The sequence below is a fragment of the Helicobacter rappini genome, from assembly GCF_900198625.1.
GTDB classification, from domain to species: Bacteria; Campylobacterota; Campylobacteria; order Campylobacterales; family Helicobacteraceae; genus Helicobacter_A; species Helicobacter_A rappini.
Genome location: NZ_FZPK01000008.1, coordinates 1 through 57,671, shown reverse-complemented (window position 1 = coordinate 57,671; position 57,671 = coordinate 1). Strand labels below are relative to the sequence as shown.

The window sequence follows — 57,671 nt, the reverse complement described above, 5'->3', positions numbered from 1 at the left end:
TTAGTTGGCATTGGCGGCGGGGCAATCATTGTTAATAACTCTTCATTTCTGCTTTCAATAGTCCCAAAAGAACACATTGGTAAAGCCATTGGAATCTTGAGTGCTACGGCTTGTTTTGGGCAGTTTGTATCGCCATTTTTCTCACAGCCTATCGTGCAGCGTTATGGTATTATAGATTTATTTTTATATGTTGCATTATTGCTATATGCTATGTCAATGTTATCTCTTATAAAGCCAAAATAAAAAGATTCTATAAAATATTATGCAAAACTTGCAAAAAAAGTAAAAAATGTGAAATTTTACATTACAATTCATACTTATTTTATTGTAAAGGATTTGATATGCGTAAATTTATCTGCGTTATGGCAATGTTAGGATTTTGTGCTACTTCTATGTTTGCAGCAACTCTTGATGAAGCAAATAAGGCATATAATGATGGCGACTATGCAAAGGCTATAGAATCATATAAAAAGCTATGTGATGAAAAAGAAGCAAAAGCATGCACGGCTTTAGGCTATATGTATCGCAACGCAAAAGGTGTGAGTGAGAATACAACACTAGCCCAAGAGTATTACAAGAAAGCGTGTGATTTAGGTGATAAAGAATCTTGCACGAATGCAAACTGGTAATCTTTAATAATTTGATTATGTTGTAGTTTGTATAGAATCTTTCAAGCATTTTACACTAAGCCTACTCTCTAACTATAAATCCACACTAAGCCCTATTGCTTAGTGTTGTCTATTAGCTTATTATAAAGGCAAGATGGTTTATATAATGCGTTTAGAATCTATTGTCTCTATGCTAAGCTATACTACTATTTTCACTTATGTAAGTTATAGGTTTTATCAAGGAATATTATGGATCTAGAAATTTCGCCAATACAGCAAGAAATACGAGCAGACTTAGACATTTTAGCAAGTGATAAATCCCTATCCCATCGTGTTTGCATGTTTAGTCTCTTTGCAGATTCTACATGTAGAGTAAAGCACTTTTTACGCGCAGAAGATACGCAAAGAAGCCTTACTATCGCACAGAATCTAGGACTTAAGGCAAAATTTGAAAAAAATGGGGACCTGCTACTCACCCCACCAAAAAAGGGGCTACAAACCCCAAATGATATTTTATATTGTGGTAATTCTGGGACTTCTATGCGACTTTTCACAGGCTTATTAGCAGGGGCAAATCTCTATGCGGTGCTATGTGGAGACATATATTTACATGCTCGTCCAATGGGGAGAATCCTTAAGCCACTTCGCTCAATCGGGGCAAATATTACTTCACGCATAATTAAGACTAAAGATGGCGTAAAAGAAGTTGCCCCACTCTGTGTTATCCCAAGCAAAAACAAATTACAAGGATTCACATATCATTCACAAATCGCTTCAGCTCAAGTAAAAAGCGCATTGATACTAGCCGCATTACAAGGCAGTGAAAAATCAATCTTTAGTGAATGTGAGTTAAGTAGAGATCATACAGAAAATATGCTATATGCCCTGCAGAAAAATCCATATTTACAACAAAAAGATGATAAATTACATATCACACCCTTTGGTGCTTTTGATATGAAAAATAAGCTGCTAAAAGCCTTTGATATATCAATCCCAAATGATCCTTCATCAGCATTTTTCTTTGCTGTGCTTGCTTGTATTATGCCAGAGACTTCAATCACGCTAAGGCGTGTAATGATGAATAAAACACGCATTGAAGCATTTAAGATTCTAGAAAAAATGGGCGCAAAAATACGCTATGAAAATGAAAGAAATGATTTTGAAAAAATAGCAGATATTACAATCTCTAGCGCGGAACTAAAGGCAGTTGATATTACAGAAAATATCGCATGGTTAATTGATGAGATACCCGCCCTAAGCATTGCTTGTAGTGTTGCAAAAGGGACTTCAAGGATACGCAACGCCGCAGAATTACGCGTAAAAGAGAGTGATAGAATCTCTGTTGTCGCACAAGGCTTAAAAAGCTTTGGGATACAATGCGTAGAATATGATGATGGCTTTGATATTATAGGCGGCACACTTCAAAAAGGCGTGGTAGATTCTAAAGGTGATCATCGCATTGCTATGAGTTTTGCTATCGCTGCTTGTATGTGCGGCGGTAAGATATTAGATACTGAATGTATCCAAACTTCTTTTCCAAACTTTCTAGACTTACTCTCATACTTTGCTAAGATACAATAAGATACAACATGTCTAAAACATGCCCCATAAATCTTATGCCTTTAAGCCTAGATTCACTCAACAATGAAGTTATACTTGCCCAGACAGATACCACCATAGGACTATTATCAAAAGATTCTAGAATCATTAATCAAAAAAAGGGTGCAAATCTCAACAAACCGCTTTTAAAAGAGATAGCAAAGCTAGATTCTATCCCACACCGCACACCCACTTCTATGCGAAATATGATAAGAAGGGCTAAAAAAACTTCATTTATACTGCCAAATGGAAGTAGCTTTAGAATGATAAAGAATAACTTACATAATGACTTTTTACAAGGCTTTAAATGGCTTTATTCATCATCAGCAAACCCCACAAATGGTGATTTTTCCATGGAGTTTGCAGAGAGTGTAAGTGATATTATTGCGCTTGATAAACGCGGCATTTTTGCCACAAAAAGCAGCATGATTCTAAAAATAGGGCATAATAGGATAAAAAAGATTCGATAATGGAAGCGCTGCTATGAGTTGTGTTAGATAGCTTTTTGCTCTTATAAACCATAAAAATACAATAAATGGCAAAATTACACAAAAAGTTGATACAACCCAAACTCCGCACAAATGATTTGACACCACAAGCAACAATGAATACAAAAGCATTAGACTTTAACGGACAAATCATATAGAGAAATACAGGTTATATACTCATTAGCTCTTTATATTTACCAGCTAAAGCTGCCACCCACTCTTACATTAGCATATTTTGGCGCAGTAGTCCCAAAGTAATCAACCCATGTTGTGCCAACTTCTGCAGCGATATCAATAAGTCCTAAGATATTCACACCAGCAGTAAGTATAGCCCCAGTGTCTCTTCGTAAATCATAGGCGACACCACCTCTCACATCTACAAATCTATAATCAAGTTTAAAACCGCCACCTATCATTTGAGAATACAAACCATATTGACTATAAGTTAGCACTTCGTTTGGCAATACATCAGCGTCAAATGCAAGTGAGAATCTTTTGCCATTGTAGGCTATACCTGCCCTATATTGTGGTTTTATACTAATAGTTGGTGCAGTATCGAATCTGAAAGTTGGCGTATTGATATTTTTTGCTACAAAACCTACGCCAAACTGCCCAGAATCTCCTATATTGTAGCCATAATATGTGCCTAAATCTATCCCAAAAGTAGTGTTGTATTGTATGTTTGAAGCAAAGTTTGTATTAAACTGCAGGTTTGAGCCAAGAAACTGCTCATGATACAGACTCGCCCCAAGCATAAGCTTACCAGCTACGCCTATGCTTAACTCCGAATTGTCAAAGTTAAATCTATACGCATAGCCCACGGGTAATTCTGTGAGATTAAACACAGAGCTTACGACTTTATGCGCATCACCCTTTTCAACAGATTGTAGGATAGAAAATTTATTATAATCCTCCGCAGTAGCTTGCTTAAGTGTGTATCCACCGGATTTTACAACAAGCTCATAATATCCATCAGTTGGATCACCAAATATAAGCCGCATGCGACTCTTATCGCCAACAAGCGATACTCCAGCTTGTGTAGTATTAAATAGCCCTACTGCAAGGCTACCAAACTTCTCTTGCATGGTCTCACTAGAGAGTTGAAAGACTATACCGCTTTGACTGATTACATTCATGTTGTTATTTTTTAAGACTTCAAAAAGAGTGTCTAAATCTTTCATAGCAGCGTCTAATGCACCATTACTACCAGACTTAATAGTCATGCTTGTGATTTTGCCATTAGATACATCAAAGTCGCTCCAATCCACTGATCCAGCAAAGTCGTTAAACATATCTTTTTGCTCTTGAGTCATATTGGAATTATTTACAGAAGTTTGTAGATTCCCAATCAGTTGTGAATGATCTGTGCTACCTTGATGACTCTGCTCATAGCTGTTCCATAAGGATTCTAAATCACTTCCTGTAGCACCACTAGCCTTTAAAGCTTCTTCCAATGCGTCAGTTAAATTACTTGCAGCCCTTGCTCCACCATTTGCCGCAAACGGCATCGCACCTGCCATTAGTGCAGGCACAGCAGATCGAGTTGTCTTTGTGATAGCTTTACTACCGCCACCCATTTGACTGCCAAGACTTGTAAGAGATTCTACCATTTTGACAAAGTTTAGATTCGTAAGCTTATCTAGATTTGATTGCGATAAGCCGACACCTATGCTATAACCTATACGCATTTTAGAATCTGAAGCAAGCAATGCCGGATTATAATACAAAGCAAAAGGACTTTTCAAAGCTACTCCAGCCCCACCCATAGATGCAGAGACATTCCCCATTGTGCCAAACTCCATAGCCTCTACTACACTAAACGCACTTGCAAACAAAGCCCCACACAACACAGACTTTCTATATTTTCTAAATTTATCCACTCTATTTGCGCATATTATGGAATCTCGCATAATCTCCCCTTAAATCTATATGAAAAATAAAAGACATATTCTAGCAAAAAATCGGCAATAATTTGTATATGTATCGGAATCTTGCGGATATTGTGTATTTTTTATCAAAATATCATTTATAGACAAATAGCCCTATACCTTAACCACAACTGGTAATAATGTAACATTTTGTATAATTGCAAACTAAACCGCTTGTCATAATTTGATAATGCTATTTTGCTTATTTACATTTTAATGAAATAATGAAGCACAATTTTACATAAGGAAGAAACTATGGGTTTTAACATTCATAAAAGTTTAGGTGTAACACCGCTAAAATCTCTTGTGATGACAGGGTTTTTAAGCGTGAGTGCTGTGTTTGCAGCGAGTTATCCTCCAACACGAGATACAACAGGCACAGGACTTGCGATGACGAGTAGCCCTTATGCTACTGCGATAGGAAAAGCTGTGCTTGATAATGGCGGAAATGCGATTGATGCGGCGGTAGCAGTTGGCTATGCTTTAGCGGTAGTCCATCCTGCTGCCGGAAACATCGGTGGTGGTGGCTTTGCTGTCATTCACCTTGCAAATGGTGAGAATATTACACTTGATTTTAGAGAAAAAGCCCCGTTAAAAGCCACAAGAGATATGTATTTGGATAATAAGGGCAATGTGATTCCAAATGCTTCAACACTTGGATATTTAGCTGCGGGAGTGCCCGGCACTGTTAAAGGTATGAGTGCTATGCTTGATAAATATGGCACAAAGCCGCTTGGCGAACTCATGCAACCTGCTATCGATTTAGCTGAAAATGGCTTTGTGATTACTGATAGACAGGCTGAAACCATGCTTGAAGTAAAAGATGATTTAGCTAAATTTGCAAGCACGAGAAAATACTTTTTAAAGAAAGATGGCTCACTTTATCAAGGTGGGGATACACTCGTGCAAAAAGATTTGGCAAAGACCTTGAGACTTATACAAAAAGAGGGTGAGAGTGCGTTTTATCAAGGGAAAATTGCAGAATTGATCGTTGCTGATATGCAAAATAATGGCGGTATAATCTCTAAAGAAGATTTAGCACAATATAATGTGGTATGGCGAAAGCCAGTAACAGGCACATATAGAGGCTATGAGATTATCTCCATGTCTCCACCAAGTAGCGGCGGGACACATATCATTCAGATTCTAAACACAATGGAAAATGCAGATATAGCTAGTCTAGGTTTTGGCTCATCAAAGTCTATTGCCTTAATGACTGAAGCAATGCGTCAAGCCTATGCTGATAGATCGGTATTTATGGCAGATCCAGATTTTTTCAGTGTGCCAACTGATAAATTATTAGCAAAAGAGTATGCAAAAAAAATCTACACAAATATACTCAATGCAAAGGGCAAGGCAGTCCCTAGTAAAAATATTAAGCCCGGACTTGGTGTTATAAAAGTAGGACAACCTATAAATCACAAAGAGGGTAATCACACTACACATTATTCAGTAGCAGATAAATGGGGCAATGCTGTAAGCGTAACCTATACTATTAATGCAAGTTATGGTGCGATAGCAGCGGTTGAAGGGGCTGGATTTATACTTAATAATGAAATGGATGACTTTTCTATTAAACCCGGTGTAGCCAATCTTTATGGCTTAGTAGGCGGTGAAGCAAATGCGATTGTCCCAAGGAAAAGACCGCTAAGTTCAATGAGTCCTACAATCATTCTAAAAGATGGTAAGCTATTTATGGTAGTGGGCAGTCCGGGTGGTGCAAGGATTATTACCACTGTGTTGCAAGTGATTTCTAATGTGATTGATCATAAAATGGATATAGCAAAAGCGGTAGAATCACCAAGATTCCATATGCAATGGGAGCCAGATGAGATTCGCATTGAGCCTTATGGTATGACAAAAGATGTGCAAGATAATCTTAAAAGAATGGGATATAAAATCACAGAATTACCGGATATGGGTGACGTGAGTGCAATTTTGCGTGATCCAAAGACAGGCATTATCTATGGAGTAAATGATCCAAGAAAAGAGTTTTAAATAAGGAAAATGTCAGCGGAGAATAATTTTATTTAAAAGAGATTCTTTATTGCTTAAATTTGTAGCAATGAGAGATTATTTCTGTAATAAATCTTATTTTTATACTGCTACTTTTTGTCTATATCTCTGCAAGTTTGCGTGTAGTTTGTAAAATATGCGTAACTTGTGGGATTATATAACACAATCTCTAAAATACTATCATACAAGATTCTTGCAAATTGAAACACGCTAAAGCAATATGCTATCTTAAATCTATATGTTTTTATGCTACACTTACAGCTTTTACATCACAATATAAAGAAGTCTAAACATGCAAACAACAAAACAAGCAATATGGCAAATACAAGACAATCCACAGGTAAATAAACTCTCCCCTTTTAAGCACGAAGAAATCTTACAGCATATAATAAACACGAAACGCAAAGACAGCAAAGAAAATCCAACAATTAGCAAAAAGATTCTAAATATCGTTGGTCGCACAAATGCAAAATATAATCTCATTAAAGAAGGCGATAAAATCTTGCTTGGGTTGAGTGGCGGTAAAGATTCCATGCTACTTGCAACTATTTTTGCATATATGAAAAAACATGCACCTTTTAAGTTTGAGTTTCTTGCTATGACGATTGATTATGGCAGGGGTGGTGAGTATGAGTATATCTTTGAGTATTGCAAAAAGCTAAATATCCCTTATGAGCTTAATCGCACGCAGATATTTAAAATACTTGAAAATCACAAGAAAGAAGGCACGATTTATTGCTCTTTTTGTTCGCGTATGAGACGCGGTGAGCTTTACAGCATGGCGTTAGAAAGGGGGTTTAATAAAATCGCATTGGCACATCATTTAGATGATGCCGCAGAAAGCTTTATGATGAATCTCACTTACAATGGTGCTTTGCGTTCTATGCCTCCATACTACAAGGCACAAAATGGGCTAGGCGTTATCCGTCCGCTTATCTTTGTGCGTGAAAGGCAGATTATAGACTTTATCGCAAGTAATAATATCTATATCGCACCTGATTGTAACTGCCCTATAAACTGGCTACCAGAGGATAAACGACCAAAAGCTAGAGCCGCGAATAAAGAGTTATTAAAAGATTTAGAATCTAAAAATCCAAATCTATTTAAATCACTCAAAAACGCCTTTAGTAATATTCACGCACAAAGCTTTTGCGATGAAAGGTATATGGATTCTGAATAATTGCTTAAAAGTATTTTGAGTAATAAGGCATGAGTTTAGAGGCGATATACTCATGCCGTTGGATTTAAATAATTTTACCTATTTTTTGCAAACTCCAATTGTCTCATAAGTTACCAATCAAACCCAAATCAAAAGTCATTTTATTTTTAATGCTATAATTTCGCCTTTACTAAGCTAAGTCAAATTAGGGGTTTTTGTGCAAAATGCATTTGATTTCATTGTGATTATTATTAGCGTATTGTTTAGCTTTGTGCTGTTTTGTGTAGTTTTATATCAAATAGAGAGTGTAAAAAAGGGGATTAAATATAGCATTGCAATCATAGCGTTTTGTTGTGCTTGTGGTGTGATTAGCCATGCACAAAAGCAAAGCATTATACAAGCAAAAACTATAGAATTTAAACAAGCTTTTTACAACAATGAAACACTTGTTTGTATGCAGGACAACACAGAAGTGCATGTGCATAAATCAAGCTTTGTGTATTTTGAGGAATTAGGCACATTTTCTGGCAAAGATTCCACAAAAGACCCAAATGTGAAAGGTTTAAATGTGCCTATTCTCTCATGCACGCAGCATGTAACGACCTATGATTCCGATTTTATCAATGATTAAAAGAAGCAAATATGAGTAAAAAGAAAAAACAAGCAGAAATTAAGCCTAAAGCCCTCACAAAAGCCACTATACAGAATCTCCAAAGCACAACAGATTCTAATACACTAAAACTTCTTAAGCAAACTCTCACAAAGCTTGGCTTACAAGATTTTTTACACACTTTTAGTGCTTATTTCTCAAGGCAGATAAATACAAATAAAACCCTTATAAATGAAAACGAGATTCTATTTAGCGATGATAAAACGCTCTCTCATATACTCCATATCCCCTCACATGAAAAGCTAAAGGCACTGATACAAGCCCTTGATACTTATAGCAATATAGAATCTTTAAAGTTACCAAAAGTGAGTTTGCTTAATAATGAGATTCTAAGTCTCGCAAAAGGTGGGGTATTGCGACTTTATGATATTTTTCAATGTTTATGTATGATAAAGTTTTTCTATGATTTTTCAAAAAGAGAAGATATAGACAATGAGTATTTAAAAGAGTATGTAAATAAGTTTGTTTTCCCAAGTGAGATTACTTCTTTGTTGGCATTTTTTGTATTTACTTCTAAGCAAAATAGCACATCACCACAAAGCTATTTAAATAAAGAAGCAGATAATGAGCTAAGCACCCTATATAAAGCCCTTGAAAATAAGCATAAAGAAAAGCAAGAAAGGCTATATAGCATTCTACATACAAGCAATTTGCAAGAATATCTGGTCGATAAGCAAATCCACTTTTTTGAAGATAATGCAACGCTTTTAGTGCGTGCTGGCTATGCAAATGTATTACATGCACGAGTGATTGGTCGCTCAATGCATGGCTTTTTCTACATTGTGCCTTTGAGTTTAGAATCTATAGAATCTCACATTCACATTTTACAGGACAAGATAGAAGAAAGGCTTTTACATCTAGCAAAGGAATACAGCAAGATTCTAAGCAAACATATACATTTTTTGCGTTTCATTAATACTGAATATGACTTTATGGATAGGGCGTTAGCAAGGCTGCATTTTGCAAAGGATTTTAACTACTCGTTTGTATTTGCAGACAATAAAAACACTTCAATAACCTTGCATGAATACGCACATCCAAGCCTAAAAAATCCTATCCCTTTAAATGTATCTATGCCTACAAATCTTTTAATGATTACAGGTGTGAATGCTGGGGGTAAGACTATGCTTTTAAAAAGCATTTTAAGTGCCTTATGGTGTGCAAAGCTTTATATCCCCATGCGTATAAATGCGGCTAAATCACAACTCCCCTTTATGAAAAATATCCACATTATCGCCCAAGATCCACAAGATTCGCATAATGATATTTCTACATTTTCAGGTCGCATACAAGAAATTAGTGCATTATTATCACAAAAGGATATGATACTAGGCGTTGATGAGATTGAGATAGGCACAGATTCTAGCGAGGCGGCTAGTCTTTACAAAGTGATTTTAGAAAAGTTTTTAGCAAATAGCACAAAGCTAATCGTTACCACGCATCATAAGCATTTAGCCGCTTTGATGGCGGATAATATCCATACAAGACTGCTTGCAGCCACTTATGACTACAAAAGGGCATGTCCTACTTTTAGCTTTATAGAGGGCATAGGTAAGAGCTACGCCCTAGAGTGTGCAAAGCAGTATGGAATCCCACAAGAAATAATCGATGAAGCCAAAAAAGTGCATGGCGATGAAGCAAACAAGCTAGAAAGATTAATTGAAGAATCGCATACGCAAATCACCAAAAACAAGCAAGATTCACTAAAACTTCAAGCCCTAATAAAAGAGCAAGATACTAAAATACAAGAGCTAGAACACACAAAAAGTAAGCTAAAAGCAAGGTTTGAAGAACAAAGCCTAACATTAAAAAGACACTATAACGAAGCTATAAAAGAAATAAAAATGTTAGCCAAGCAATCAAGCGGGAATCTAAAAGCATTGCAGAATCTAAAAGAGCTTGATACTAACACCTTGCAAGGCACACAAGAGATTGTGAAAAATATCCATAAACTTCTCAATAAAGCACATAAAAATGAAGCAAAAAGTCCAAAGATAAACATAGAATCTACGCAAAAATATAGCCTAAATGATATAGTGCAATATCAAAATAAAATAGCAAAAATCATCGCACAACATAAAGATTCTTATAGTATAGAATTACAAAATGGAGTGCGACTAAAAGGCGTGAGGGGCATAGAGTTAAAGCCACTAAGCCCAAAGCAAATAAAACAAGATTCTAATATTTTATACAATCAGGGCTATAAACTAGAAGCAGACATCAAAGCGACAACAAGGCTTGATTTGCACGGCTATACAAAAGAAGAAGCACAAATGCTACTTGAAGATTTTCTAAATCATGCCATTATGGCAAGATTTAGCGAAGTGCTTGTGGTACATGGCTTAGGCAACGGAATCTTAAAAAGAATGGTGGAAAACTTTTTAGATTCTTGTGATTATATAAGGGGATATACACAAGCCCCACCAAACATGGGCGGCTTAGGTGCTAAGATTGTATATTTAAATGGGTAAGTTTAGGCTAGTTTCTAAAACCATAAAAACACCTTAAAACTTCTTACTATCCACATCTTCTAATATCTTATTTGCAATAGAATCTACTGCATTATAGATTTCTTGTGAATGATTTGCAATGCTTACATTTTGTTCTGTAATGCTTTCTAATTGTGAGATTGTCTCATTCATATTACCTACATTTTGTGTTTGCTGCTTTATAGATTCTGCCATATCATTAATGCTTTGGACTAAGACATTTGTGTTTGCTTCAATCTCACCTAAAGACTTTTGCGTTCTCTCTGCTAGTTTTCTCACCTCATCTGCAACGACTGCAAAGCCTCTGCCATGCTCCCCTGCCCTTGCTGCTTCAATAGCAGCATTGAGTGCTAGTAGATTTGTCTGATCAGCTATATCTCTAATAATGCCTATAATACTCTTAATGTCTTCGCTTTGCTTGATGACTTCATCTGTTTGACTTGAGACACTTTGCATAGATTCTGTGATAGTCTCTATCTGATCTGCTGTATTTTGCAGAGATTTACTTTGCGTATGCGCACTTTCTGTGAGATTTTCAACTGCGTTTTCTAAATCTTTGTTTTTCTCACTCAATTCATGGGCGTAATTTGCTGATACCTTTAGCATGTGTGCGATAGAATCACCTAGTCCATTTATCGCTACACCAAAGCCCTTTGCATTCTCGATTCTATCGGTAAAATCATTATTTGCATAGGAAGTAAATACGCGTTGGCTTTTCTTCAAATCATCGCCTAGCAATTCTAACAAGGTAGAAGACATAGCATTTATCGCATCTTTTAATTCATTAATTTGCGGATTAAGGCTATTACACACTACAAGCTTGCCAAATCGCCCAACTTTTGCTTCTTCTACAACATTCAACACATCTTGCACGAGTATAGAATCTTGCTCTAAAGATTTATTTGTCTGCTGTATATTATCGCCAATGGTTTGAGCCATACGACCTAACTCATCTTTAGATTTTAAAGGGATAAAATCTATATGTGGAATCTCTCGGTTAAGATAGCGGAAAAAAGACACAACATTATGTTGTAAAACCTGTATCCCTTTCATCAAATTACTATAAAACATAATAATTGAAGGGCAGAATATAATTAAGAAAATGACGACTGAAAGCCACATATTTCTATATAAAATATCTTGCATACTGGTAAGCATAAGCTTTGATATTTTCCCTGTATGGTCTTGCAAGGTATCAATATATACACCAGTTGAAATCCATATATCATTTGTATTTGGTATCATAGCTGAATACGCAACCTTTTGTGCCTCGCCAAGCCGCCCATCTGGTAGTGGTTTAGAAAATACGAAATATACAAATTTTCCCTTGCCTTCCTTTGCATTCTTATAGAGTTCTTGCACATAATAGACTCCATTAGAATCTTTTGCATTTTCTAAAGAAGTCCCGATTAAATCTTTTCTGTTTGGGTGTGCTACATTGATATGCCCTTTATATGCAAAATAATAGCCAGACTTATCGTTTTCAAAGTGAAAATCTTCAATAGCTTTTGCGATGATTTCAATTTGTGCTTTTTCATCTAAACCAGCGACTAACGCACCAAGACTTGATGCCATAGAATCTGTGCCTAACTTTATCTTTTCTTCTATCTCTTTTTGTATGACTTTATCAAGGTTATCTTGCATACTTTCAGCAATTTCTTCTTTTCCAAGCAGCATAAAACCAACAAAGATTGCAAAACTCATTAAAGAACCAAGTGCTAGTGCCAAAAACTTATATTTCAATGACAGATTGCTATACATCATTATGTTACTTCCCACTCTTAAAATAAAGTTGGGATTATAGCATATTTTACAGCATTTAGAATGATAATATATGAAAAATAAAATTCTTATGACAATTTCTTACTTTGATATAATGGACGATGTAAAATAAGTAAAGCAAGAATGCAAAGCATACCTACAAAGATAACTTCCCCAAATGAATTGAGTGCTTTTGTCTTGCTTATGATTAAGATTCCAAATGATACGCCTGTTGTTAAAACTGAAAAGAATATCGCATGGGCTGTGCGTAGATTCTGCCCTTCTTTTACAGAATAGATCCCATAATCAACACTTACAACTACAAGGATAAGCAAAGCAAAAAGATGCATGATATTTAGCGTGCTATGTGCTGCTATCACACAAAGCGTGCAAGCAAGTGGAAATAATACAAACACAACAGAATCTAAAAATGCCTCTCTAGCTGTAATAAAAAGCATACAAATCATTAAACATAACGCAATAGCAAGGACTATAAGCATAGGCTTATAAATCGTATCTGTGATATTATCCATAATATGCTGTAAGCCTCGCATTTCAATGCTAGATTCTGTGTTTTTTGGCTGTTGCATGTTGGTGTTAGAATCTTTTATGCTTTCAAGTGATTCTGCATTCTCAAGCTGTTTTGAAAAAGTTTTAATATAATCTAAATCACTATTATTTACGATAGCTAAATAATAGAATCTTTTTGTGCTAGATTGTGTAGAATCTTTAGTTTCTGCTGTGCTGTTAGATTCTATGTTTGTATCAGTAGATTCTGTAATTTTATTAGAATCTTTAGTTATCCCAAAATCTGTAATAGCATTATATTTTATAGAATCTACAATAGCTTTAGAATCTCTATCTTCCACAACAATATTAAAGCCCATAGCAGAGAGATTCTCTAAGCTTAGTTGTGGTTTATCACCAAGCATATAACTCTCTTTAAACATAGCAAATAGCTCATCTATAAACGCCATTTTATCTTCTAAACTCATATCTTCATCTATGGAATCTTCATTTAATATTTGTAGTATTTTTGTGCGTAAATGCGGGAGTGATTGCAATAATGCGGCTTTATTGTCTGCTACAAGCTTAGATTCTATAAATTTAGCATTTAAATCCATTTGACTTTGTGTAGGCAAGAGTGAGAGTGGGATAAAAGTCTTTGCATTGTTTGTATGTAAAAAGTCCTGCAAATCCCTAGCAAGAGCAATTAGGCTATCAAGACTACTACTTGATAATAAAATCTGTGTCGTATTATTTTGTGCGTTTGTAAAAAATGTGCGTTCATTCTGCATACGCTTATTTTGATAATCAAGCTTTGAGAGATCAAAATCAAGTCGCAAAAACATAAACGCAAACACAAAGGCACACAAAGACAGCCCTAAAAATGTATAGCTAGAGACTTTTTGGAATCTAATCTGTGCGAGTTTGGGGAATAATCTAGGCTTACTAAAACCAATCTTTGGATACATAAACGCAAAGCTAATATAGCAAAGTGTAAGCGAAATAATCGCGTATAAAGAAAGTTGAGAAAGCAGGGGAAATGGTATAAACAAACACGCACTAAAGCCAATAATAGTGGTAATATAGCCATAAAATACAGGGCGATTAAACACCTTTTTGCCACCTACATAGAGATTGAAGAAATTATGATGCATCATGTAATCAATAGCAATATTGCTAATCCCCATGCCAAAGCTTAATGCCATAATCGTTACCTTTGGATATACGCTTGATACCACTAAAATGGCGATAATATTTGCAGTGATAAGAGTGCAAATCGTATTTAATGTAAGCAGTGGAATGCGGATAATCACAAAATACAGCGTAATAAATGCAAGGGTTGCAAAACTTAGCAAGAAATTGACTTCATTAAGGATTAAGCCTAGATTTTCTACACTCATAAAATTTTGTGAAAAATACCGAATGTTTGGATACTCTGTTGCAATGCGTGCAAAGCCCTCCAAAGTCTCTTTTACACTCTCACTTTTTACATCTTTCATCGTTACAATAGCCATATAGCCATAATCTTTTGCCACAAAAATATAGGGCTTTGGTGTCTGCAATATTAAAAGTTGCAAAGGATCACTTGGGTGAAATACCGTATTATAAGATTGTGCGTTGTTTTTAGATTCTATGTTTTTATCATTTTGAGCCTTTAAAAAAGGTGAAATATCCTTATTTTCATTGATTTTAGATTCTATATCTTTTTGAGTATTTTTCACATTCTCTTTTTTAGAATCTTTATTAGAATCTACACTTTGTTTAGATTCTATATCTTTAGAATCTCTCATTTTTTCTATATCAATTAATCCACTATCAAGCACCTCTTCTTCAAGCATTTGAGATTGTAGTGATTGTAGTCCATTTAGCACACGCGATTCAATCTCTTCTTTTGTAAGCACCTTATCTAAAGGCTTGGGACTAGCAGTATAGAGATAATCCTGTGCGAGAAAATCTTCTAGAGATTCTGAAGCACTTGTGCGAGTAATCACACTATCTATATTTGGCACATCTTTTATTTTAAATAAAAACTCATCTAGCGTATCCCTAGATTCTTGACTAAATCCTTTTATAGCTACAAGGATATGATTTGAGTTTGCAAACTTTTGATAAATGTCAATGATTTGCTTATCCTCTGTTTGTGGGAATAAATCAAGCACTTCTTGCGTGATTTTTATCTTATCATTATAGAAACACAATAAAAACAAAGCTGCTGCAAACACCAAAGCAATAACATTTATAAAGCGACGCATAAAAACCCTTAATAATTATTTTTTCAAATATAATGCAGTGTATTTGCCCTTATTTCTGTTGATTATCTGTTTTTAAATCCCGCATTATATCCTAAAATTTATGCTAAATTACACAACAATGACTTATATTTGTTATTATAATTCACACATAAAAAAGGAAAATCATGCTACTAGAAGTTTGCAACATTAATCATACTTTCACATATAATACTTTTTTTAAAAAACACACAAAACAGATTCTAAATAATGTAAGTTTTAAAATGAAGCAAGGGGAAAACATCGCACTTATAGGACCTAGTGGTTGCGGCAAAAGCACATTAGCAAAGATTATCGCACAACTCCAAAAGCCACAAAGTGGGCAAATACTCTTTAATGGCAAGGCAGTAAATTTAGAGAATCTTCAGCAAAAAAAAGAGTTTTACAAACAAGCACAAATATTATTCCAAGACCCCTTAAGCTCTCTTAACCCACGATACAATGTCCTAGAGCATTTACAAGAGCCACTCAACTACCTTTTAAATATTCAAAGTAAATCAGCACAACTACAAAAAATATACCCCATTTTAGAGCAATTAGACCTGCCAAAAAGCATACTCTATCATTATCCCGCAATGCTTTCTGGCGGACAAGCACAGCGGGTATGTATCGCACGAATGCTACTTATAAAGCCCTTATTTGTTATCCTTGATGAGACTACTTCTGGGCTTGATTATGAACTACAAGAAGAGATATGGAATCTCTTTTTAGATATGCAAAAAACATATAACACAACCTTTTTGTTTATCACGCACGACCTTATACTCGCAAGAAAATATTGTCAAAGAATTCTACTCATGGAAGAGGGCAAGATTATCGAAGATCTAAATGCAAACGATGAATTTAAGTCGAATTTAGGCAAAGAGTTTGACGCATGTTTCCACGCGGTGTTGTAATACAAAACTACATGGTTTTAAAAGAAAGTGTTTTCGTAAGTTAAACGCCATTAAGTTGCAACATGATTTATCATTCCTTTTAGTATTTTTCATGCAACTACCTTAAATAATAGCAAAATTTTGAACATGTATCACAAAACTATATGTTAATCAAGGCAAATCACTCACAATAAGCTGTGATTTATGGATATAACCTATCTTTGCTTCCGCGATTGTTTGTGTCTTTGGCGAAAGGCTTGGTGGGAAGTAAAGCACCTTTATCCATTCTTGTCCCATAACTTCTTTATAACCACTAAATTCAGCCCTTTCAAAGCCAAGCTGCCTTTGCCACTCACTCACGCCTTTAATTTCCCATAGCGACATATTGAGATTAAGCAATAAAATTGCATCACTTTTAGCAGTAGGGATTTGCTCTAGAATCTTACCATTTGGCTTTTCACGCAGATTCACATATCTATCTGTGCTGTTTAGTTTAAGCCTATATACATTCAATTCACTCTTTATGTTTTCATAGTCTTTTCTAGTATTTGGGTTATCTTGCAGCTTTTTTTCCACTTTGATATTTGTGATAGTTACATATTTCCCAGCCGCACACGCTGAAAAAACCCAAGGCATAATACCTGCAATCTCTACTTCCACTTCATAGCCTACACTCCCGCCAAGCCCATCTTTATACCACTTTGGCAAAAGCTGGGCAAGCTTGTCATAATATTTGCGCCCATCTAAAACAATATGCCCATCATTGATAAACTCTAGCCTAGAATCTTGCGTCTTAAAAGTGCTAAAATATGCAGGATAATCACACGCGCCCACTTCATTAGGCGGCAAAGAAAAGTCAGCATTAAAAGTAAGTATGCCTTTTGCCTTTACAGGCTTTTTAAAGATAAACTCACACTCGCCACCACCTGCATCACCATAGGCACAATTTCTTATCTCTTGCCCTTCTTCGTCTATTTTTGTGGCAAATGTGGCATTATGCTTAAAAAAGAGAAAAGATTCATAAGCCTTTTTGGTAAAAATCTGCTTAGAATCATTAAACCAGAATACTAACTCATTATACAAGTAATATTCAGGCTTCATCTCCTCAATGTCATTGCCTAAAGGAATGCCGTATTCTGCAAACAAATCCCCAAATTCTTTAGCAAGAAATGGGGAAAGTTTAGAGAAATAAACACTCGCAAACTCCCTATTACTCCCGCCATTATACACGCCATCTATCCCATCTACAATGCCAAATCTAGTGAGTGTTTGATATTCATTAAAGTTTAAATCTCTTTGCTTAGATATAGATTTTAGTTGCGTGAGATAGGCTTTTAGCTCTGTAAAATCCCCTTGCTTTATGCGATTTACATCAAGCTCCTTTGCAAATAAAAACGCACTTAACAAACACAGAAAAACTATAATCTTTTGCATATTAGCCCCTTTAAATTATATAAAAAACTTTTATAATGGTAGCATAGATTCTAAAGAGTTGCTTTACTAAAAAATCACCCCAGAATATTAAATGCCGTATTATCTAAAATCTTATGAGATTGAGTTTTGAATGAAATAGATTTTGTCGCTCATATCACAACCATTCAAAAAGACTGCATAAAAGCTTAGTGCTGTGGCAAGAAAGGGAGGCAAGGTGTTGCAAGCTGAAGCCATTGAGCGTATGGCAGATGCTAAAAAATATGAGCAAATCGCCCTAGCACAAGGACAGAGCGATGCAATGGAGCTTATCGCTAATCAAATGAGTAAAAACGCACAGGCAGCGGAGTTTTTGCTGACAAAGGAGCGGATTGTGGCTTTCACAGAGCTAAGTAAGAATCCAAGCAAGGATAAGGTGATTATCCCCTATGAGACGAGTGAGTTTATCGGTGGGCTTAGCGTGATAAGTGAATTTTTAGGCAAGGGTAAAAAGGCGTAGAATCTAGCTTGTGGATTCTAGGGCTTTGCTGCCAAATCTTAGAATCCAAATCCCTTATGGGAGTTTTCTAAAAACAATGCAAATATAAGGAAGTGAGATGTCGGCACTTATGCTTTTGGGGTTGGGGCTTGGCTTTATTGTGGCGGAGATATTTTTTGGCTCATTTTTCTTGCTTTTCATCGGTTTAGGGCTATGTATCACAGCGGGGATTGAAGCATTTGTGGGCTTTGGCAACATCATAGGTGGAAGTGTGGAAAGCGTGTATGCGTGGCAGGCGGTAAGCATTTGTGCTTTTGCTTTTCTTACACTTATTTTGCTAAGAAAGCCCATAAAATTGTGGTTTAAAGGCTCACAAGTCTATGAAGATTCTCTGCAAAATGGCGGTGTAGGTGAGATTCGGCAAGGAATGGTATATTTCAAAGGCACATTATGGGCGTATGAAAAAGCCCCTACATTAGATTCCAATGGATTAGAATCTAGCACATTAGAATCTAACACGCCACTAAAAGAAGGCGATAGGGTGCAGGTGTTAGAGATTAGAGATAATAAGGCGATTATCAAGGTTTGAGTTTTACTCCACAGTTACACTTTTTGCTAGATTCCTTGGCATATCTACATCATTGCCTAGCCGAATAGCAACCTCAAGGGCAAAGATTTGCAGTCGTGTTCTCCGCACACCGCACACTATGTAAATTAAGAAGAAACAACTTTGTTAGAATTGATAAAGATGTTTGGCATGCAAAAGACATTTATCCTGAGTTGTGCTACATTATGCCCTTTTACTACGCAAAGAAACATTGACACAGTGAAGCAATATAAGTTGATTTAGAGGACAAAAAACACTAGCGAGATTCAGTCAATGAGAAGTAGTGTTACAATATATCGTAGAATATCGCCAAGCTCACATTGCAAAAGAGAGTGTTGAATTTAGAGGATACCTGTTTAGTTTTGTAACTTTTTAGCATAACATAATATATAAATCTCATGCGTTTGCTTACGATACACAGAATTTCTAAAAGTTAAACTTTGCATGTAAATCCTTATGCCCCAACCTTTTGCGTATTATAATGTTACATATCGTATATTTACACACAAAAATGGTTTTTATAATGAGGCAATAATTCGCTTTATGCGTAGTTAGTGGATATTATATTAACGATGCAGTTACAACATACACTTAGGAATAGCTATGTCTAAGATTTTTACTTTACTTATCATATCGACTTTCACATTACTTACTGCCGCTTATGCTTCTAGTGATTATGAACTTGGCATTGGGAATTCCCCAACACCACCAGCTAATTCTAAAAAGCAAGTTAGTCTAGTGCAAGGACCCAACCTATCTAAAAAACTCATGCGTCCTAACACAGATAGGAAGGGTAATCACACGCCCACAAAGCATACAGAGTTGCCCCTGCTAGGCATTAATGGTGATTCTAGAAGCTATACTTCAGATCTTTTATCCATCATGAGTCCTGAAGGTGGGGTTTTGACGCTTTGGGCGTTAAATGTGGGAAATTGGGTGTGGGGCTATTCTCTCATAGATAGCAAGGATTTTGGTGGGGCTAGGATTTGGCGGATTTTTAATAAGGCTGATGGGAGTGCTGCTATACAAAATGCTAAAGAAGGCACTTGTTTAAGTGCATATAGAAATGGCGTGATTCACACATATTGCAATATGGAAGATCCTGCACAATTATGGACCTTCAATCTCTTTGATAATCAAGCCGTGCAGATTCAAAATGTCGCCACTAAGCAATGTTTGCAAACCCCAAGCAATCAAGCGACAAGATTTTTTAGCATTTTTCTTACAAGTTGTGTGAAAGGTGGTAAGCTAAATAGCGATCAGCAATGGTTTATCATCGCGCCACCTTTAAATGCTGGTGTAGTGTTTAGTGTAGATGGCAAATAAAGGAGTGTTGATGAAAGTTATTATACTTATGCTTTTTAGTTTTAGCCTACTTTTTGGAAAGATTGAGGACTATGTTGTCGGCACTTGGAATCTGCAAGGCTCTTCAGCTAGCACTGAAAATAAATGGAATGTCAGTGTAAGACAGCTTATCACCGGCGATAATCCTGTGGATATTTTGATGGTGCAAGAAGCCGGCAGTGTACCTACAAGTGCAAGACCAACGGGCAGAATGATTCAGCCCGGTGGGACGCCTATTCAAGAATATGTTTGGGATTTGGGCACTCGCTCAAGACCGCGTTCTGTATTTATCTATTATGCAAATATTGATGCTGGTGCTAGAAGGGTTAATCTCGCCATTGTAAGTGGTAGGCAAGCTGATGAAGTCTTTGTTATTTCACAAAGCACAATCGCACCTGAAGTTTCCCGCCCTGTGATTGGCATACGGCTTGGCAATGATGTGTTTTTTAATATCCATGCTCTTGCAAGGGGTGGTGGCGATGCTGCGGCGTTAGTTACAGCTGTGCATGATCATTTTGTTGGTCAGCCAAGTATTAACTGGCTCATTGCTGGTGATTTTAATAGAGATCCTGCAAACCTATTATCCGGACTTGATACAAGGATTACGAATCACACACGCATTGTTACGCAAAACTCTGCAACACATTTTAGTATGGGTGCGGCAAATAGAATCCTAGATTATGCGATAGTTGGCAGAAGCTCTAATGATAGATCTCGCTTGGCTTTACCCACAATTACCGCATTACTCATGGCTGCTAGTGTGAGATCGCACCTATCATCAGATCACTTTCCTGTGCGTTTTGGGAAATTTTAATCATAAGGATTGTAATGAAAAGATTACTAATAGCTTTAATGTGTGTCATAAATGCTTATGCGATAGATCCAGATTTACCCGATTTTGTGGAATTTACACCACCGATTTCACTAAGAAGTGCCTTTTCGGGTGATATTGTGGGCTTTGGAAAAGATAGAAATTGGGTTATACGCGATATTCCATTAACTGAAGATATGTTAAGAAACGATCCTTTTAAAGATTTTCATCTTGGGGCAGTGCAGTTTGTGCAAGTTGGCACAAAAGATATGTGCTTGGCGATTGCTGAAAGCGGATTATTTACACGCAAATCCTGCAACGATGACTTAAAATCAAAAAGATATGAAACCCTTTATACAATCATTCCCACCACCACACCAGCAGTGCAAATCCGCTCTTTTGTACTGAATAAAAATGAATGTATGACAGTGTTTAATAACCCACAACTTCCAAGAGGCAGAGGCATAGGAATCCGCCCTTGTGATGTAGATAGTCTCTTTTCTGTGGATTTAGATAATCTTTTTTTGATAAATCCGCCAATACGAGATGCAATGCTGATTAATCCTTAAGAATCTCATAGATTTTGGTTTTTTATAGAGTTTCATTTAAGATTTGTTATGTAGTAAATAAACTGCTGGTTAAAGTTAGATCCTGTAACATTAAAAAAAATAAAATCTAGTAAAATGCCACAAGATTTCTCAAAAACAATAAGCAATTCTTTTACATACGCCAAAATAAATATTAAGATTAGGTGGGGACTATCTTATTGGCACAGATCCCAATGCATTAAAGCTGGAATCTGACATCACATTTTCTAAGCTTCTTTGTGAGAAAAGAAACCACTCATCATATACAAAGCCAAGATCCTGCCAATCTATGCTATTTGGCTTATCACATATTTTTTGCAGCATTGTAGAATCCACTTTAAACTTTGGAAAAATCGCTAAAATGAAGCCTGATAAGCTTTGCAAGGGCTTTAGAAAGCGGTGAGTTTTTGCCTATTGGTATCAAGCAGATTTGAAAAGGTATTTGCGATATTTTGCATTATCTCTTTTTCATAAGGCTCCATTACAGAATCTACAAGCATACATTCTACAATATCATTTGTCAATTCATTGATAAAAGCTCGTGCATCTTCACTATCAAGCACACTTACAATTTCTTGTAAGTATCGAATGTAGTTTGTCTCATCAAGCTTTACAAGGCGATGTTCTGCTAATATATCTTCAAAAAGCTCTGTTGCCCCAAGTTTTTCAGCTCTTTCATACATTTTTTCTTTTTGCAACTCAATCTGTTTTGAAGTATTTTGCGGATGGTTTAATAGCATTTTATATATGCTAAAAACTGCACGAAATTCTTCAATTATTAAAACCTCTTTCGTAACACCAACATTACCCTTTTGCACTTCATCAAGCAATTCTTTCTTTGCTGCTTGATCTACACGCGGCGTAATATACTCATTATTAACCTCTACAAATGCTATATATCTATTAATGATATCTTTATTTGTAGTTTTGTATTGTTGTTTTATTTTTTCACAATATTCACTCAAATAGGATTTCAACTCATTGCGGATAGCTTTTTCTACGCTATCACGCCCAGTTTTTCTTCCAACTTGCACTAAATTTGCATTTAACATAACACTAGCATCAAAAATCTTTAAGAAATCCTCTATATCCTGCTGACTTCTTGAAGGCGAACATGTTAAGATTTGATATGCTTGAGCGATATATCTTTTTTCCTCATCATAAAGCACAAAGGGATTAAATGTCCTTACAGGGTTGATACGATATCTACCTTGCTGCTTTGTCTCTTTAAAATGCTCTTCCTTGCCCTTATCTTTTGCAGAACCACTTATAAGTTTATATGCACTATATCCAAGTGCAATCCCACCTAGTGTAGCCCCAGCCACAAGTGTCACAGGTGCAGCAACTGTTGCAACGGTGGTAGTCGCAAACAAGCCAAAGATACCACCAGTGGTAGTAGCTACTGTGCTAGTCCCAAGTGTCGCTGCTGTCAAGCCGCCAGCAGCTCCACCAATAGCTGTTGAAGCAGCACCACCCACATATTCAAAAAATCCAGTAGTAGCCTCTGTGCCACAAAAAAGTGTATCAAACGCTTTATCTTGATAATACCCTATTTCATCACTAGAAGCATTGCCTATAATACCTATAATCTCACTAGCGTCCATTGTTGTCATAAGTGTCGCGTAGTTTTGATCCCATTGCTGTTGTGAATCGAGTGGTTCGAAACCCATAGTACCTATTTCTCTCTCTGCCATAGTATTCCTTTCAATGTTAAATATGTAGTTTAAAAATCATTCCTTAATGCGTTAAAAATCTCTACTATAAGCTTAAAAAATTCTTTTGTAGCATGTGTTGCACCTGCGATAACTTGCTGAAGTGTGCTATCTAGCTCTCTGCCCCCTTTATTAACATAGTCAAGATAGCCACCGATAGTTGAACCAAGAAATGTGGATATAAGGGATAATATATCACCAATAAGTGGCATCATACCAAGAAATGAGCCAAACACTGCACCGATAATAGTGCCTAATGTTAAGTTTGGGTTATCTTGTATAAATTGATAGATCTTTGCAAATACGATTCTACCGATATTAATCAGCTTACCTGCTATTATCTTTGTTTGCTGAAAAAGCGTTACCATTTTACGATCAAATTCTGCTTTCATAGATTCTGGTAGTTTTAAACCACTAGACATTTCATCAATTAAACCACGCGCATTATCTTCATTAAAACGCGGATTATCAAATCTTTGTAATTCCTCAATCGCTATCGTTTTTGTCATAGCTTTGCTCCTTGTATTAAAATATTGCCAAAACAACTTTGCTACTTTACAAAAAAAAAAAAACAAATCAAGGGTAAATGTATAATAAATATGAAAAGTTTAAAATGTGAGATTCTACATCTCAATCTTGTCATAGTTTCATGTTATGGATAATATTTAGAATTAATGTTTAGAATCAAAGCAGCATAAAGCAATATCAAGTTATCAAAAATAAATAATTTTTTGCTAGAATAACATGAGTTTCGGTATATGCGAACTATATTTTTATATAAGATATAAATTTTATAGTTTATTATATATAAAAATATAAATTTGAGAGTTTTATAAAAAGGATTTCTATGCAAAGCACACTTGATACCACACTAATCCACGGGGGACTCACCACAGACCCACGCACAGGGGCGGTAAATACGCCTATTTACCAAACCTCCACTTACGCTCAAGATGAGTTAGGCAAGCACAAAGGCTATGAATACTCCCGCACCAAAAACCCCACAAGAGATGGGATTGAAAGCCTTATAGCCGAATGTGAGGGCGGGAAATATGGCTTTGCCTTTGCCTCTGGTATGGCAGCCCTTGGCACGATTTTAAGCCTATTTAAAAGCGGAGATTCTATCATCATCTCACAAAATGTCTATGGTGGGACTTTTAGAATCTTAGATAAAGTCTTTAAAAACTTTAATATTAACTATAAGATTGTGGATACAAGGGATTTAGACGCTTTGGATTCTGCCCTAACCCCTGAAGTCAAAGCCGTGTTGATTGAAAGCCCTGCTAACCCGCTTCTAAGCGTTACGCCCTTAGCAAAAGTCGCTGAAATTTGCAAGAAAAAAGGCGTGTTAAGTATCGTGGATAATACCTTTATGACGCCCTATTTGCAGCAACCTTTAAGGCTAGGCATTGACATTGTGGTGCATTCTGCGACAAAGTATCTCGGCGGACATAGCGACCTTGTAGCTGGGCTTGTGGTGGTAAATGATGAGAGTTTAGCTGAACGCATAGGATTCTTGCAAAATAGCATAGGCGGTGTATTGGCTCCATTTGATAGCTTTCTGCTTATCCGCGGTATGAAAACACTAGGCTTACGAATGCAGCGACATTGTGAAAATGCCCTGTTTCTAGCAGAATCTTTAAGCGAACACAAGGCGGTGGAAAAGGTGTATTACCCCGGACTAAAAAGTGATAGCGAATATGAAGCACAAAGCTCTCAAGCGCGTGGTGGTGGGGGAATGCTAAGCTTTATATTAAAGCCAGAATATGATTATAGAATCTTTTTTAAATCCACGCGTATCATCGTTTTAGCCGAAAGTTTAGGGGGTGTGGAGAGTTTGCTCTGCCACCCTGCGAGTATGACTCACGCCTCTATCCCCAAAGACTTGCGTGAATCTATGGGGATAACTGAAAATCTTATCCGCCTATCCGTTGGCATTGAATACGCTAAAGACTTGCTAGAAGACTTAAATCAAGCGATTGAAAAAAGTCGTGCGTAAGCGTGTCGTCGCCTACATACTTCATATTTAGCTATTTTCAGTCACTTGTGTTTTTAACCATGTGACCAACACTTATTGAAAATGGTTTAGTATACTAGCATCTAATTTTCACGCCGAAAACTTAGCCGACTCTTTTTACTTGCCAACTTGCTGTATATACTCTAATTTGAAATAGAAGATTAGGGTTAGTAAAATATTACATGCTCATCTCATTACTATTCGCAAACCTCCAAATTCCCAAAAAAACCGAAATGGATACAAATTTGCTTATTGTGTTTTAAAAACCACCTTTAAGATTCTAGGTTGTTAAATTTTACAAAAATATTCTAACTTATGGCTGTATGTTTGAATCTCTAAAGATTGTGATACATAGCATAATGCTATAAAAATTACTCTCAAAATGCCAATAAGCTATTTTTCAGAATCTCTAGGTTTTGTTTGCTTTTTTGGCGGTGGATTCCACAATCTTAACTTCATTGTTGTGCTATTAAATGCCCTCTCCATTCTGCCTTCTGCTTGATAGTCGATGCTAAATCCAGCTTTAATATCGACTTGTCCATCTTTATCGACTTTTAACGCATAGATTCCATGTGTGCCAATGGGTATGGTATTGATATTTGTGATAGTTGTGCCAGCAGGAATTGTGAGTGGCTTTTGACTACTTGCGATTAAGTTACCATTAAGATATAAGCCTGTATTAAAGATAACTAAAGGCTCATTTGTAAGATTTCTAATATTAAAAATAACCGCACTATTTGTGATTTTAAACGCACTTGCACTGATGGCAAGATTGTAGTCTTCAATGATTATTGGGGGGATTGTAATCTCTCTCATTGCAATTTGAGCGGGAGTTATGCCCTGAAAATTTGGGGCATTCATATCGCCTTGTGCGTTTGTAAGGATATTAAGCGTTTGTCTATCGCTATTTAATGCCGCATAATGCAGGGGCGTGTTGCCATTGCTTTCATCTTGTATATTTACTTTTGCCCCAGCGGTTACTAAGAGTTGCGTTATGTAGGCATTTTTATTACGCACGGCTTCATGCAATGCGGTCTTTCCATGATTTATCGCATTGACATCAGCCCCACCCATGATAAGTAAATATGCGATTTCTAAATGATTATTTTTTACTGCGGTATATAGCGGCGTGTTTCCCTGCCATCTCGCATTGACATCAGCTTTTAAGTCAAAGCCACTTTCCACATCGCTTAAAACATGGCTAAACAGCAAATAATCATATTGATTTGCCTTTAAGATTCCAAAAATAAAACATAAACAAACATAGATTTTTTTCATTTTATTCCCTTTTAGTTATATAAATGCTTCTTTGCAAGAGATGAAATTTTATCATAAATAGAATCAAAATCAACACCATACACACGACTATTTGCAATGCTGGTAATAAAATTTGTATCGCCTATGAAACGCGGGACAAAATGCAGGTGTAAATGCTCTGGGATACCTGCTCCTGCTGCTTTTTTGATATTTATCCCCATGTTTATACCGCTTGCCCCATACTCTTCTAGCATGGCGATAGCCTTTTGTGATAAGGTATTTAAATGTTGCCATTCTTCTTGTGATAGAAGTGTTGGTGTGTCAATATGTTTATGCGGGATAAGCATGAAATGTCCGGGCATATATGGGTATAAGTTCATAACGCCAAAGCATATAGAATCTCTATAAAAGACACGATTATTTGTATCATTATGTGGATTATGTGCTATATCACAAAATACGCATTCTTCGCTGCAATCTGATGAAAAGTAGCCACTCCGCCATGGTGAATAGATATGTGATAGCACAATAACCCCTTAACTTTATAATTTATTGTGTTTTAGCAAATGTTATTCCATATTTAAGTTTTAATGGAATACTAATTGCTTAAGTCGTTGCTAATACTCTAAACAGAGATAAACACAAGCTGATTAGCCTTGTGAAAATTAAGAGAAGGTTGCGATAATGAGAGTAACATTTGGGACAAAATACAATCAAATGCTAAATAATAATGGCAATATTACCTCAAACCTTAATGATATGAATACAAAGATTGCAAGTGGTAAAAAGATTCAGTATGGTTGGCAAGATGCAAGTGTGTCAAATCAGAATCTAAAGCTAGAATATGATGAGACGACTTTGCAGCAAGGCATAGATGTAGCACGCACAGCAGAGACTCAAACTCTAAATACAGATAAGGCTTTGCAAGAGATTTCACTTGCGATGGTGCAGTTTAAAACAAAGCTTTTACATGCGGCAAATGACTTGCATACGCCAACTTCAAGGGAAGCATTAGCAAGAGATTTAGAGGCTACAAAAGCACATATTATCAGCATTGCAAATACTTCTGTGGGTGGGAAGTTTATCTTTGCGGGAAGTAAAGTCGATGTGCAGCCTTTTGATTCTGTGGGGAATTATTATGGCAATGATGAAGAGTTAAGCGCACTTGTGAGTTCTAAGAATCTAGTCCCATTTAATATTACAGGTGAAGAGCTTTTCTATGGTTTTGATAATGATAAACACAGACTCATTACAACAAATGGGAGAATGCTTAATCAAACGCGACTTCACCCAGCAATTATGGATAATTCCGAAAAGCATAGTGAGCCAACTGAAGTATATATCAAAGAAGATGATACGCTTAGAGACTTAATAGGCGATAATGATAATAATCCACGAAATAATGGAAAAGAGTATTTCTATGTGCAAGGGGTAAATAGTCGCGGTCAAAGCTTTAAAGAGAAGTTTGCCCTAGATGTGGGCTTTACAAATCCAAAGAATGCTACAACGGTGAGAGACCTGCTTGATAGAATCGGCAAGGCATTTGGCAATACACATGCGACAAAAGTCGTTGATGTGCGACTAAATAATTGGGGGCAAATTGAGATTAAGGATTTGAAGCCCGGTAGCTCTAGTATTGACTTTCACATGATTTCTAGTGAAGCTGATGTAGAGAATCTAGCCGACCTTGAGAAGCTTGGGGCAAGAGTGCAGGTATATAGCAGTCAGAATCTTACTTCAGAATTTAGCGCGAGTAATCTTAAAGGTGTGAATGATTTATATGATAATCGCCTTACACATATCCCAACGACACTTATCCGCAAAGATAATGTAATGACAGAGATAGACACAAAGCTAGAGGATATTCTATCCGTGCCAACAAGATATATTAAAATCACAGGCACACCGCCAAATGAAAAAGATGGCACGATTAGCAATAGGGAGTTAGGTGAGCCTTTATTGTTTGATATAAGAGGGCAGGAAGTAAGAGATTTATTTGATGCGATTAAAGAGTATTTTGGTGGTAATATTGATGTGGAATTAGATCATGGACAAATAAATATCTATGATAGAAATGTGCGAAATAAAAGCACAGATACACTAAAGCCACCATTTGATGGAGAAAGGGGCTTTTCTATACGCCTTGAAACGCTTGGTGAGAGTGAAGAAGAGGTAAATGGCTTTACCTCGAGTCTTGGTGTGAGTTATACAAAGACTGGATTCCAACAACTAGGCTCAAAGATTAGAGGCAATATTTCACAATCTCTATCAGGGACTTCTGTGCTTGCAAACGATCATACAAAGCTTATTGAAGTAACAGATGGCTCACTCAATGGCAAAACTTACGGCTTTAAACTACACGATCATAATGGGATAGAGCTTGAAGCAAGCATTACTTTTACAAAACAAGGAAGCTTTTTAGAGCTACCCGCACAACATAGTGATAAAACTATAAAGATTCCATTGTTTGATCCTTATGATGAGCCACCAGCTGTTACCATTAGCGATGGAGATTCTGTAACTTATAGGCAGCTTATGGACGCTATGTCTATTGCGCTAAATTATAGTAATGAAGATGATAAATCTCTTAGTGCAGCACAAGTAAAAGGCGGAAAGCCCACTCAAGCACAAAAAGATGCGTATGAAGAATTGCTAGATAGAGCAAAATCAAACATTACCATTGACTTTGATAGTGAAGGAAAAATAGAAATACAAGATAATTTAAGGGCAATTACGCGTATGACAATGATGTTTTATGACAAAGCACAAGATGACTTTAGCCCGGAAGCTATCCGTTATTCAAATGCGAATGTAAGGCTTAATGCAAATGGTTCTCTTGTAGTAGATGACCCAAAGATTCACTTCTTTAGAGGGCTAGATGATGCTATCCAGTCTGTAAGAGATGGAATCTATCGTGCAGGGGCGTTGCATGGGCAAAGATATGATGATACAATGAAAAGTCTTGGTATCCAAAACTGCATTGAATTAATCGATCATTTAAGCGATCATATCGAAAAAGTCATATCTAAAAATGGGGCTCATACTCGCACATTCCAAAACTCTGTGGCAAGAAATGAGATTATTAAAACGCAAGTAAGCGGCATTAAAGGCGATACGATAGGAGCAGATTTGGCAGAAACTTATAATAAATTCACAAATCTAAGTAATAACTATCAAGCCGTGCTATCATCAACAAACCGCATTAATAACCTTTCACTTGTGAATTATCTTAATTAAGATTCTAAAGAATCATAATCACAAGGAAGTGCAAGGGTAAGGAAAAGTATGTATAAAGCTATATTACTAAGCATAGGCACTCCAACGACACTTGGAATCTATTATGAAGATATGAGTCCAAATGAAGATAAATTAAATAAAGCGAGTTTAAAAGAAGCGGTATATACTGATAAAGCAGATAATGAAAGCACACTAGAAAATAAAGCCCCAAAGCTTATTTTCATTTTGCGTATAGATGGGAAGACAAGCGATGTTTTACCCTTGCTTTTTGTATCACATAGTTTAGATAAAAAGACTACTTATACAAGTTTAGAATCTTTACTCACACCTGAAGTGCTATCTAAATGCAGTTTAGCTGAATGCTTGATTGATTCTAGTTTTTTAAAAGAGAATAAAGAAATAAAGCATATTTTAGAAACACTTAGCATAAAAGATTCCATAGATTCTACATATAGTAATCAAACTAATTCAGCCAATCGCCCAAATTGTATAGACAAAGGTGCAAATTTAGAGAATCTAGACACTAAACACAATATATACTTTAATGAAAAAATAGATTCTAAAACCAACATAGATTTTATAAAACTTGATTGTAGTCTCACTAAAGCCTTATATCTACTCTCATATTTTATGCCTTTAAATGCGATTTATTATTCCCGTGGGGTTGGGAGTTTAAGTGCTATAAAGCTTACGCATGTATTTTTACATACCCTTGCTTTAAGTAGTGATATTAAGATATATGCTACAAATAGCTTTTACTTCAGTCAAACAAATGAGATAAAGGCATTTGCAAATATGTCTTTTTATCTTAAACCAGATTCTAAACATGTGGTTATCACGGATTCTAATGTTAAAGATTATATTCATATTGCCCCAAGTAACATAAATGCAAGTAACATAAATGATAGTTTAGATTTATCAACACTATTTTTACCATACAGACTTATACATGATGATTTTTTAGAATCTTGCACACCACTTTATGTAACCCCAGCAGTTTGAAGCAATACCTATAAACTCACAAAAACATGCTAAAATCACACAATACTTTACACATATAAGGCAAATTCATGCAAAGCGTAAATACACAGCAAACAACAAAGCCAGATTCTCTAACACTTAATAATAAGACAATACTAATCACAGGGGCAGCAGGATTTATAGGTAGTAATCTTGTAGAATATTTTGCTACACATCATAAAGACTGCAAGATTCTAGCCCTTGATTATTTTCGAGATTCAAAGACTTTTCCTAATGGCAATCCCACAACACTAGGGCATTTTAAGAATCTCTCTCTTTACCCAAATGTTGAGGTCTTATCACTTGATATTGCAAATGAAAAAGAGTTAAAATCATTGCAAAGAGACTATGGCAAGATAGATTATATCCTGCATGAAGCCGCAGTTTCAGATACCACTTGCATGGATATGCGGCATGTTATGCAGGTAAATTTCAATGCGTTTAAAGCCCTAATCAAACTTGCTATGAAGCATGAAGCACATATTATATACGCAAGTTCAGCCGCAGTCTATGGTAATACAGAGATTCCAAATAGTGTTGGGACAAATGAGATTCCAGAAAATATCTATGGCTTTTCAAAGCTTTGCATGGATAAGGAAAATGTGAGATTACAAAAGAGTTTGCAAGAAAAGGGCATAGGGCTTATAGGTTTGCGTTACTTTAATGTATATGGCAGATATGAGTTTTATAAATACAAGACTTCATCTATGATACTTCAGCTATCATTGCAAGCACTAAATGATAGAGTAGTCAAGCTATTTGAGTTTGGAGAACAACAAAGAGATTTTGTCTGTATCCATGATGTCGTGCAGGCAAATGTAAGGGCTATGGAGCTACTTATGCTAACCTATGGTTTAAGAGATAAAAATAAACAAGCAAAAGAATGGCATAGAATCCACAAGACCTTCAACGACATAAACATGCAGCAAACACCACAAACACAAGATATTGTATTGCAAAAACTATTTGGGCATGACTTCTTAGCAAAATCACAAAATATTATGCAATCATGGCTAGAGCATGGGGCAATATATAATGTCGGCAGTGGAATCTCGCGTAGTTATAACGATATTGTTGAGATTCTAAAAGAGAATCTAAAAGTAAGCTTTGAAGTGCAGTATATTAAAAACCCATATCCATTTTTTCAAAATCACACCCTTGCAGGTAAAGCAAACTTTTTACCAAACTACACACCAAACTACACATTAGAATCTGGGATAAAAGACTACATTCCACATATAGAATCTATCTATAATGACATAAAAGAAGGGAAGAAAACATGGCAGTAGAGAGAATAAAAATCCTTGTTATCGGGGATTTAATGCTTGATAAATATATATGGGGAAGTGCGAATAGACTCTCCCCTGAAGCCCCTGTGCCTGTTGTAAAGATTGAAGAAGAGAATTTTAGTCTAGGTGGGGCATGTAATGTAGCAAATAATCTAATTGCAATGGGGGCTTTTGTATCTATATATGGCGTTGTAGGCAATGATGCAGAGGGTAGCTTATTACATGATTTTCTTGTGAATAAAGGCATAGATTCAAATTGCTATAAATCAAATCGCCCAACGACTACAAAAATGCGTATAATGGCATCAAAGCATCAAATGCTAAGACTTGATAAAGAAAGTAATACCCCTTTGGAATCTAAAATCTATGAAGCCATGTTTGAAGATATACAAGGTAATATTACGGCATATCATTGCATGATTCTAAGCGATTATCTAAAAGGTGTGCTAAGTCCAGCTTTCACACAAAAGCTAATCAAACTTGCAAATAGCTTTGATATACCAGTATTATGCGACCCAAAAGGCAGCGACTATGCAAAATACAAACACGCTACATTGCTTACACCAAATAAAAAGGAAGCAATGGAAGCCACACATGTAAATATACATAATGATAAAACCCTGCTTGAAGCTTTGCAAAAAATGCGTAAAATCTGCAGCCTAACTTATCCTTTAATCACGCTTAGCGAAGAAGGGATTGCCTATCTTGATAGCGATCTAGCTTTGCATAAAAAGCCTACAATCGCAAAAGAAGTCTATGATGTAAGTGGTGCAGGTGATACCGTGATTGCCGCCCTTGCCTTGCAACTTGCAAAAGGTGAGAGTATAGAAGAGGCTACAAAATTTGCAAATGCTGCTGCTGCTGTTGTCATCGGTAAAATCGGCTCTGCTACTGCCACACTTAAAGAGATACAAGACTATCTAGCCCCAAAAAGAATTATAAAAGACGCTAAAGCAAAGATTGCCACAAACTTTTTAGAAATACAAGAAAATGTAAATGGCAAAAAAATAGTCTTTACAAATGGCTGCTTTGATATACTGCATTACGGACATGTGAGCTATTTAGAAAAGGCTAGAAAGCTAGGCGATGTGCTTATTGTGGGCTTAAATAGTGATGATTCTGTAAAAAGATTAAAAGGAAAAGATAGACCTATTAACTCACAAATTGATAGAGCATTTATCCTAGCAAGTCTTGCATGTGTGAGTTATGTCATTATTTTTGATGAAGACACACCTAAGAATCTTATCTCACAGATTAAACCAGATATTTTAGTCAAAGGTGCAGATTATAAAGACAAAGTTGTAATTGGTGCTGAATATGCAAAATCTGTGCAATTCATTGACTTTATTGATAACAAAAGCACAACAAATATTATAGATAAGATTCAAAAACAGGTAAAAGAATGAAACAATACATCTCACGCAACAAGTATTATAAAATATGAAAATATTGCAAAAAAGATCACAATAAATCGCTTTGTTAAATTCATTTGTGTAATAAAGAAACATATTTTGTAGATTTATAAATTTTGTAAATAAAACTTTACGAAATTTATAAATAATTTAAACTCATCTTATAGAATACACCCTTAGTGTATCGCGTAAGCTACAAAGCTACTACTTCATCTACTCACAATATATTATGTTTATTCAGTCTCAAAAAACATTCATTGTGAAAAAGTAAGTTGATAGCATACAAAAAAAATATTTCATTGTGAAGGGAGATAATTGTGAATTTAGCTGTTAAAACTCGAGTAGCCCTCATTGCTAGCCTTATCATTGCTATGGCAATTATAGGACTTAGTATCGGCAATATGATAATGAATAAAAAGGTGTCAATGGGGAATGCCCTGCATGCACAAGCAGATCAGCTACATGCCGTTGATTTAATGTTGCAAGATGTAAATATGCGATCTGCTACCGCACTGAAGGGACTTGCTACCATGATAGAATCTATGCCTTATGAAAAGCTAGATTCTAAAGAAGAGATTATTGCTAATGTTGGACCATTATTAAGGGGACACAGAATCACTGCAGGACTACTTGGAAGCTATATTGGTTTGCCAACGGGCGAGATTATAGAAGATAATATTACAAATACAACCAAGCTTTTTAGCGTAAGGGGCGGTCAAGGGCAAAGCTATAATGCCGCACAACGCGGCTGGTATATCGGGGCAGTAAAAAATAATGGATTATTTCAAACAGAAGTGTATCAAGACGATGTTACAGGGGAACCAAGCGTTACCTATGCTATACCGATACATAAAAATGGACAGCTAATAGGTGTCGTTGGTATTGATATCTTACTGACTTCATTACAAAAAGTCTTTGATGATCTGAGTGCCACAGGTAGTAATATATTTGCGTTAGATAATGCAAATATCCCTTATGTTGCTACAAATAAGGACATTATTTTAAAAGAACTTCCTATTTTTAAACAGATCGCTACAATATCAAGTCAAACAAAAGATTATGAAGATTTTGTAGTTAATGACAATGGCGTTGATAAAATGACACAATGTAAGACAAGCAAAAGCAATGAGTTTGCCACATATACGCTATGTTCTTTTGAGCCTATCGAAAATATAGAGGGTCCTATCACTCGTATAGGCTATATTCAAATAGGCGTTGGGCTTGTATCAGCATTAGTTATTAGCCTTATGTTATATGCTGCCGTTGGATACTATCTTAAACCGCTTACACAAATTTCTCGTGGTTTAGTTGATTTCTTTGCGTTTCTTAATCATGAAAAAAGTCATGCCGCAAAGATTGGAATCACAGCAAATAATGAATTTGGTTTGATGGCTCAAGCCATAGATTCTAATATTGAGAAGACTCAACATTCACTGAAGCAAGATTCTATGCTTGTTGATGAAGTTATGGAGATTGTCAATGAAGCAAAAGAGGGGAGATTTGGCAAAAATGTAACACATGAAAGCCATAATCCACAAATAAATAAGCTAAAAGATTCTCTAAATGAAATGTCTCATACACTTTTCTTGCTTGTAGGTGATAATCTTGCTGAAGCGAAAAAGGTATTTGAATCATTTGAGCAAAATGACTTCACACCAAGGATTGAGAACGCACAGGGGCTAGAAGCAGGATTAAATCAGCTTGGAGATTCTATTGTGTCTATGTTACAAGTATCAGCACAATATGCAAAAGAGCTAGATTCTAAGTCAAAAGAGTTAGAAGAATCAGTGCATACACTCTCACAAGGTGCTACAACACAAGCAAGCTCCCTGCAACAAACAGCAACCGCAATCGAACAAATCACTTCATCAATGCAAAATGTATCAGGCAGAACGGGTGAAGTTATCAATCAAAGCGAAGATATTAAAAATGTTATAAGCATTATTAGAGATATAGCTGACCAGACTAACTTACTAGCACTTAATGCAGCAATTGAAGCAGCAAGGGCTGGAGAGCATGGCAGGGGCTTTGCAGTCGTAGCTGATGAGGTAAGAAAACTAGCAGAAAGAACACAAAAGTCTTTAGGTGAAATCGAAGCAAATACAAATATACTCGTCCAAAGCATAAATGACATGGCGGAATCTATAAAGGAACAAGCACAAGGCATAGAACAGATTAATGAATCTGTCTCACAACTAGAGAGTATTACACAACAAAATGTAAGCATTGCAAATCACTCACAAGAAATAGGTGTAGCTCTTGATGAAGTGGCAAAAAAGATTCTAGAAGATGTCAATAAAAAGAAATTTTAGATAGCTTATAAATCATGTATTTAAGGTTTGATATTATAATGCTAACCATTTTTAGTTTTATAATATAGTATTAAATAAATTTCTTATACAAGGACAAAATATGCAAAGAAGAACCTTTATTAAATATAATACATTAGCTGCTATAAGCTTTATGCCACTTTTTTCAAATCCACATAACCATCATATAACACATGCAAATCATCATCAACACAATATGCAAAATACACCTATTGATACATCTTTCATCACCCTTGAAAATGAGAAAATAGCCCTTCTTAATGATAAAGATTTTCCGCAAAATAATACACACAAAGAATTGCCACTATTATCAAATCAAAATAAGCAAAAAGGTGTATTTGAAGCAATTATTGAGATAAGAGAAATGGATATTGAAATCATTAAAAATAAAAAGACAAAGTGTTATGTATATAACGATGGCAATAAAAAAATACAAAGCAGGGTTGCTCCAAAAATTGAAGTATATGAGGGAGATAGAGTAAAAATTTGGGTGAAAAATAGATTAAAAAGCCCTACAACAATCCATTGGCATGGGCTTCCTGTGCCGCCACTTGAAGATGGGAATCCAATGGATATAATCCCTGCAAATGGTGATAGAATCTATTCATTTCAGTTACCAGATAATTGTGCGGGAACATATTGGTATCATCCACATCCGCATAATATCACAGGCAAACAGGTTTATATGGGATTAGCTGGGGCATTTGTCGTAAAATCTAGAAATGATCCTTTAGATAAATTTATAGAATCCGATTGGTTTATCACTGATTTAAGGCTTGATTCTAAAGCGCAAATACCACCAAATACTTTAGCTGACTGGCTTGATGGCAGAGAGGGTGAATTTGTGCTTATTAATGGTGAGTATAAGCCTAAGATTACAATAGATTCTATGCAGAGAATCCGCATTTACAATGCTTGTTCTGCAAGATATTTAAACCTAGAAATACAAGGGGCAAAGTTTATTATCGTTGGCACAGACGGGGGATTAATAGAAAAGCCTATTGTAAAACAAAAGCTTTTTATAAGTCCAGCCTCAAGGCTAGAAGTCTTCATAAAAAATGATAAAAAAGGGAGTTTTAATCTCATAAGCCATTTTTATGATAGAGATAAAATGATTCCAAAAAGTGAGCCAAAGGAATTGAGACTTGCTACAATAGAATTAAATGCGATTTTTAATCAAAATGAAATACCAAATACCTTGAGAATCTTACCTATACACAAACATATAACACAAGAATCTCCAACACCAAAAAATCCAATACAACAACTTGAAATAACCATGAGTGAAGACCATAGTAAAATGCACAATCTAACAAAGAAAGACAAGAAAAGCATAAGAGAGAATCTAGCGAGTATGTTTTTAATGAATAATAAAACTTTTGATATGAATCGCATTGATTTGCGTGTAGATATTGGAATCGTCCATGATATTATCGTTACAAATAAATCGCATATGGACCATCCATTTCATATACATGGCACACAATTTGAAGTGATTGAGAGAAAGCTTGGGAGTGTAAATGAAAAGATTGAGTTTAGAGCCTTGCAAGATACTATTAATGTAAGACCAAATGAAGTAATTAGACTTAGAATGAGACAGGATTTTAAAGGGGTAAGAATGTTTCACTGCCATATCTTAGAGCATGAAGATTTAGGCATGATGGGGAATTTATTAGTTGATTAGTCTTTAAAAAATGAATTTCTTTGATAATTCTAGCTTATAAGCTAGACGCACTTAAACGCCATATTTATGCAAGCTTGCTATAATAGCAGACATTTTACTCACAAAGGATAGATATGCGTATTACCACACTAAAGCCTTTTAATAAGCAAGAATTTGAACACATGGGACTACTTTGGCACACAGACCCCGATAACACAGATTACATTAGCAATGAGCTCATACATGTAAGTGAAGCAGAAGCTGATGCCTATTATGAAGCGTGTAATGAGCTATATGATATGTATGTGGAAGCGGCAGGTTATGTCATTGAAAATAATCTTTTCTATGATCTTGATATACCAAACTCACTCATTGATACAATCGTGCAGAGTTTTGAAGAAGATGTGCATTGGCATATTTATGGTCGATTTGACTTAGCTGGTGGGCTTGATGGTAGCCCTATTAAGCTTTTAGAGTTTAATGCTGATACGCCGACCATGCTGTATGAAAGTGCAGCAGTGCAATACGCGCTTTTAAAGGCGAATGGCTATGATAGCGATGCGCAATTTAATAATATCTATACAGCAATTTCACAAAATTTTCAACGCCTTATTACATTGAGCGATGATGTGAGTAATTTCCATGAGATATATGAGGGCTGGAAGATTCTATTCTCAAGTATCCGCGGTAGTGATGAAGAAGAAAAGACTATTAGATTCTTGCAAGATATGGCACATGATGCGGGTTTGCATACAGATTTTTGCTATGTTGATGAAGTGCAGCTAAGCCCTACTGATGGAATCTTTTATAATGATACAAACTTTGAATTTTGGTTTAAGTTTATCCCATGGGAGAATATCAGCATTGATGAGCCAGAACTAGCCTTGATTATCAATGATATTATGGCAAATCAAAAAGCGATTTTTCTAAATCCAGCTTACACTATCCTTTTTCAAAGCAAACGCATTTTAAAGATTCTATGGGATTTGTATCCAAATCACCCACTATTACTTGAGACAAGTTATAACCCACTCAATAAAAAGCAGGTTAAAAAACATGCCTTTGGTAGAGAAGGGGCAAATGTCAGCATTCTAGATGCAAATGGTAAGCCTATCAGCTCAAAAGACGGGGAATACGCTAATCACAAGGCAATCTATCAAGAGTTTTATCCACTTAATACGCATAATGGCTCATTTTATCAAGCAAATGTATTTTTTGCGTATGAAGCATGTGGCTTAGGCTTTAGGAAAGGCAGTGAAATTATTGATAATTATTCAAAATTTGTAAGTCATGTGATTGATTAGATATGATTAGACATGTTTTAATGGCTTTGCAACAAGTTTTGTGTATAAGACCATTAAGTGCAATCACAACAAGGTATTCTAAAAGGCAATATGCCATTAAAATCATAAATTCAAATATATGAGATTTGCCAATACAGAATCTACGCATTAAAACCCATAAAAAAGTAAAAAAACTATAAAAGTTTGCTAGAATAAAAACTTATTGCAAAAATTACGCATAAGGAACTGAATGCAAAAAGATTTTGGAAAGATTGGATTTATTTTGGCAGCACTTGGTAGCTCTATTGGCTTAGGGCATATTTGGCGGTTTCCTACAACTGCGGGTATGAATGGTGGCGGGGCGTTTGTGTTGCTTTTCTTAGGTATTGCCTTGTTTGTGGGTGTAGCTATGCTTGTAGCAGAAATGCTTGTAGGGCAGCAAGGCAGAAAAAATGTGCCTGATAGTTTTAAAGAGATTACGCAAAATCCTAAGACTTCATGGCGTTTTGTGGGCATTACTTTATTTGCTGGTCCTTTTATTTTGACATTTTATTGTGCGGTGCTAGGCTGGGTTTTATACTATCTTGTATCTGTTAGCTTTAATCTACCCGCAGATTTTGCACAAAGCAAGGCTATCTTTGAGACTTTTAGCTCACATACAGAACAGATTTCCTATCAGATTCTCTGTTTTGCTATCATTCTAGCGGTTACTGCATATAGCATTGTGTATGGGATTAAGAGTATTGAGAGATTAAACTATGTATTAATGCCCCTGCTTTTTATTATCTTTTTTGGATTGCTTTTTTATGCGATGAGTTTGCCTAGCTTTGGTGAGAGTGTGGAGTTTATGTTTAAGCCTGATTTTTCAAAACTCACTTCAAATACCATTATTGATGCTATGGGACAGGTCTTTTTCTCTCTCTCACTTGGGGCTGGGACAATCATCACTTATTCATCACATGTGAATAGAAATCAGAATCTTTTTGCAAGTGCATTATGGATTGTTATCCCGGGTATTATCATTTCCATTGTTGCGGGGCTTATGATATTTACATTTGTATTTGCCTATGGTAGCAAGGCGGATGTAGCTGGTGGTCCGGGGCTAATCTTTATTGTATTGCCTGTTATGTTTGGGCATCTTGGCGCGCTTGGGGGATTTTTGTGTGCGTTATTTATGATTGGGCTATTATTTGCTGGATTGTCTTCTACCGTGTCCTTGCTTGAGCCATGTATAAAATATCTTACTGATAAGACAAAGTATAGTCGTGCAACTCTTACTTATGTGGTGAGCCTTGGTATATTTTTAGTAGGTATTATTGTGATTTTATCGATGAATACGAATTATCAAGCAACTCTTACTTTCTTTGAGAAGAATCTATTTGATTGGATTGATTGGATAAGTGCGAATATGCTACTTACTTGGGGGAGTTTCTTTAGCTCTTTATTTATTGGCTATTTTGTATCAAAGGATAAATTGCGTGAATGGACTAAAGGCTATCTTAAAAGCGATTTTGCCTTTTACTTTTGGCTGTATAGTTTGCGTGTATTAGCACCTTTAATGGTTATTGTGATTTTTATTAATCGTATTCAAAGATTCTAGGGATATGTATGGAAGTAAAAGATTTTATCACTCGCGATGAAAGTATTATGTATTATCTATGTGGTTATAGTGCGGATAATGCCATTCTTATGCGTTTTGGCAGTGAGTTTAAGTTTATAACAGATGCGCGTTACAGCACAGAGGCAAATGAATTATGTAAGAAAAATATCGCATTAGAGATTATTGAATCTAGCGATCTTTTAGCAGAAGCAAAAAGGCAAATCACACAGCACAATATTAAGAATCTTAGCTTTGATCCTATGCGTATGTGTGTGGAAGAATATCATAACTTAAAAGATATTGTATCACTTGCACCCATGCCAAACTTCACACAAATCATGCGTATGAAAAAAAGTGATGAAGAACTTAAGATTCTACAACAAGCACAGATTCTAAACTTACAAGCAATACATGCGTTTGGGGAATATGTATCAAAACAAGGCAAGGCAAAAAGTGAGAAATTTTTATGGTATAAAATCGCTGATACTTTGAGTAACTATGGGCAGTATCCACTAAGCTTTGAGCCAATTGTAGGTATTGAAGGTAATGCAGCAAAGCCACATGCCCTGCCAAGCGATACGACTTTTTTACAAAATGGCGATACACTTTTGCTTGATTGCGGATTGAAGTATAAAAGGTATTGTGCCGATTGCACTCGCACCGCACTTTTCTTTGATGATTCTATAATTTTTCAAAAAGACCAAGATTTTATGGTTTTAGATGAAAGCACAAATAAGGATAGACTAAGCATACATGAAAAGCAAAAGATTTATGATCTTGTCAAAAAAGCACAAATAACTACGATTGAGAATCTTCGCTCTGGTATGAGTGGCAAAGAGATAGATTCTATCGCAAGAGATATTATTGAAAAAGGTGGCTATGGTAAGTATTTCACACATAGCACAGGGCATGGCATAGGGCTAGATATACATGAGATGCCCTTTATCTCTCGCCGCTCTGAAACAATCATTGAAGATGGCATGGTTTTTTCTATTGAACCCGGAATCTATATCCCGCAAACCTTTGGTGTGCGTATTGAAGACTTAGTAGTGGTAAAGCAAGGCAGGGCTGTTGTGCTTGGATAGGCTACATTGTGTCTTTGTGTATTTTATAGCTACATATTAGACGAAACTTTCACCACAAGAACTGCACTCAATTTTATTGTCGTCAATTGTTGAATATGTATCTTAAAATCTAGAAAATATATCCCAAATTCGACAACCTACTTAAAGTTTAAGAATAAGGTATAATCTACTAAAAATACGCCAAAAATGCTTTTAATAAGGATTGTATAGCTTGTCCGCGGTGTGAAATCTTTGTTTTTTCTTCTAATGGGAGTGTGGCAAGGGAGTGTTGCAAAGATTCTAAAATTGTTATTTTGTTATTAGCGTTATTGGTAGGCAATGTGAAGTCAAGTATTAGAATCTCATCTTGTGAGAAATCTCTATAAAACATAGAATCATATCCAAATCCATGCGTTCCGCTCTCTTTAATCGCTACAATGCCATGACATTGTCCGCTGACAACATTTTGTATATTTTTTTGCTTTGCTTCATCATGTATAATGTAGGCAATGCTACATTGAAAATAGGCTTTGCTACCCCAGATTCCATGCTCTTTTAATGCAGCTTTTAGGGCTTCTCTATTATCCACATCACTTGAGTTTCCACATTCTGTATTGCCATTTTGCATATGTGCATATCGTGCAGAGAATATACCGGGCAACCCTTGTAGTGCTTCTACGCATAGTCCGCTATCATCAGCGATAACAATGTAGTGTTGGGGTATATTTGCATGTGTTTGTAGTATGTGATAGAGTGCTTCTGCTTTAATCATTGCGTTTGCTTCAAATGTCTCTCCGCACTCAATAGGATCAAAGTCTAATATACCCAAATCGTTTGGGGTTAGAATCTCTGTGTTTAAGGCATGTTTAAATTCTTGTTGTTTATGCTTATTATTTGTAGCTAAGATTATGTATGGGGTATTCATAAAAAGTGTTCCTTGCTAAGGCTATTATAGCCTTAGACTTAAGTAGGGATTAGTTGGATAGAATCTTAATTAGTGTAAGTCTCTCCAAATCTTGCTTTTCCACATATATGCAAGGGCTGAGAGTAATACAAAGAAGCCAATGATCCACAATCCAAGAGAATCTCTTTGAGCTTTTTTGCTATCGCCGATTGTCTCAAGGTAGTTTATAACTTGTGTTTCCGCCTCTTTTGTAAGACCTACTCTAGGCATTGCCTTACCTTGTGGCATTACACCCATATCTTTTGCCATATTTGTGTAATCATCACTGCTTTGCCATGAATCTTTCATAGAATTTTCAGGCAATTTAATACCATAATAAACTGCATCTCTAGCATTTATCTCTTTGATTTTTGCTTTTCTGTCATTCTCACTTAAATCAGCAGGCAATGCAGCTTTCTCTTCATCTTGCTTATTTTTTACCAATTTATTAATAACTGCTTGTTGAATGTCAATCAAAGGCACTTTTTGCGGATTATTAATAAATGCGGCTAACTCTGTGCGACCTTTTGCCCTAATCATCATGGATAAATCAGGTGGTGTATTACCTAAATACGCCTTAATCATTTCAGAATCTGTTGCTGCATGAAGCCCTGCTTTATTAAAGCTAGATTCTAAAAGTGAAGCGTTAAGCACACTTAAAGCACCACCAAAGTCTTCAAAAGTCTTCGCGTTGATAGCGTCATTTTCATCATTAAGCTGGTCTTCACTCATATCTTTCTTTTCTTTTGCCTTAGCCATACCAAGCAGGGCACTCATAAACGCTTTGTCTTCATCATTAAGAGATTCTATGAAATCTGCTTCTTCTTTGCCTTCACCTTGTTTAATAAGAGATTCTATCTTTGCGTTATGGTTAGCAAAAAACATAGAATCATATTGATTCTTATCATACACAGCGCTATGACACCTGCTACATGCTTCTACAAACACTTCTTTATCGCTCAAGCTTTTAGGTGCGATCGACTTAAGATAGGCTACAACATCAGCGATTTCAGTATCACTTATCGCACCATTAAACGCATTCATAGGATAAGATTCTTTACCTTCATTAGATGCGTCGCATTTCTCGAGCGCTTCATTCTCTAAGCCATCGCATGAAACTGCAAACTTAGATTCCAAGCGTGTAGCACGCACTGGGTCTTTAATAAAATGTGCTAGATAAGTAGAATCATAAATAAGCCCTGCATTTGATAAATCAGGGGGCAATACACCGCCTTCGCCTACTAGCTGTAAAGTCTTTGGATTTCTTATATTAAGTTCTGCATCTGGTTGTGAATTAAGAGTATGACAGCTCGTACATTGTGCTGCAAATACACTTTTACCATTCTCAACATTACCATTTGCTACATCTATATTACCAAGCTTTTCTAAATCTTTAAAAGCATAATCACTAGCCGCAGTGGGCGGGTGCATTGCATGGTGTGCTAAAGGCTCAACGCCATAATACATAACGCCTATAATAAAGGCAACTATAATAAATATCTTAAACTCTCTCATTATTCACCGCCTTTTTTATTTTCTGCCATAGTTACCATAGGCAATACGATAAAAAGCAACACAAGGAAGCTAACAGAGGCAACTAAGCCAATGTATTTTGCATTACCATCTGGTGGCAACTTCCCATATACAGTAAGCACTATCAAGTCAATGATAAGTAAGATAAAGAATATAAGGAATCCGGGTCGCTTATGTGCAGGTTTTACAACATTACTTCTATCAAGCCAAGGAAGTAGCAAGAATACAACTTGTGCGATACCAAAGAATACTAAGCCAAGATTCGCACTAAAGAAGATACCACGCAATACTTCATAACTCCATAAGAAATACCACTCTGGATAAATGTGGGCTGGTGTTGCCAACTGATTTGCACGCTCAAAGTTAATGGGATCCATAGCAAAATCAAAATGATAACAAGCTAGGGCAAAGAATAGAATCATAAATAGCGATATGATAAAAATATCCTTACATAAGAAATCAGGCCAAAAGCGGATAACCTTAGCTTCTTTCTTATTTCCTGCCATGTATTTTTCTGCTTCTGCTTCAAAGTCGATTTCTTCACCCTCTTGATTATTAACATGCGGTTTTCTCAACGCATAAAAGTGCATAGCAATAGCACCCATAATAACTACTGGCAATAAAAACACATGTAGCATAAAGAATCTTGTAAGTGTAGAATCTGCTACGACATAGTTACCACGCACCCATTCTACAACATCGCTACCAATTAAAGGGATACCACCAAAAAGATTTGTAATAACCGCAGCCGCCCAATAGCTCATCTGTCCCCATGGAAGCATATAGCCACTAAACGCTTCAGCAGAAAAGATAACAAAAAGCACCATACCGCTAATCCAAATCATCTCACGACCATTCTTATAAGAGCCATAATAAATAGCCACAAACATGTGAATGTAGATAATCACAAATACCATACTAGCCGCAACAGCATGGATATGTCGCCATAGCCAGCCAAATGCAACTTCCTGCATAATCGTATAATTTACAGAATCATAGGCAAGATTTTCATCAGGCTTATAATACATAAGCAAGAAGATTCCACTTACAACAAGCAGGGTAAAAAGTGCGGTTAAAACCACACCCATAGCCCATAGCCAGTTAATATTTTTTGGAATCCAATATTTTGTCATCATTACTTCAATAAGCTTATTAGTCCCAAGTCTTTGGTCAAACCAATCAGCTAGATTTTTCGCTTTTTTTACTTGTGCCATACATTCTCCTTACGCATTACCTGAAGCTTTTAGCATTGCTTCATACTCTGTGCCACTCTCACCTAATATTAAAGTCGTATCGCCTTTAATCGCAAAAGGAGGAATGTCAAAAGGTCTAGGTGGCGGTGTCCCCTCGATATTCACACCATCACCTGTGAATTGTCCGCCATGGCATGGGCAATGAAAAAGATTCTCATTAGCTTTCCAGTTTGGAATACAGCCCAAATGCGTGCAAATCTTAATACCTATGCAATAATACTCACCAGCTAACTCAAAATCTCTAGCAGGTGAAATCTCATCGCCAGACTTCTTTTTCATAATATATACAGGCTTACCACGCCATTGCGTATCGCGTATCTCACCCTCTTGCATACCCGCAACATCAACGGTGGTAAAACCAGCTGAAACTACGCTAGGTAATGGATCCCAAGTTTTTTTCATAGCAACAAGTGCAGCGATAGCACCAGCACCAGCTACACCGCCAAGTGCCATGCCAAGGAAATCTCGCCTTTTCACATCAGCCATTATCTTCTCCTTCAAAGAAATAAACAAATCTCAAATTCTTGCCTTTGCGTAGAAAAAACGCAAAAAAACTCTAATATTCTAATAAAAAAACACTTAAAGCAATATTATATTCGCATACTTATTTGAGAAAAATTGTTAAAATGGCATATTTCTTAACTTAAAATCATTTTCATTATTTATTGCAATAAAGGATTTACATGCAAAAGCTTACACAAAATACCCTAGATTCTATATTCACATTTTTACAAAATGAAGTTAGCAATCGTGGCTTTAAGCAAGTAGTTATTGGGCTTAGTGGTGGTATTGATAGTGCGGTTGTTACGCTTTTATGTCATAAGGCTTTGTGTGGTAATACTAAGGCTTTGCTTATGCCATCAACAAGTTCTAGCAAGGAAAGTATTGAAGATTCTATCCTTTTGTGTGAATCTTTTAAGATAGATTATGCCATTTTGCCAATTAAAGATTTTGATTCTATATTTTGTAATCTTTATAAGGATCACACAAGGCTATCTCGTGGTAATTTCTGCTCGAGAATGCGTATGGCAACACTCTATCATATCGCACAAATGGAGCAGCGACTAGTCATAGGCACAAGCAATAAAACAGAGATTATGCTAGGCTATGGCACGATATTTGGCGACTTAGCATGTGCGATAAATCCAATAGGCAATCTCTATAAAACACAAATCTATATGTTAGCAGAACTCTTAGAGATTCCAAGACAAATTATAGATAAAGCCCCAAGTGCTGACCTATATGCAGGGCAAACAGATGAAAATGAGTTAGGATATAGCTATGATGAAATAGACCCATTCTTAGAATCTTATGAAAAAGCTAAAGGGGATATAACAAAGCTTACACAATACAGCAAAGATATGACTAAATCCTTACACAAACGCATACAAAATAATGCCTTTAAACAAAACATGCCTATGATTTTTAGGGATTTGGAGTATTGATTATCGATACAAATATATGTTCAACTTACAAACAGATTCTATAAAACTTTTAGATGGTATTTTCAGGTGATTTGAAACATGATGGGTGAGATTAATCTTTGCTTGACTTATTGTCTTTTGATGTATGGTATTGCAATTTAGCGTGAGAGATAAACATGAATCTAAATAAAAAGATTAGCTTATGTTTTGCTAGTATCTAGTATATTATGTGTATTATCGCTTATTGCATGTGGAAATAGCTCCAATACGCCAAAATGTGTTGATAAAGATGTGTAAGAAGAAGTTGCAAATTTCATGAAAGAAAAAACAAAACAAGAAATCACAAGAAACCATGTAGCTAAAATTGATAAACATGAGAATATGGGGTTATCTAGTGAGGCAAGAAAGGTAATGGAATTATTTCTTAAAGAAACAAGTGTGAAACTTGAAAAAATTATGACCGAAAAAACAGATAAGGAAAGAAAAAGAATTATATGTAGTGCAAATGCACATATGAACACGCCAAGAGAAGTAGCTGAAAGGGTTTTTATTTTGGGTAGGAAATACGATTTGCTGCAATACCTTGAACATGGAGAAAAAATGACAGATACGAATTTTGAAAAACTTATCAAAGAGAAATATGGTAGCATATCAGCATTCAATAAAGAGATAGACAAAGCAATAGATAAAAAGACGAAAGACATAAATAGAGACGAAATGAGTGCATTGATAAAATATACCGCACAAAGAACAGATGATGGCAAGTTAATCGTAAATTATTGAAGATTAAACCACAAATAACAGCTTGTTGCATTTATTATGGCAACACTATAATAAAAAAAATACTTCTTGAACTTACTACAAAATCTAAATTTATTGGAAACATCACTGTTTCAATGTATTAATTATGCGCTTAGAATCTAAAAATTGAAAACGATAGATATAATCTCCTAAAAACAAAGAGAGAATTTTTAAAAATGCTATTCTCAACAAAAAAATGCTACAATCCTAAAATCATTTTTTTCAAATCATTTTTTCTTAAGGAATTTAATGCGAACACATTATAACACAGCGTTAAGCACAGATGATATTGGTAAAGAGGTTACACTATGCGGTTGGTGTAATAGTTATCGTGATCATGGTGGTGTTGTCTTTATTGATTTGCGTGATAAAAGCGGTATTATACAGCTTGTAGCAGACCCAAGCAGCAAGGCTCACACGATAGCTTCGAGTGTGCGTGATGAATATGTATTATTAGCAAAAGGCAGAGTAAGGGCTAGAGGCGAGGGCTTAGTCAATCCAAAGTTAAAAACAGGTGCAATAGAAGTCGTGCTAGACACTCTCACTATTGAAAACAAAGCACAAACAACACCCATTATCATAGGTGATGAAAGCGTAAATGAAGAGTTGCGACTAAAATATCGCTACCTTGATTTGCGTAGTCAAAAAAGCCTTGATATTTTTAAATTGCGTGCAAAAATAGCAAGTGTTACGCGTAATTTTTTAGAATCTCATGGCTTTTTAGAGGTCGAAACACCCATACTCACAAAGGCAACGCCAGAGGGTGCAAGAGATTATCTTGTGCCAAGTCGTGTGCATGATGGCTCTTTTTATGCGCTTCCGCAAAGCCCGCAGTTATTTAAGCAATTGCTTATGATGAGTGGCTTTGAGAGATATTATCAAATAGCAAAATGCTTTAGAGATGAAGATTTGCGCGCTGATAGACAACCAGAGTTTAGTCAAATCGATGTTGAGATGAGTTTCTGTGAAGAAAAAGATGTCATGCAAATCGCAGAAGATTTAATCCTTGAGATTTTTAAAGCGTGTGGCAAGAGTATTTCTTATAAGATTCCGCATTTGGACTATATGGACGCTATGGAGTGCTATGGTAGTGATAAGCCTGATTTGCGTTTTGATATGCCTTTAGTTGAAGTGGCTGATTTATTTGTTAGCTCAAATAATGATATATTTAAAGAGATAGCCCTTGACACAAAGGCTAATCGCATAAAAGCCCTATGTGTGCGTGATGGGGATTCTAAATTTAGTCGCAAAAGCCTTGCTGATTTAGAAAAATTTGTGCGTAATTTTGGTGCAAAAGGATTAGCCTATATCCAAGTAAAAGAAGAGTGTAAAAGCTTTGATAGAGAAAGTATTGATGAGAGTTTGAAAGGACCGCTTACTAAATTTCTCACAGAAGATTCTATACAGGCTTTGTTGCAAAGAGTTGGTGCGAAAAAGGGTGATATTATCTTCTTTGGAGCTGGAGAAAAACATGTCGTTTGGGATTATATGGGGCGATTAAGACTTGAGGTTGCAAATCAGCTTAATCTCATTTGCGCTGACAAATTAAGCTTTGTGTGGGTTGTAAATTTCCCTATGTTTGAGAAAACTGATGAGGGTATTAAAGCACTTCATCACCCATTTACAATGCCAAAAAATATCGATGAAAGTGATATAGAATCTATACAATCAATCGCCTATGACATAGTCCTAAACGGCGTGGAATTAGGTGGTGGTAGCATAAGAATCCATAAAAGCGAGATTCAGAGCAAAATCTTTGACTTACTACAAATAAGCAAGGAAGAAGCAAATGAAAAGTTTGGATTCTTACTTGAAGCATTACAATATGGCACACCACCACATGGTGGCTTTGCGATCGGCTTTGATAGGCTTGTGATGCTTTTAAGTGGTGCGACAAGCATTAGAGAAGTCATTGCTTTTCCAAAAACACAAAAGGCAAGCTGTCTTTTAATGGAAGCACCAAGCAGTGTTACAACATTGCAATTAAACGAATTGCATATTAAACTTCAACATTAATTAAGGAGAAATTCATGAAGAAATTGTTTTTAATCATCGGCGCACCGGGTAGCGGTAAGACAACTGACGCACAAAAAATCGCAGAATCTAATGCGAAAATCGCACATTATTCCACAGGTGATTTATTGCGTGCAGAAGTGGCAAGTGGCAGTGAGCAGGGCAAACTCATTGAGAGTTTTACATCAGCAGGGAATCTCGTCCCGCTTGATATTGTGGTGCAAACTATTGTTGGTGCGATTAATAATTCGCCAAAAGATATTATTTTGATTGATGGTTATCCGCGTAGTGTCGAGCAAATGCTTGAGCTTGACAAGGTGTTAAAGCAGGATTCTAAAGTGCAGCTTGTAAATGTGATTGAAGTGCAAGTAAGCGAAGAAGTGGCAAAAGATAGGGTGCTTGGTCGTGCAAGGGGTGCTGATGATAATGCTGAGGTATTTAAAAATCGTATGCGTGTGTATCTAGAGCCTTTGAAAGAAATTCAAGACTTTTATACAAAAAATGGAATCTTGCATGTGATAGATGGCGAACGAAGCATTGAAGTCATCGTTGCTGATATGCGTGAGTTTATAGAATCTAGGATATAGTTTCCTGTTATATTGAGCCTTTGAAAAGGAGAAATATCTTTTTAGATTCTGAAGTCAATCAAAGCACGCAATGGAGAAGCGATTCTAAATATATTGCAATCAGACATTTGCAGATTGATAAAAGGGGGAGTTTTGGAGAAAGGCTACTAAGAGATATTTTTGCAAAGGAGAGAAATATTAGCCTTGTGTATAAGGACGGAGACCAAGGCAATTGGGACATACAGATAAATGGCATAAAGGTGGAAGTAAAAACACGTAGCCTTGATGTGAATAAGAAATTCCAAAACAAACATATCAAACAGACTGATTTATGCGATTATATTTGCTTTATAGGTGTTGCACCAAATAGCATTTACATGAGACTTGAAAAAATAGATGAAATTGACTTTACCAAACTACACAATAGGGGTGCGAGAGGCACTGGGGCTGGATATAAGTGGGATTTTAAAGCAAGCGAGATGACAGAAATTTTTACGCGTGAAGATGTTGTGAAGCTTTTTTATGACAAAATGGGGATAGATAAGGAAAAGATTAAACAAAAACTTAACAACACAAGATAAAGTGTTACTAACTTTTTGTTTAAACATAAATTTGAAAGGAAAAGAAAATGGCAAAGAATGACTTAATCGGTGGTGCGTTATGGGACGCATATTCAAACAAAGTAAGCGAGAGAATGGATAATCCCACACATTTGGGCGTTTTGACACAAAAAGACGCAGATGAAAAGGGAGCAAAACTCATCGTAGCAGACTATGGTGCAGAAGCGTGTGGCGATGCGGTGCGGCTGTATTGGCTTGTGGATAGCAATGATACAATCATTGATGCGAAGTTTAAAAGCTTTGGCTGTGGGACGGCGATTGCAAGTAGTGATATGATGGTGGAACTCTGCCTTGGCAAAAAGGTGCAAGACGCGGTAAAAATCACCAACCTTGATGTAGAGCACGCCTTGCGTGATGACCCTGATACGCCAGCAGTCCCGGGGCAGAAAATGCACTGCTCTGTTATGGCGTATGATGTGATTAAAAAAGCAGCGGGGATTTATCTAGGCAAGGACGCAGCGGACTTTGAGAGTGAAATCATCGTGTGTGAATGCGCGAGAGTTAGCCTATCTACCATTAAAGAAGTGATAAGGCTAAATGATTTAAAAAGTGTAGAAGAAATCACAAACTACACAAAAGCAGGGGCGTTTTGTAAAAGCTGTGTCAAGCCCGGCGGACACGAGGAAAGGGAATATTATTTGGTAGATATACTCGCACAAGTAAGGGCGGAAATGGATAAAGAATCTGTGAAAAAAGTAGCGGATAAAGGTAGCGAAATCGCATTTGCTCAAATGACAATGGTGCAAAAGGTAAAAGCGATTGATAAAGTCATTGACGCAAATATCCGCCCTATGCTTATGATGGATGGGGGCGATATGGAGATTTTAGACATTAAGGATACAAGCGATGGTTTTATTGATGTGTATATCCGCTATCTTGGGGCGTGTAGCGGCTGTGCGAGTGGGGCAACCGGCACATTGTATGCCATAGAATCTGTGTTGCAAGAGCAGCTAGATTCTAAAATTAGAGTATTGCCGATATGATAGACCAGAATCTTATGCAGGGCTTTTGCTTTGCTAGGATTCTAAAACACATGATTTATAAATTTATTTGATTAAGTTTCTACAAAATATATAAAACGAGTTAAAACTATAACAACAAAAATTACAAAGGACAAATATGAAAAAGTATGCAATGTGTTTTATCACATATTTTGCCCTAATTGGTGTTATAAATGCTCAAACGCTTACTTTTTTAGAGCTTAATCCACAATATAAACCATACATGGAACATGCAGTATTGCAAAATTATATGGAAGATTCTGTGTTATTAAAGCAGTTAAAACACAAATGGAAAAGGCGTAAGGACTTGCGTATCCGTGTATTTGGAGATTCCCATGTTGCAAGTGATTTTATCACAAATGAGTTGCGAAATATATTGGGAAATATCAATGCCATAGGTTTTACCTATCCGCTTATGCCCTCATATCATCAAACTTTGCTTTTAGAATACCAAAATGATGGCTTTTTAGTGCTAGATTCAAGAAAACCTAGCGATTATACAGACTATCCTATGGGCGGTGTGATAGCCTATCCAGAATCTTTACCAGCAAGCATCAAGCTTAGCATAAATCCAAAGCAAATCCGTGCTTGGAATAATAACTTTATCGCACAAATTGTATTTAAAAATAATGACACAAAAGAGGCATTAAGGATAGAAGATGCAGATTCTAAAAGTCATATATTGCGTGCAGATAAAAATGATACTTGGGAGATTGCAAATCTAAAGCTTAGATTTCCTATCACTATTCATGCTTTAAGCAAAGAGGTAAAACTTGGGGGTTATTTTATCTATAAGGAAAAAGAGAGTAATATTATCGAGCATTTGGGGATTAATGGGGTGCGTTCTGATATTTGGAAAAAGTGGAATAAAGAGATTCTAGAAAAAGAATTGCAAGTGCTTGATTATGACATTATCATGCTTTGTTATGGATCAAATGATGCAATGTATAATGTGCTAAAAGAAGATCGCTTTATTGAAAATTATAGAGAGTTTATATCTATGCTAAAGAAATATAATCCAAATGCAATCATTATTTTAATGTCGCCACCACCTGTATTACTCCCTGTTGATGCTTCAAAAAAGCGATATAAGAGTGCAAAAACCTTTATGCCGGTAAAAGAGGCGATACTAAAGGTTGCAAAGCTAGAGAATATCATGCTATTTGACATTGATGAATTTATTGAAAAAAATGGCACAAAACCCGCATGGACCGAGCTTAATCTATCAAAACAAGATGTGCATTTAACCCCGCAAGGCTACAAACTCATCGCACATGGAATCTATCAAGCCTTAATCAATACAATAAAAGCAAATTAGGCATAATATAGGGGAATATAATGCAGCACATTAACTATGATATACAAGCCATTATATCACAACCACACATGGCAAAGCCGCTAGAAAGATTCAGTAATATCTTGCTTCAATGGGCAAAGATTCATAATCTAACCGCTATAAAAGATTCTAAAGAGCTATATCATCAAATAGCAGATAGCTTACTTCCCATATCATTTTTAAAGCCATTTCACACTTGTATTGATATAGGTAGTGGGGCTGGATCCCTGCTTTAATCCTTGCGTGTTATTATACTGATAGCAAGTTTTATCTATTAGAGCCGCGTAAGAAAAGAGTATCATTTTTAGAAAATGCGATTATTAGCATGGGCTTATCACATGTCAAAGTGATTGCAGATTACTCATATAATATCAAGGATATAAAGGGGGATTTAATCACCTCTCGTGCAGTGTGTAGAAGTGATATTTTGGTGCGTGATAGCAGGCATTTATTAGAATCTAGCGGACATTATCTGCTTTACAAAGGCACAAATACTGCAAATGAAAAAGATTTATTAGATGATATGCAAACACAAGTCTTTACAAATACCAATCGTGCGTATATTTATGCAAGTTTTGTTTGAGATTCTAAACTTGAGTTATGGCTATTTCTAAGTTATATTTTAAGTAAATTTTATTTGCCTTCTAAGCTAAAACAGGTTTGAAATACTGCAATATCCCAAATGGATATCATGCCACATATAGACTCCAAAATCTACAAGCAGGGATTAAATCACACCTTGGTCAATCATCGCTCCAGCAACCTTTCTAAATCCTGCGATATTTGCACCAAGCACAAGGTTTGTAGGATCCCCAAACTCTTTTGCCGTTTCACTCGCACTCGCAAAAATGCTCTCCATAATGCTATGCAATCGCTTATCCACCACTTCAAAGTTCCATGGATTCATACTTGCATTTTGTGCCATTTCTAGTCCGCTTACTGCCACGCCACCAGCATTTGCAGCTTTGCCTGGTCCATAGCAAATCTTAGCATTGATAAATTGATGTGCTGCATCAAGGTTTGAGGGCATATTTGCCCCTTCACTCACGCATTTACAGCCATTAGCAAGGAGAATTTTAGCATCATTGCCATTAAGCTCATTTTGTGTCGCACTTGGGAATGCCGCAAAGCAAGGCACAGCCCACACCGGATTGCTATCTTTTGGATACTCGCTAATTGGCGTATAAACTGCTTGTGCTCGCTCTTTGGCATATTCACTTAGAGTTGCTCTTCTTACTTCCTTAATCTCTTTTAGCAATGCCAAATCAATGCCGTCTTTATCATAAATTGTCCCTTGAGAATCGCTTGCCGTTACGGGCTTTGCCCCAAGTTGATAGAGCTTTTCAATCGTGTAAATGGCTACATTTCCAGCCCCAGATACGCTACAAATTTTACCCTCTAAGCTTTCGCCCCGTGCTTTTAGCATTTCTTCTGCAAAATACACGCAACCATAGCCTGTGGCTTCCGTCCTTACAAGGCTTCCACCCCACGGGATAGCCTTACCTGTAAGCACACCCTCAAAGCAATTTGTGAGCTTTCTATACTGCCCAAAGAGATAGCCTATCTCTCGCCCACCTACGCCAATATCACCCGCTGGGACATCGGTAGTCGCACCGATATGGCGATACAGCTCATTCATAAAGCTTTGACAAAACCGCATAATTTCACCTTCACTTTTACCCTTTGGATCAAAGTCGCTTCCGCCCTTACCACCGCCCATAGCAAGTGTTGTAAGAGAGTTTTTTAGAATCTGCTCAAAGCCCAAAAATTTAATCACGCCATCATTCACGCTTGGGTGGAATCTTAACCCACCTTTGTATGGTCCAATAGCAGAGTTAAACTCAATGCGGTAGGCACGATTTGTTTGAATCTTGCCCTTATCATCAACCCAACTTACGCGAAAATGAATCTCTCTATCAGGAATCGTAAGACGCTCAAGTATGGCATAAGATTCATATCTCTTATCCTTTTGAAGTGCCGGTTCAAGGGACTCAAAAACTTCCTCCACAGCTTGATGAAAAAGTGTCTGTGAAGGATATTGCTCTTTTAATTTGTTGAGAACATTACTTGCGTATGACATAATATCTCCTTTATTATTATAGAAATGTGCTAGACTATACCTAACACTTTCAATTATAAACATCTATAACTTAATAAAAACTAAAATTGCAACTTTAATATAAAATTTCTTACAAATTAACGGAATATCTATTTTACAAAGTTATGAAAATGCCTATATATAGTCGTTTGTGAAATATTGCAGAATAATTATTTGGTGTGAATATTTTTCACATTTTGTTTTTATTGTGTTGATTTTTGAAATAAGGAAGTTAATACAAGTTATTAATTTTTATTAACGAAAGAATAATGCAATAAAAACTTTTTCAAAGTGCGTGCATATCTTCTGCCTGAACGAATAGGGTGTAGTTTGCTAATTAAAGCAGGTATTATCCACATAACCTTTAAATATCTATTTGCAGTAGAGTTTGTAGATGATGTGATAAAGCTGCAATATATTGCATTACGCACAGTAACTATTGGATGCTGTTCTGGATTGACTGCCATTTGCGTAAAATCAACACCATCAAAATTTACAATATTATGTTTTTTATTGAGAATACTCCAAATACTTTGATCATGCCTATTTTCTATAAAGCTTTCATCATTGGGTATAGGGCTTGGACTATCATCAACAAGTTCAAAATGATGATAAAAGACATTGAGCCACTCTTGCATAATGGCTTGTGTTCTCTGTGTTTTGCATAGCATGACAAGACCACTAGCAATCTGTCTTGTATCTGTATAATGTTTGTCATTTAGAACGCCAAAATGCTGAAATACACTTGCTTTTGTCCATACTTTTTCGATGTGATGTCCACCCACCATTACCCCCATAATCTCATTTTTTCTTATCTCATCTATCATCTCTTGTAGTCGCCTTCTGCCCTCAATCTGAAATTCGCAACCTATATCAATATAGAACAAAACATCACCTTCATTCATTTGTTGTAGAGTTTGTAAGATAATCTGTGGTTTCCAGCACCAGTAGCCAAAGCCTCTGGTTACCCCCCCCCCCCCGTTTATACACGCTTGATTACTCATGGCGTCTCTAAACTCTTTATCTAAATTTGTCTCATTGTATAAGAAAATATAGTCAAAAACTTGCATAGCTTTTGCTTGCTGATAGAATCTTAAAGCTGATAAACAAAGTCTTGTATCAGCAAATGAGCATAAATATACTTTTGACATAAAATCCCCTAAATGCGGTTTGTCGTATTATATCACAAGTTATATAGAGACACCTTATATCACCATAAATATTTTGCCCCAAGAGTAAGCAAATGCAACTGCCCAAAACCATCATGAGAGACTATAAAGCTTTTTCTATTATCTTTTAGTGCAAGTGAATAAGCCAAACCTAAATCTAGCCTATCATCTAAGAATCTTTTCCTAAAGCCTAAGCCAAACATATACGCATTTGCATCAGGTATGCCAAACTTACCTTGTGGGGCGGGTGTCTCATCATAGGCGATACTTCCCATAATCTTATAAGATTCTCCAAAATATGTATATCCCAAGCGATACGCGCTAGAATCTTTCCAGCCATTTCCATAGGCCACTGCAGAATAGTCAGCCGCATCCAGCATTTCATCAGGTTTAATCTGTCCAGAAGCAAGATTACCAACATTTAGATTTGACATATCAAACACTTGATTTGCATAGCCAAACTCAAAGATTTTAGCTTTGCCCCAAAGCGTATGTTCCCATACAAACTCTACTCTATGATTCCCAAAATCTTGCGACAAGGCGACATTTATAATAGGTGGCAAATCAGTAGCAAGTGTCAAATCCGCATTCATACCGATATAGCCCTCAACCTTTGTGCTACCTATGATAGGAATATCTACACCTTGATAGATATAAGACTTCGCCGAGAGTTTGCCCTGCATATCCCAATGCACATTAGAGCGATAGGTAACCGCTAGTCTTAGATTCTGAAACATATTATTTTCAAGCCTTGCAAATGGTTGTAAAGTCGCTGCAAGATTATAGCCAAATCCCCATGAACTCGCATTTGAGACCTGCTCCACTCTTGTCGTGCCATAGCTATGAATATTACCAAGAGCTCCCATATTTACATCTTGTTTTATCGGCACAAAAAGCGTATTAGAAAAATCACCGAAGGCATAAATCGCCCTTACACCAGCACCAAAGGCAAAAATATCATCATAAGCTATAGATACAACAGGATTAAACTCCATCATTGCAATGCTTACATCTTTTAGGAATCCACCACCGACACCATCCCACTGCATAGCAAGACCAGAAGGTGTAGTAAATGAAAAGCCAAAGTTTGTTTTCATGCCCAATGGTAACTCATAGGCACGAGATTTTAAAAAGAATTTTGGCACAGGTTGCAAGGTTGTAGTCGCATATCCACCAACCCTTGCAGCACCGCAAGGCACACCGGGTTCTGCCTTATTATTTACTTTATTTGAATGTCCATCTTTTTCACAGAAATGCCCATTAGCCGCTAAGCTACTAAGACCAGATGCCTCAACATTTATCCCCATATCCCTATTTTCAGTATCAAACGAGAAGCTAGGGATATAAATAAGCGTCCCATTCACCTCAAATTCCCACTTATCAC

The 57,671-nt window shown here is 36.2% G+C and carries 45 protein-coding genes and 4 pseudogenes (1 of these 49 running past the window's edge); 32 read left to right on the top strand and 17 right to left on the bottom strand.

Going from position 1 to position 57,671, the window contains the following annotated elements; translation table 11 throughout:
• The 4 genes from C6H17_RS02480 to C6H17_RS02465 form a co-directional block, all read left to right on the top strand.
• A protein-coding gene (locus C6H17_RS02480) for an MFS transporter (RefSeq protein WP_004086893.1) crosses the window boundary here: on the top strand, nt 1-243 show its 3' portion. It extends 948 nt beyond the left edge of the window; 243 of the gene's 1,191 nt are visible here — the last part of the coding sequence; its start codon lies off the left edge, out of view; it ends in the stop codon at nt 241-243.
• 98 nt (nt 244-341) lie between these two features.
• Nucleotides 342-629, top strand: coding sequence for a sel1 repeat family protein (locus C6H17_RS02475; RefSeq protein ID WP_005219764.1), 288 nt, complete (start codon nt 342-344; stop codon nt 627-629).
• A 228-nt stretch (nt 630-857) separates the two neighbouring features.
• Nucleotides 858-2,189, top strand: coding sequence for a 3-phosphoshikimate 1-carboxyvinyltransferase (aroA, locus tag C6H17_RS02470; RefSeq protein WP_005219763.1), 1,332 nt, complete (start codon nt 858-860; stop codon nt 2,187-2,189).
• Between the two features lie 8 nt (nt 2,190-2,197).
• Nucleotides 2,198-2,677, top strand: coding sequence for a hypothetical protein (locus tag C6H17_RS02465; RefSeq protein ID WP_223808382.1), 480 nt, complete (start codon nt 2,198-2,200; stop codon nt 2,675-2,677).
• Nucleotides 2,678-2,889: 212 nt separating this feature from the next.
• Here the strand turns inward: C6H17_RS02465 and traF are convergent, their stop codons facing one another.
• A complete protein-coding gene (gene traF / locus C6H17_RS02460) occupies nt 2,890-4,605 on the bottom strand; it encodes a conjugal transfer protein TraF (RefSeq protein WP_020995961.1) in 1,716 nt (571 codons plus the stop codon).
• Nucleotides 4,606-4,932: 327 nt separating this feature from the next.
• Between traF and ggt the strand changes: the two genes are divergently transcribed.
• From ggt to C6H17_RS02440, 4 genes are all read left to right on the top strand, one after another.
• Nucleotides 4,933-6,621 (top strand): gamma-glutamyltransferase, encoded by a 1,689-nt coding sequence (ggt, locus tag C6H17_RS02455; RefSeq protein WP_005219760.1) that lies wholly within the window; start codon nt 4,933-4,935, stop codon nt 6,619-6,621.
• A 310-nt stretch (nt 6,622-6,931) separates the two neighbouring features.
• The gene (locus C6H17_RS02450; RefSeq protein WP_005219759.1) at nt 6,932-7,819 is read left to right on the top strand and encodes a tRNA 2-thiocytidine biosynthesis TtcA family protein; all 888 of its coding nucleotides are present in this window, start codon (nt 6,932-6,934) and stop codon (nt 7,817-7,819) included.
• Nucleotides 7,820-8,015: 196 nt separating this feature from the next.
• A complete protein-coding gene (locus tag C6H17_RS02445; protein WP_005219758.1) occupies nt 8,016-8,429 on the top strand; it encodes a hypothetical protein in 414 nt (137 codons plus the stop codon).
• 11 nt (nt 8,430-8,440) lie between these two features.
• The gene (locus C6H17_RS02440) at nt 8,441-10,939 is read left to right on the top strand and encodes an endonuclease MutS2 (protein ID WP_005219757.1); all 2,499 of its coding nucleotides are present in this window, start codon (nt 8,441-8,443) and stop codon (nt 10,937-10,939) included.
• Between the two features lie 33 nt (nt 10,940-10,972).
• Here the strand turns inward: C6H17_RS02440 and C6H17_RS02435 are convergent, their stop codons facing one another.
• Together C6H17_RS02435 and C6H17_RS02430 are read right to left on the bottom strand one after the other, a co-directional pair.
• Nucleotides 10,973-12,721 carry a methyl-accepting chemotaxis protein gene (locus C6H17_RS02435; RefSeq protein ID WP_005219756.1) on the bottom strand — a complete coding sequence of 583 codons (1,749 nt, stop codon included), beginning with the start codon at nt 12,719-12,721 and terminating at the stop codon, nt 10,973-10,975.
• 86 nt (nt 12,722-12,807) lie between these two features.
• Nucleotides 12,808-15,477, bottom strand: a complete 2,670-nt coding sequence (locus tag C6H17_RS02430) for a hypothetical protein (RefSeq protein ID WP_005219755.1) — start codon at nt 15,475-15,477, stop codon at nt 12,808-12,810.
• Between the two features lie 164 nt (nt 15,478-15,641).
• Here C6H17_RS02430 and C6H17_RS02425 point away from each other — a divergent pair, with 164 nt between their 5' ends.
• Nucleotides 15,642-16,409, top strand: coding sequence for a dipeptide/oligopeptide/nickel ABC transporter ATP-binding protein (locus tag C6H17_RS02425; RefSeq protein WP_005219754.1), 768 nt, complete (start codon nt 15,642-15,644; stop codon nt 16,407-16,409).
• 150 nt (nt 16,410-16,559) lie between these two features.
• Here the strand turns inward: C6H17_RS02425 and C6H17_RS02420 are convergent, their stop codons facing one another.
• Nucleotides 16,560-17,822 carry a hypothetical protein gene (locus tag C6H17_RS02420; protein WP_005219753.1) on the bottom strand — a complete coding sequence of 421 codons (1,263 nt, stop codon included), beginning with the start codon at nt 17,820-17,822 and terminating at the stop codon, nt 16,560-16,562.
• A gap of 187 nt (nt 17,823-18,009) precedes the next feature.
• Here C6H17_RS02420 and C6H17_RS02415 point away from each other — a divergent pair.
• The 5 genes and pseudogenes from C6H17_RS02415 to C6H17_RS02395 form a co-directional block, all read left to right on the top strand.
• Nucleotides 18,010-18,318: pseudogene (locus C6H17_RS02415) on the top strand (paraslipin); the annotation flags it as partial.
• Between the two features lie 97 nt (nt 18,319-18,415).
• On the top strand, nt 18,416-18,886 hold the full coding sequence (locus tag C6H17_RS02410; RefSeq protein ID WP_020995958.1) for an NfeD family protein: 471 nt from the start codon (nt 18,416-18,418) through the stop codon (nt 18,884-18,886).
• A 621-nt stretch (nt 18,887-19,507) separates the two neighbouring features.
• On the top strand, nt 19,508-20,230 hold the full coding sequence (locus tag C6H17_RS02405; protein ID WP_005219750.1) for an RICIN domain-containing protein: 723 nt from the start codon (nt 19,508-19,510) through the stop codon (nt 20,228-20,230).
• Between the two features lie 10 nt (nt 20,231-20,240).
• A complete protein-coding gene (locus C6H17_RS02400; RefSeq protein WP_020995957.1) occupies nt 20,241-21,062 on the top strand; it encodes a cytolethal distending toxin subunit B family protein in 822 nt (273 codons plus the stop codon).
• Between the two features lie 14 nt (nt 21,063-21,076).
• A complete protein-coding gene (locus C6H17_RS02395) occupies nt 21,077-21,628 on the top strand; it encodes a toxin (RefSeq protein WP_005219748.1) in 552 nt (183 codons plus the stop codon).
• 189 nt (nt 21,629-21,817) lie between these two features.
• On the opposite strand, the gene C6H17_RS02390 is transcribed toward C6H17_RS02395, so the two are convergent.
• The 3 genes from C6H17_RS02390 to C6H17_RS02380 form a co-directional block, all read right to left on the bottom strand.
• Nucleotides 21,818-21,970, bottom strand: coding sequence for a hypothetical protein (locus C6H17_RS02390; RefSeq protein WP_020995956.1), 153 nt, complete (start codon nt 21,968-21,970; stop codon nt 21,818-21,820).
• 65 nt (nt 21,971-22,035) lie between these two features.
• Entirely contained in the window at nt 22,036-23,340 is a 1,305-nt protein-coding gene (locus C6H17_RS02385; RefSeq protein ID WP_005219746.1) for a hypothetical protein, read from the bottom strand.
• 29 nt (nt 23,341-23,369) lie between these two features.
• A complete protein-coding gene (locus C6H17_RS02380; RefSeq protein ID WP_005219745.1) occupies nt 23,370-23,867 on the bottom strand; it encodes a hypothetical protein in 498 nt (165 codons plus the stop codon).
• A gap of 338 nt (nt 23,868-24,205) precedes the next feature.
• Between C6H17_RS02380 and C6H17_RS02375 the strand changes: the two genes are divergently transcribed.
• Nucleotides 24,206-25,357: a trans-sulfuration enzyme family protein gene (locus tag C6H17_RS02375; RefSeq protein WP_005217827.1), complete on the top strand. Its 1,152-nt coding sequence runs from the start codon at nt 24,206-24,208 to the stop codon at nt 25,355-25,357.
• Between the two features lie 411 nt (nt 25,358-25,768).
• Here the strand turns inward: C6H17_RS02375 and C6H17_RS02370 are convergent, their stop codons facing one another.
• Together C6H17_RS02370 and C6H17_RS02365 are read right to left on the bottom strand one after the other, a co-directional pair.
• Nucleotides 25,769-26,653 (bottom strand): ankyrin repeat domain-containing protein, encoded by an 885-nt coding sequence (locus C6H17_RS02370; protein ID WP_005217829.1) that lies wholly within the window; start codon nt 26,651-26,653, stop codon nt 25,769-25,771.
• Nucleotides 26,654-26,664: 11 nt separating this feature from the next.
• A complete protein-coding gene (locus C6H17_RS02365) occupies nt 26,665-27,159 on the bottom strand; it encodes an HIT family protein (protein ID WP_005217830.1) in 495 nt (164 codons plus the stop codon).
• Nucleotides 27,160-27,316: 157 nt separating this feature from the next.
• Here C6H17_RS02365 and flgL point away from each other — a divergent pair, with 157 nt between their 5' ends.
• The 9 genes from flgL to C6H17_RS02320 all read left to right on the top strand — a co-directional run bounded on the left by flgL (nt 27,317) and on the right by C6H17_RS02320 (nt 41,551).
• Nucleotides 27,317-29,869: a flagellar hook-associated protein FlgL gene (flgL, locus tag C6H17_RS02360; RefSeq protein ID WP_005217831.1), complete on the top strand. Its 2,553-nt coding sequence runs from the start codon at nt 27,317-27,319 to the stop codon at nt 29,867-29,869.
• A 48-nt stretch (nt 29,870-29,917) separates the two neighbouring features.
• Nucleotides 29,918-30,871 (top strand): hypothetical protein, encoded by a 954-nt coding sequence (locus tag C6H17_RS02355; RefSeq protein ID WP_005217832.1) that lies wholly within the window; start codon nt 29,918-29,920, stop codon nt 30,869-30,871.
• Nucleotides 30,872-30,939: 68 nt separating this feature from the next.
• Nucleotides 30,940-32,178: an NAD-dependent epimerase/dehydratase family protein gene (locus C6H17_RS02350; protein WP_020995955.1), complete on the top strand. Its 1,239-nt coding sequence runs from the start codon at nt 30,940-30,942 to the stop codon at nt 32,176-32,178.
• Complete coding sequence (rfaE1, locus tag C6H17_RS02345; protein ID WP_005217835.1) at nt 32,169-33,584, top strand: D-glycero-beta-D-manno-heptose-7-phosphate kinase; 1,416 nt, start codon at nt 32,169-32,171, stop codon at nt 33,582-33,584. Before C6H17_RS02350 ends, rfaE1 begins: the two co-directional genes overlap by 10 nt.
• Before the next feature lie 323 nt (nt 33,585-33,907).
• Nucleotides 33,908-35,902 (top strand): methyl-accepting chemotaxis protein, encoded by a 1,995-nt coding sequence (locus C6H17_RS02340; RefSeq protein WP_005217837.1) that lies wholly within the window; start codon nt 33,908-33,910, stop codon nt 35,900-35,902.
• Nucleotides 35,903-36,002: 100 nt separating this feature from the next.
• A complete protein-coding gene (locus C6H17_RS02335; protein WP_005217844.1) occupies nt 36,003-37,604 on the top strand; it encodes a multicopper oxidase family protein in 1,602 nt (533 codons plus the stop codon).
• 113 nt (nt 37,605-37,717) lie between these two features.
• Nucleotides 37,718-38,887, top strand: coding sequence for a glutathionylspermidine synthase family protein (locus C6H17_RS02330; RefSeq protein WP_005217845.1), 1,170 nt, complete (start codon nt 37,718-37,720; stop codon nt 38,885-38,887).
• Nucleotides 38,888-39,116: 229 nt separating this feature from the next.
• A complete protein-coding gene (locus C6H17_RS02325; RefSeq protein ID WP_005217847.1) occupies nt 39,117-40,466 on the top strand; it encodes a sodium-dependent transporter in 1,350 nt (449 codons plus the stop codon).
• Nucleotides 40,467-40,474: 8 nt separating this feature from the next.
• Nucleotides 40,475-41,551, top strand: a complete 1,077-nt coding sequence (locus tag C6H17_RS02320; RefSeq protein ID WP_005217849.1) for a M24 family metallopeptidase — start codon at nt 40,475-40,477, stop codon at nt 41,549-41,551.
• A 169-nt stretch (nt 41,552-41,720) separates the two neighbouring features.
• Here C6H17_RS02320 and C6H17_RS02315 read toward each other — a convergent pair whose 3' ends face one another.
• From C6H17_RS02315 to petA, 5 genes and pseudogenes are all read right to left on the bottom strand, one after another.
• Nucleotides 41,721-42,455, bottom strand: a complete 735-nt coding sequence (locus C6H17_RS02315; protein ID WP_005217851.1) for a non-canonical purine NTP pyrophosphatase — start codon at nt 42,453-42,455, stop codon at nt 41,721-41,723.
• Nucleotides 42,456-42,953: 498 nt separating this feature from the next.
• Nucleotides 42,954-43,049 (bottom strand): annotated as a pseudogene (locus C6H17_RS13505) (cytochrome c1); the annotation flags it as partial.
• Nucleotides 43,050-43,460: 411 nt separating this feature from the next.
• A pseudogene (locus C6H17_RS13500) lies at nt 43,461-43,904 on the bottom strand (c-type cytochrome); the annotation flags it as partial.
• An 83-nt stretch (nt 43,905-43,987) separates the two neighbouring features.
• Complete coding sequence (locus C6H17_RS02305) at nt 43,988-45,220, bottom strand: cytochrome b (RefSeq protein ID WP_005217858.1); 1,233 nt, start codon at nt 45,218-45,220, stop codon at nt 43,988-43,990.
• A gap of 9 nt (nt 45,221-45,229) precedes the next feature.
• Nucleotides 45,230-45,745 carry a ubiquinol-cytochrome c reductase iron-sulfur subunit gene (gene petA / locus C6H17_RS02300; RefSeq protein WP_005217860.1) on the bottom strand — a complete coding sequence of 172 codons (516 nt, stop codon included), beginning with the start codon at nt 45,743-45,745 and terminating at the stop codon, nt 45,230-45,232.
• A gap of 197 nt (nt 45,746-45,942) precedes the next feature.
• Between petA and C6H17_RS02295 the strand changes: the two genes are divergently transcribed.
• The 8 genes and pseudogenes from C6H17_RS02295 to rsmG all read left to right on the top strand — a co-directional run bounded on the left by C6H17_RS02295 (nt 45,943) and on the right by rsmG (nt 53,603).
• The gene (locus C6H17_RS02295) at nt 45,943-46,704 is read left to right on the top strand and encodes an NAD+ synthase (RefSeq protein ID WP_005217862.1); all 762 of its coding nucleotides are present in this window, start codon (nt 45,943-45,945) and stop codon (nt 46,702-46,704) included.
• 294 nt (nt 46,705-46,998) lie between these two features.
• Nucleotides 46,999-47,466 (top strand): hypothetical protein, encoded by a 468-nt coding sequence (locus C6H17_RS02290; protein ID WP_005217864.1) that lies wholly within the window; start codon nt 46,999-47,001, stop codon nt 47,464-47,466.
• 267 nt (nt 47,467-47,733) lie between these two features.
• Nucleotides 47,734-49,500, top strand: coding sequence for an aspartate--tRNA ligase (gene aspS, locus C6H17_RS02285; protein ID WP_005217866.1), 1,767 nt, complete (start codon nt 47,734-47,736; stop codon nt 49,498-49,500).
• A 14-nt stretch (nt 49,501-49,514) separates the two neighbouring features.
• Nucleotides 49,515-50,084 (top strand): adenylate kinase, encoded by a 570-nt coding sequence (locus C6H17_RS02280; protein ID WP_005217869.1) that lies wholly within the window; start codon nt 49,515-49,517, stop codon nt 50,082-50,084.
• 20 nt (nt 50,085-50,104) lie between these two features.
• Nucleotides 50,105-50,644 carry a hypothetical protein gene (locus C6H17_RS02275; protein WP_005217870.1) on the top strand — a complete coding sequence of 180 codons (540 nt, stop codon included), beginning with the start codon at nt 50,105-50,107 and terminating at the stop codon, nt 50,642-50,644.
• 47 nt (nt 50,645-50,691) lie between these two features.
• Nucleotides 50,692-51,666 (top strand): iron-sulfur cluster assembly scaffold protein NifU, encoded by a 975-nt coding sequence (locus C6H17_RS02270; RefSeq protein WP_005217871.1) that lies wholly within the window; start codon nt 50,692-50,694, stop codon nt 51,664-51,666.
• Nucleotides 51,667-51,802: 136 nt separating this feature from the next.
• Nucleotides 51,803-53,002: a GDSL-type esterase/lipase family protein gene (locus C6H17_RS02265; protein ID WP_005217872.1), complete on the top strand. Its 1,200-nt coding sequence runs from the start codon at nt 51,803-51,805 to the stop codon at nt 53,000-53,002.
• A 20-nt stretch (nt 53,003-53,022) separates the two neighbouring features.
• Nucleotides 53,023-53,603: pseudogene (gene rsmG / locus C6H17_RS02255) on the top strand (16S rRNA (guanine(527)-N(7))-methyltransferase RsmG).
• Nucleotides 53,604-53,747: 144 nt separating this feature from the next.
• Here the strand turns inward: rsmG and gdhA are convergent.
• The 3 genes from gdhA to C6H17_RS02240 form a co-directional block, all read right to left on the bottom strand.
• Entirely contained in the window at nt 53,748-55,100 is a 1,353-nt protein-coding gene (gene gdhA, locus C6H17_RS02250) for an NADP-specific glutamate dehydrogenase (protein ID WP_005217876.1), read from the bottom strand.
• A gap of 263 nt (nt 55,101-55,363) precedes the next feature.
• On the bottom strand, nt 55,364-56,269 hold the full coding sequence (locus tag C6H17_RS02245) for a hypothetical protein (protein WP_005217878.1): 906 nt from the start codon (nt 56,267-56,269) through the stop codon (nt 55,364-55,366).
• Between the two features lie 59 nt (nt 56,270-56,328).
• Nucleotides 56,329-57,671 (bottom strand): OmpP1/FadL family transporter (locus C6H17_RS02240; protein ID WP_104731324.1); only part of this gene is annotated, 1,343 nt, incomplete at its 5' end.

Bases quoted from the DNA above. Each gene is read 5' to 3' on its own strand.
- aroA (WP_005219763.1), top strand. From the start codon at position 858: ATGGATCTAGAAATTTCGCCAATACAGCAAGAAATACGAGCAGACTTA.
- C6H17_RS02320 (WP_005217849.1), top strand. From the start codon at position 40,475: ATGGAAGTAAAAGATTTTATCACTCGCGATGAAAGTATTATGTATTAT.
- C6H17_RS02355 (WP_005217832.1), top strand. From the start codon at position 29,918: ATGTATAAAGCTATATTACTAAGCATAGGCACTCCAACGACACTTGGA.
- C6H17_RS02475 (WP_005219764.1), top strand. From the start codon at position 342: ATGCGTAAATTTATCTGCGTTATGGCAATGTTAGGATTTTGTGCTACT.
- C6H17_RS02420 (WP_005219753.1), bottom strand. From the start codon at position 17,822: ATGCAAAAGATTATAGTTTTTCTGTGTTTGTTAAGTGCGTTTTTATTT.
- C6H17_RS02335 (WP_005217844.1), top strand. From the start codon at position 36,003: ATGCAAAGAAGAACCTTTATTAAATATAATACATTAGCTGCTATAAGC.
- petA (WP_005217860.1), bottom strand. From the start codon at position 45,745: ATGGCTGATGTGAAAAGGCGAGATTTCCTTGGCATGGCACTTGGCGGT.
- C6H17_RS02430 (WP_005219755.1), bottom strand. From the start codon at position 15,477: ATGCGTCGCTTTATAAATGTTATTGCTTTGGTGTTTGCAGCAGCTTTG.
- C6H17_RS02350 (WP_020995955.1), top strand. From the start codon at position 30,940: ATGCAAAGCGTAAATACACAGCAAACAACAAAGCCAGATTCTCTAACA.
- C6H17_RS02410 (WP_020995958.1), top strand. From the start codon at position 18,416: ATGTCGGCACTTATGCTTTTGGGGTTGGGGCTTGGCTTTATTGTGGCG.
- C6H17_RS02270 (WP_005217871.1), top strand. From the start codon at position 50,692: ATGGCAAAGAATGACTTAATCGGTGGTGCGTTATGGGACGCATATTCA.
- C6H17_RS02395 (WP_005219748.1), top strand. From the start codon at position 21,077: ATGAAAAGATTACTAATAGCTTTAATGTGTGTCATAAATGCTTATGCG.
- C6H17_RS02440 (WP_005219757.1), top strand. From the start codon at position 8,441: ATGAGTAAAAAGAAAAAACAAGCAGAAATTAAGCCTAAAGCCCTCACA.
- C6H17_RS02280 (WP_005217869.1), top strand. From the start codon at position 49,515: ATGAAGAAATTGTTTTTAATCATCGGCGCACCGGGTAGCGGTAAGACA.
- aspS (WP_005217866.1), top strand. From the start codon at position 47,734: ATGCGAACACATTATAACACAGCGTTAAGCACAGATGATATTGGTAAA.
- C6H17_RS02450 (WP_005219759.1), top strand. From the start codon at position 6,932: ATGCAAACAACAAAACAAGCAATATGGCAAATACAAGACAATCCACAG.
- C6H17_RS02465 (WP_223808382.1), top strand. From the start codon at position 2,198: ATGTCTAAAACATGCCCCATAAATCTTATGCCTTTAAGCCTAGATTCA.
- C6H17_RS02435 (WP_005219756.1), bottom strand. From the start codon at position 12,721: ATGATGTATAGCAATCTGTCATTGAAATATAAGTTTTTGGCACTAGCA.
- C6H17_RS02385 (WP_005219746.1), bottom strand. From the start codon at position 23,340: ATGGCAGAGAGAGAAATAGGTACTATGGGTTTCGAACCACTCGATTCA.
- C6H17_RS02245 (WP_005217878.1), bottom strand. From the start codon at position 56,269: ATGTCAAAAGTATATTTATGCTCATTTGCTGATACAAGACTTTGTTTA.
- C6H17_RS02380 (WP_005219745.1), bottom strand. From the start codon at position 23,867: ATGACAAAAACGATAGCGATTGAGGAATTACAAAGATTTGATAATCCG.
- C6H17_RS02390 (WP_020995956.1), bottom strand. From the start codon at position 21,970: ATGCTGCAAAAAATATGTGATAAGCCAAATAGCATAGATTGGCAGGAT.
- C6H17_RS02315 (WP_005217851.1), bottom strand. From the start codon at position 42,455: ATGAATACCCCATACATAATCTTAGCTACAAATAATAAGCATAAACAA.
- C6H17_RS02330 (WP_005217845.1), top strand. From the start codon at position 37,718: ATGCGTATTACCACACTAAAGCCTTTTAATAAGCAAGAATTTGAACAC.
- ggt (WP_005219760.1), top strand. From the start codon at position 4,933: ATGACAGGGTTTTTAAGCGTGAGTGCTGTGTTTGCAGCGAGTTATCCT.
- C6H17_RS02290 (WP_005217864.1), top strand. From the start codon at position 46,999: ATGAAAGAAAAAACAAAACAAGAAATCACAAGAAACCATGTAGCTAAA.
- C6H17_RS02425 (WP_005219754.1), top strand. From the start codon at position 15,642: ATGCTACTAGAAGTTTGCAACATTAATCATACTTTCACATATAATACT.
- C6H17_RS02375 (WP_005217827.1), top strand. From the start codon at position 24,206: ATGCAAAGCACACTTGATACCACACTAATCCACGGGGGACTCACCACA.
- C6H17_RS02405 (WP_005219750.1), top strand. From the start codon at position 19,508: ATGTCTAAGATTTTTACTTTACTTATCATATCGACTTTCACATTACTT.
- C6H17_RS02305 (WP_005217858.1), bottom strand. From the start codon at position 45,220: ATGGCACAAGTAAAAAAAGCGAAAAATCTAGCTGATTGGTTTGACCAA.
- traF (WP_020995961.1), bottom strand. From the start codon at position 4,605: ATGCGAGATTCCATAATATGCGCAAATAGAGTGGATAAATTTAGAAAA.
- gdhA (WP_005217876.1), bottom strand. From the start codon at position 55,100: ATGTCATACGCAAGTAATGTTCTCAACAAATTAAAAGAGCAATATCCT.
- C6H17_RS02400 (WP_020995957.1), top strand. From the start codon at position 20,241: ATGAAAGTTATTATACTTATGCTTTTTAGTTTTAGCCTACTTTTTGGA.
- C6H17_RS02295 (WP_005217862.1), top strand. From the start codon at position 45,943: ATGCAAAAGCTTACACAAAATACCCTAGATTCTATATTCACATTTTTA.
- flgL (WP_005217831.1), top strand. From the start codon at position 27,317: ATGAGAGTAACATTTGGGACAAAATACAATCAAATGCTAAATAATAAT.
- C6H17_RS02265 (WP_005217872.1), top strand. From the start codon at position 51,803: ATGAAAAAGTATGCAATGTGTTTTATCACATATTTTGCCCTAATTGGT.
- C6H17_RS02370 (WP_005217829.1), bottom strand. From the start codon at position 26,653: ATGAAAAAAATCTATGTTTGTTTATGTTTTATTTTTGGAATCTTAAAG.
- C6H17_RS02325 (WP_005217847.1), top strand. From the start codon at position 39,117: ATGCAAAAAGATTTTGGAAAGATTGGATTTATTTTGGCAGCACTTGGT.
- rfaE1 (WP_005217835.1), top strand. From the start codon at position 32,169: ATGGCAGTAGAGAGAATAAAAATCCTTGTTATCGGGGATTTAATGCTT.